Raw genomic sequence first — 55,095 nt, 5'->3', positions numbered from 1 at the left:
CAGGGCGAGCCGACAAAGTGATAGGCGACTGTTGCTCCGACCGCGCTTGCCAGCATCACCGGGTAAAAATTCTCCCGCTGGCGGAAGCTCAAGACCATGCCCATGAAATAGATCGGCAAAAGCACATCAAGGCCGATGGCCTTCGGATCGCCGATGAGGTTGCCGAGCGAGGCGCCGAGAACGGTCATGGCCAGCCACAGCACATAAACCGGCGCGGCAAAGCCCATATACCAGGAAAAACCGACCGTACCGGTGTTTTCATATTTGCGGACCGATTCGGCGAATTGCGGATCGACCAGAACGAAGAAGCCGGCCGCTTTCTGCATAAGCGACCAGCCGGAGATCATTCGGGCAATGGCCGCCGAATAAAGGATGTGACGGAAATTGACGGCGAAGACGGAAAGAACGATCAGCCAAGGGGCGACCTTCTGGCCAAACAGTTCGATGCCGACAAGCTGGCTCGCGCCGGCATAGACGGTGCCGCTCATGATCGTGGCTTCGGTGACGCTCAGGCCGTTATCGACTGCAACCGCGCCGAACAGCGCGCCGAAGGGGGCGGCGGAAAGGGCGATCGGAAAACCCGTGCTCAGTCCCTCGCGAAAATCTTTATTGAACATTCTCTGGAAACTCCTTGCCGCCGCTCTATCGCCGTCCCGGCCAGCTGGCAAACGAATTGCATGAATGGATCGATTGATTCCCTTGAAGCTTCCGTTACGGTAACGCCGACAGGCAACGCCGGATGAAAGATCGCATCGGGTTTCGTCGGCGCACTCACACCGTGACATCATGGAAGATCAATGCTCGAAAAGCAGGAAAAGGCGGTCTTGGCCGCGCGTATCAAGGACTACCTTGCCCGGGAGACCGAAACCGAGATGGGCCTTCTTGAGGCGGAAATCTTCGTGGAGTTTCTGGCCGAGGAGGTCGGATATGTTTTCTACAATCAGGGGCTAAAGGATGCACATGCTGCAATTCTGCGGCGTCTTGAGGACGCGGCCGGTGATATCGACGTGCTGGAAAAACCGAGGTTGCGTTAAAGCGGCGGTCAGTCGCGCAATATGTCGCGGCTGTTGACGATTGCTGCGCCCTTTTCCCGCATGGCGGCAATCGCGGCCTTTATGCCCTGTGGATCGATCCCGCGGCTTGCATCCTCGATGAAACGGACCTTGATGCCGGGCAACATGTCGATGGCATCGAGCACCGAAAAACTGACGCAATAATCGGTGGCGAGGCCGCATATGTCGAGCTGCGTCACGCCCTGACGGGCCAGATAATCAGCAAGGCCCGTCGTCGCCAACTGGTCGTTGTCGCGAAAGGCGGAATAGCTGTCGACGGCGGGGTTTTCACCCTTCTGCTGAATATAGTCGAATGCTTCCGTCTTCAGATCGGGGTGGAATTCCGCATCCTGCGTGCCCTGCACGCAATGGTCGGGCCACATCATCTGTGGTTTGCCGGAAAGCTCGCCCATGTCGAAAGGTTTCCTGCCCGGATGCTGGGACGCGAAACTACCATGGTTTTCCGGGTGCCAGTCCTGCGAGGCGACGATGAGATCATAACCGCCATTGTCAATCAGGGCATTGGCGGCGGGTACGATCCTGTCCCCTTCGGCAACGGCCAGATTGCCACCCGGGCAGAAGCCGTTCTGGATGTCGATGAGCAGCAGCGCCTTCATGATATGCCTCCCTTTTGCCAGTAGGATGCCAAGCTGGCTTTGGCGGATCAAGTACTCATTCAACCTTTGTGCCCACGTGGCTGGTTGATGACGGCGGCCTGTCCCGTCGCAGTCCTGCCGCATTTACAGCAAATTTCCGGCCAAGTCGGAATTTACCTGACGATGCGGCGACGGAAACTTTAACGGCCGATGACGCCTCGCGGGGCATTTTTCAGGACGAGCGATGCAGTGCACGCCGTTCCCGTACAGGTCATCGTTTCGCCTTCGCCTGACATGCGCAGACCTTAACGAAGTATTTTTGCAGGGACTCGTAAACACTTTGGTTACCATAATTCGTCATGCTTCGAACCAGTCAGTTCCGAAAGCGGCGTGGTATTCACCCGCTCTTTGGATGCCCCAAAATCCCACCGGCATTGGCCGGGTGTGCGTGAACGGTTCGAGTAACGAGTATCATGGCGTTTTCTGCTGCGGCCTATAATGGCGCCGGTCTTGCCGGGTCGTCCTGCCTCAAGAAAGGCAAATCCTTTTCGCTTGGCCGAATGTCCGCGCTGCTCGGCGGCGGTGCCTTTGCCGGTCTTTTCGCCTTTGCCGCCTTCGCATCGCTGCACAGCATGGCGGCCGCTTCGCATGGCGTCGGGCAATTTGAAAAGACGCTGGTGGCCCGGCTCGATTCCGCCGAGGCGGCGATCGGCCACGCGACTGCGCGGGATATTCACGTCCGCAAGTTTTCCCGTCTGAGCGATCACAGCCATGGCCCGCAGAAGGCCGTTCGCCTTGCCGGCATCATGCCGGAGATCGGCGCTAAGGAATTCCGTGAGCGTTTTGGCGCGGCGGCGAATGCCAAGGGGCAGGCGACGGTGAAGGAACTTGCCGCGCTCAGGCCTTCGGCAATCGTCGATTCGGCGCTTGGGCGCACCACTGATGTGGCCTATCAGAGCGCTGCCTCGCAACATCCAGCATTCGAAGTGGCGCTGGCACGCCCGCAGATCGAGGAAGAGGCGAGCAGCCTGCTTCCTGATGACGTGCCGCTTCCGAGCTTCCGGCCCGAAGTGGCGGCGGCCGAGACGGTTGAGCCGTCGCCGCGTCCCGCCCTTTCCAAGGCTGCCGTTGCTTCAGCCCCCGATTTTGATGCGCCTGTTCCGCTGCGCGCGCCGCAGCAGCCGAAGCAGAGCACCGGTGCCATGCTCGCCTTTGCAAAGCCTGATAATCCGATGCGCGAGCCGAGCAAGATGGATGCGGTTCCGTGGCCGGATCGCGGCAATGGCACGGCGATTTACGATATTTCCTCCGGAACGGTTCACATGCCGAATGGCGAGAAGCTGGAAGCGCATTCCGGCATCGGCAAGATGCGCGACAATCCTGATTTCGTTCACGTCAGAATGCGCGGCTCTACGCCGCCCTCCAGCTATCGTCTGACGATGCGCGAAGCGCGGTTTCATGGCGTCGAAGCCATTCGCCTGACACCGGAAAACGGCGTCAACCCGCATGGCCGCGATGGTCTTCTTGCCCATACCTACATGCTGGCGAAACGCGGCGAATCGAATGGCTGTGTCGTGTTCCGGGATTATTCGCGCTTCCTTGCGGCCTTCAAACGCGGCGAAGTCAAGCGCATGGTCGTGGTGCCCAAGCTCAACGGCAACCGTCCGACGCTTGCCAGCAGCGGCGGGAAAAGTGGTGGCAAGACACTGCTCAGCATGTTCTCGCGCGGCAACGATTCCTGAGCTATTGGAATTTCATCAACGGCTGCGCCGTTGCGTCAGCACCATGCCGGCGAGGATGAGAAGAATGCCAAGCGCGCTTGCCCAGATTTTCGGCGGATGATCGCTGAAAAGATCGAGCACAACGCCTGACACCATCTGGCCGCTGATGACCAGAAGTGCGGTATTGACCGCGCCGATGCGCGGGATGAGCCAGCTTCCCGAGGCGATGAAGACAACGCCGATCGGCCCACCGATAAAGGCAAGCCAGGGGGCATCAGCCGCGCCGGGCGGAATGAGGCCGCCGACGATGAGGCCGATGACGGTCAGCACGGCAAAGCCAACGATATGGTTCCAGAATGAAGCGATAAGCGGTGAGTTCGACAGGCTCAAGCGGCCGTTGATCTGGCGGCTCAGCGCCACGAAGACGCCGCCGGCAAAGGCCATGGCGATCCAGACGATCATGCCGTTCTCCCGACAAGAATGATAAGTGCGCTGCCGCAGAGGATCAGCGCCACCGCTGCCATGTCCCGCATATCCGGCCGCCGTTTCGGCAGGCCGAAGAGGCCGAAAAGATCGGCCAACAGGCTGAAGATCACCTGTCCGCCGAGACCCAGCGCGATGGTGCCGGAAAGCGCCAGCGGCGAATTGACGGCGGTGGAGGTGAGGATGACGATGGCCGCACCCACGACCCCGCCGCAATAGGCCCAGAGCGGCGCTTTCGGTTTTTCCGGTGCGCCCGCGTTTTTCTTCGGGCGCATGATGGCCAGATAGATCAGCGCTGCCACCGTACCTGTGCCATGCGCCGTCCATGATGAAAACAACGCGCTGCCGTAATGGGCAAGCTGGCCGTTGAAATGCACCATCAGGGTCAGAAGGCAACCGCTGGCGAAGGCGGCGGCAAGATGCAGTGGGTTAAGGCGAGGATGCGTCGTGTCTGTCATAACGGGCCGAAATATGATGATATAACGAAGCGTTACAGTATCGGTCTATAAATCGAAATCGATTTGTTTGGCGTTTCTAACATCATGGGCCCCCCAAACGCTTCGGCGTTCTTCCGCATGTTAGCGTTCGGCATCACGAATGGCTGACGTCCGACATCACATCGGCAAAAAAATCCGCAATCAGCGCCGATACACCCTGCGGGTCTTCCCAATGTGGATTGTGGCCATGGCCAGCAAGGGTGATGGTTCGAGCCTCGGGGAAGGCCTCGAGCAGTTGTTGACGATGTGTTTCTCCGAAGAGAGGGTCTTCCGAACCGGCAATGCAGAATACCGGTTTTTTAATTCTGGAAGCGCTGTGATGCAGATTTGTGTCGGCAAAGCCTCTCAGCACCCCATGCCAGATTGCGGCGGGCATGTTGGCCGCAGCCTGTTTCATTTTCGATAGAAAGCCAAAATCCACTGGCTGACTACAGGAGTACCAGTCGTGAAGAAAACCTGCGGTGGGCCTGATCGGGTCTCGAAGGGCGAGAATGTCTTTGGTCAACTGACTTTCCGGACCAAAATCCGGTTCAACGGTTGCTGAAATGAGGGCAAGAGCCCGGATTGCGTCACCGCGCCGGGCGGCAAGTTCGATCGCGGTCATCGCGCCCATGGAGTGGCCGAGCAAGAATATCCGTGAAACGCCCATGAGCGTCAGAAAATGATCGATCGTTTCGGCGAAATCCGCGACATTGAGGCCTCGTCCGAGGGAAGAGACTCCATGTCCGGGCAAGTCCGGAACAATGAGCCTGTATTCACGGAAATAGGGCTCCAGCATGGAAAAACTGCGGCTTGTGTCGGAAAAGCCGTGCAACATCAGAAGCACCGGGCCGGGTCCGCCACTGTCTATGAACCCTATTCGGCGACCAAGCGGCAATTCGACATATTGCTTGCGCTTCTCCCAATCGTCAAAAAAGGCTGATGTCATAAGCCGAGCCCCGTTTTGACGGCGGCAAGACCATCCTGTCCCTTGAATGTCGATACGTCCTTCAGCCAGGCATCCAGCCGTTGTGGCTCGTCCTTGATGGCCTGTGTCGCCGCGTCTTCCGGCGCCATGCTGCCATTCATGATGTAGTCCATGCCCTTGTTTTCGTAGTCTACGTCGAAGGCTAGATTTTCGAGCAGCCTGGCTACATTGGGGCATTCCTGCAGGTAGCCTTTGCGCACCTGCGTATCGACTGTGGCGGCACCGAAGTCCGGACCGTAGAACTTGTCGCCACCAGTCAGATATTTGATGTCGAACTTGCTGTTCATCGGGTGCGGAGCCCACCCCTGGAAAACTATGAAGAACTTGTTGCGAGCAAAACGGGTCACCTGCGACAGCATTCCCTGTTCGCTTGATTCGACCACTTCCCAGTCCTGAAGGCCCAGCGAAGGGTCTTTGACGGCGTCCAGCATCAACTGATTGGAGCCCGGTTCGATGCCGTAGAGTTTCCTGTCGAACTTGTCGGCAAATTTTTGCAGGTCGGAAAAATCCTTGACGCCCGCTTCCCAAACATAGGTCGGGACCGCGAAAGTGTATTTGGCGCCGACCAGATTGGTTCGGACTTTTTCTACCGATCCGTCTTCTTTGTACGGCTTGTAGTAATTCACCATCGCCGGATCCCAATATCCCATAAAGACGTCGAGATCCTTGCTTTTCAGGCTGGTGTAGATGACGTCGATGCCGAGAAGCTGGCTCTGCGGTTCGTATCCGAGCGTCCTCAAAAGCGACATGGCGATGCCGGTCGTAAAAGCCAGATCATTCCAGCCCGGCTCGGCCAGACGCACGACCTTGCACGATTCGGCTTCCGCAGCTGATGTCTCCACGCTCGCCAGAAGTGCCGCCGCCGACAGTAATCCAAGCCATTTTTGCATCGCTCACCCACTTTGTCTTTATGGTCATTATATTGACCCATTGGGCAATAATTGATCTTTGCGGAAAACTTGTCAATATTTCTCTCTGCAAGGAGACTGAAATGCGACTGACCAAAATAAGCGATATCCGCCGGGCCGAGTTGAGGCGGGCAGCGTTCGAGGTTTTGCAAAAAGAGGGGATGGCGGGGGCGACGCTTGAAAGGGTGGCGGCGCAGGCCGGTGCCTCCAAAGGCATCGTGCTGCATTATTTCGCCAGCAAGCAGGAATTGTTCGAGCATGCGATGCGTGAAGCCAACGTAAAGCTGACGGAGGTGGTTGTGGCGCGCCTCAACAATGCCACCACCCCGCGCGAGCGGCTCGATGCGATTATCGATGGGAATTTTGACGAAAGCTTCTTTCAGCCGTCAATTTGCCACGCCTGGCTGTCGCTTTGTGCGGAGGTTCCGCGCGAACCGCAGCTTGCCCGTATTCAAAAAGTGATCCATGCCCGGATGCGGTCCAACCTTCTCTCCGCTTTGGTGCATCTGTTGCCGAAAGAGGAGTGCGAAGCCGTTGCGCTTGGCATTACCACGCTGATCGACGGGCTGTGGCTGCGTTCGGGCCTGCAATCGGGAGGTTTGACGAGGCAGGAAGCCATGGACCAGATGCGGGATTACCTCTCCCACAGATTGCCGGGTGAACAACCCGCTGCGGCGATATGAAATTGGCAGGGAACCAGTAAAGGCACGCCCGCATTATTCCACCATGAAGAAAACAACGCGCAAGCCATTGAACCGGATGACGATTTTCGTCATTTCGATTTTCATTCTCGCAGCCGTGATCGCCGCGGTTTATCTCATCGGCTTTACGCCCGGCGAGGCATGATCCAGCTTGTCTAATTGCCGGCGGGAGCAGTCTTGCCCTTGCCGCCTTGCAGCGCGACACTCAGCTTGGCGATGGCGAAGCGGAGGCCGCGGAGAAGAAAACGGCTGGTTTCCAGATACGCGCGGTAGGGCAGCACGGTGAAATAACGCCAGCGCGGCAGGCGGTAAATGCGCAGATTGTTCTGGATCTGGCTCTCACCATCCGCATCCTGCGTGGCGCAGAGCGGGTAGATGAAAGCCCCCTTCAGCCCCGCGAGATATTCCAGATCGAATGCGATATCATAAGCCAGCCGCATGGGGATCAGTTTCGATATCCATTTTCCGGCGCGGCGGTTGACGAGATAAGCGCCGGAGCCCTTTTCCCGTGTCAGGGCAATGGCCAGTGAGCGGCCATTGGAAAGCGGACGAAACGGGAATTTGCGCCCGTTGCTGACCGTCGTCAGTCGCAACAGATCCCAGTCGCCGCCGTTCAGCACCGCCTCATCGATTGCATTCAGAAAATCATTGTCGAAGACCACGTCGTCCTCAAGGATGAGCGCGATATCGGCGTCGCCATCCATGAATTTATTGGCGCAGGCGACGTGGCTGAGATAACAGCCGATTTCCGGCGGCGAGGTGCGCCGGCCATGCATGAGCATGTAGGAAATCTCGCTGAATTCCGGGACCGGATAATTGAGTTCGCGGCCATTGACGCCGGCGATACGCTCCGCCTGCAGCCCGATGGCGTCGAGCCTGGCAGTCATATCCTCAAGGCGCTTCGTGGCGCTGTCCATGTTGATCAGGAAAACGGCAAGCTTGCGCTGGCTTTTCGGTAAAATATGCAAAGCGGTCCTCGCCCGGTTTTCGCTGTCGTGTAGCAATTTCTTTATTGCAACGGCATGACGCGGGCTATGGAAAAAGCTGTCTCGAACCTGTCTTAACCGTTCGAATCAAACCTTTTCCACAAATCCATCCAGCACGCGCTTTTGTCCGGCGCGGTCGAAATCGATGGTCAGCTTGTTGCCCTCGATGGCGGAGATATTGCCATTACCGAATTTGAGGTGGAAGACGCGGTCACCGACAAAAAATTTCGATGGTGTGTCGGCAACGGATTTGGCCACCAGCTCGCCATCAATCGTGCGGGTGCGCGGGCCGCTTTCGCCATAACCAATCCGCTCGACCGCATGGCCGGAGCGTGTGCCCCAATTATCGCGGGTGGCATCTGATTTGTTGGCCTGCGCACGTTTCCAGCCGGGGGTGGAGTAATTATTGGCGAAGGGTTCCGCCTTGTCGAAGCGGGACTGACCATAGCCCCCGCGTCCGCCATAACCGCCATAATTGCTGTCGGATGCCGCCACATCCACATGGGCGGGCGGCAGTTCTTCCAGAAAACGTGAGGGCAGGGTGGATTGCCATAGACCATGGATACGCCGGTTCGACACGAACCAGATATGGCATAGCTTCTTGGCGCGGGTAATGCCGACATAGGCGAGGCGGCGTTCTTCCTCGAGACCGGAGCGGCCGCCTTCGTCCAGCGCCCGCTGGTGCGGGAACAGGCCTTCTTCCCAGCCGGGCAGGAAGACGGTGTCAAATTCCAGACCCTTGGCGGAATGCAACGTCATGATGGACACGGCATCCAGTTCCGCATTCTGTTCCGCGTCCATGACGAGTGCGACGTGTTCCAGAAATCCACGCATGCTTTCGAAGGATTCCATCGAACGGATGAGCTCCTTCAGGTTCTCCAGCCGCCCGGGGGCTTCCGCCGTCTTGTCGGCCTGCCACATGGCGGTATAGCCGCTTTCGTCGAGGATCTGCTCGGCAAGCGTGGTGTGTTCGGTGTTTTCCAGCAGACCCTGCCAGCGGCGGAAATCCTGTACCACGTCGAACAGCGCCTTGCGCGCCTTCGGTTTCAGCTCGTCGGTTTCTATAATATCGGCCGCGGCCGCCAGCATCGGAATATCGCGGGCGCGGGCATAGTCATGCAGATTGCGGATCGTCGTATCGCCAAGGCCGCGCTTGGGTGTATTGACGATACGCTCGAAGGCGAGATCGTCGGCAGGCTGGCAGACCAGCCGGAAATAGGCCATGGCGTCGCGGATTTCGAGGCGCTCATAAAAGCGCGGGCCGCCGATGACGCGGTAATTGAGACCAAGCGTGACGAACCGGTCTTCGAACTCGCGCATCTGGAAGGAGGCGCGAACGAGGATGGCCATGTCGTTCAGCTTGTGGTTCTTGCGCTGGAGCTGCTCGATCTCCTCGCCGACGGCGCGGGCCTCCTCTTCGGAATCCCAGGCCGCATGGACCACGACCTTTTCATCGTCAGGGCTGCTGCGTTCGGTGAACAGCGTCTTGCCGAGACGGCCCTCATTATGGGCGATCAGATGGCCGGCCGCGCCGAGAATATGTTCGGTGGAGCGGTAGTTGCGTTCGAGCTTGATGACCTTGGCGCCGGGGAAATCCTTGTCGAAACGCAGGATATTGTCCACTTCGGCGCCGCGCCAGCCATAGATCGACTGGTCGTCGTCGCCAACGCAGCAGACGTTCTGTGGCTCGCCCTTGGCGCGCTGGGCGAGAAGCCGCAGCCACATATATTGCGCCGTATTGGTGTCCTGATATTCGTCCACCAGAATGTAACGGAACTTCTGGTGATACTCTTTCAGGATATCGCTGTGGCGGCGGAAGATGCTGATCGGGTGCATCAGAAGATCGCCGAAATCGCAGGCGTTCAGCGTTTTCAGCCGGTTCTGATAGGCGGTATAGAGTTCGCGGCCCTTGCCGTTGGCGAAGGCGCGGCTGTCGCCTTCCGGAATATCCGGCGGCGTCAGGCCCTTGTTCTTCCAGCCGTCGATCATTCCGGCGAATTGTTTGGCGGGCCAGCGCTTGTCATCAAGACCTTCGGCCTGGATGAGCTGCTTGATCAGCCGCACCACGTCGTCGGTATCGAGAATGGTGAAATCCGACTTCAGACCGACGAGTTCGGCATGGCGGCGCAGGAGTTTGACGCCGATGGAGTGGAAGGTGCCGAGCCAGGGCATGCCCTCGACAGCACCGCCGACGAGAACACCGATACGCTCCTTCATCTCGCGGGCGGCCTTGTTGGTGAAGGTCACGGCGAGAATCTGGCTCGGCCACGCGCGGCCGGTCTCCAGAATATGGGCGATGCGGGTCGTCAGAACGCGGGTCTTGCCGGTGCCGGCGCCCGCGAGAACCAGAACGGGTCCGTCAAGCGTTTCCACGGCATCGCGCTGTTCCGGGTTGAGACCGGACAGATAGTCAGGTGCTGGCCGCGCCTGATCGCGCGCCGCCATGGCGCGGGCGGCAATGCCAAGCCCGCCGCCGTTTTCCGAAGGGGCATTGTTCGTTGCCCTGCGCGGTGCGGCGGGTTCTTCATCGAAGAACGGCATATCGTCGAAACTGTTGCTCATGCGGCCCAATGTAGTGATTCGGGATATAAAGGCCAGAACCGCGTTCTGCTTTTATTCCGGTATCGTCAGTCAAAACGCCTATTCCAAGGCATTTTCTTCGTCTCAAGCCCCTCTGTCGGCATCGAAAGCAGCGTCAACGGGCACTTGCAGCGCCACCGCAAGCTGGTTGGTCTTGGCTGCAAGCGCGATAATGCGCATCAGGTCGGCATGTTGTTCGGTGGTCATGCCCTTGGCTTTTGCGGCCGCCGTGTGGGAATGAGCGCAATAGGAGCAGCCATTGGTTACGGAAACGGCGATATAGAGCATTTCCTTGACCAAGGGATCGAGCGCCGAGGGCGTCGCCATCACCGCCTTGACCTCGGCCCAGGTGTTTTCCAGTAGATCGGGATCGAAGGCGAGGTATAGCCACATATTGTTGATGAAATCCGATTTGCGGGTGGTGCGGATATCATCGAACACTGCTTTGACGCGTGGGTCGGCTTCGGGATTTTCGGCTTTCGTCACCGTGCTCATGGCTTCCTCCGGGAATGGTTTTCGGCTTTTAGAGTAACCGATCAGCGGAGATTCGCGACAGAAACGGTTGCGCCATGCGTCCCGACGAAAATTCATCACAAATTACAATTATGTAAGGAACGGTTTTGTGCGTTGCCTTCGTCAAGGCAAGCGGGAATACTTTGCACGTTCCAACGGCGTTCGGTTTGGAACTCCATTTTACTGCGCGGATCAACCGGAGAAATATATGCGGGTCTGGAAACAGGTGGGTGTCAGTGTTGCCGTGGTGGGAGCGGGGCTCTGTCTCTGGGGCTTTTATTCGCCCGAAGCCCGCAATGTTCTCGCTGCCATCGGGCTTGGCAAAATGCCGGCCGGTGCGATCGAGGTTGCCGCATCCGGTGCCGGAACCTCCAGCACGCCAGCGGGCCAGAATGCCGGCGGCGCGCGTCGCAACGGCAACGCCACTCTTGTGGTCATGGCTCCCGTCAAAAAAGGTACGGTCAATGACCGGCTGAATGCCATTGGCAATGGCGAGGCGATCCAGTCGGTCGTCGTCATGCCGCAGGCCTCCGGCACGCTTTCGGAAATCCGCACCTCCTCCGGTGCCCGCGTCGTGAAGGGGCAGGTGCTCGCGCGGCTCGACGATGAGGAGCAGGTGATCGAGCGTGACAAGGCGCAGGTCACGCTGCGCAGCGCGGTTGAAAAATCCAATTCCTACAAGAACCTGAAATCCGTTTCCCGCCTTGATGTGCTGGATGCGCAGATTGCCGAAGAGGCTGCCAAGCTTGCGCTGAGCACGGCCGAACTCAATCTCAAGCGTCGCGACATCGTCGCGCCGATCGAAGGTGTGGCGGGCATCGTTGCCGCCAATATCGGCGACAACGTCACCACGCAATCGACCATCGTCAGCATCGACGACCGATCCGAAATTCTTGTCAATTTCTGGGCTCCCGAGCGCTTCGCAACCGCGATCAAGGTCGGCATGCCGGTGGAGGCGACGTCGATTTCCCGGCCCGGCGAGACTTTCAAGGGTGAGATCGAGGCCGTCGACAACCGTGTTGACGAGGCAAGCCGCACGATCCGCATCCGGGCGAAGTTCGGCAATGAGAAAGACGAGCTGAGGGCAGGCATGTCCTTCGGCGTCACCATGCGTTTTGCCGGGGAAACCTATGCTTCGGTCGACCCGCTTGCCGTGCAGTGGGATGCGGAAGGCTCCTATGTCTGGCGCGTTACCGACAACAAGTCGAACAAGGTGCGGGTGCAGATCGTGCAGCGCAACCCCGACGCCGTTCTCGTCAAGGCGGAACTGGCGGAGGGTGAGCCCGTCGTGATCGAGGGTCTGCAACGTGTGAGAGAAGGCGGCGCGGTCCGCGTCGGCAATCAGCCGAAGCCTGAGGAGGTTGCCAGCCAATGACGACACCGCCGCCTTCGGTTAAGGATTCCAAGCTCGCCTTTACGGCATTGTTCGTCCGCAGGCCCATTCTGGCGGCGGTTCTCAACACGCTGCTGGTCGTCGCCGGCCTTGCCGCGCTGGTTGGTGTCGAAGTGCGCGAATTGCCGGATGTCGACCGGCCGATCATCAGCGTCAGGACCACCTATGACGGGGCGGCGCCGGAAACAATCGACCAGGAAGTGACGCAGACCATCGAAGGTGCGGTGGCACGTGTCAGCGGCGTCAAGTCCATCTCCTCCAATTCGCAATTCGGCACAAGCCGCGTGACGCTGGAATTCGGCGACAATGTCGATCTGGCTGTCGCCGCCAACGACGTGCGCGACGCCATCGGCCGCGTCACCAATCAGCTGCCTGACGATGCCGACGAACCGCAGATCATCAAGGCGGATTCCGACAGCCAGCCGATCATGCGTCTTGCCGTCACCTCGACCACGCTCAGCATGGAAGACCTGACCAAGCTGGTGGATGACGAAATCATCGACCGTCTGGCCGCCGTTGACGGCGTTGCCGATGTGGAGCTTTACGGCGATCAGGAAAAGGTTTTTCGCGTCGATCTCAATCAGGCGGCGCTGGCAAGCCGTGGTTTAACCGTCACCGATGTTTCCAACGCGCTGGCGAGCGCGGCCCTCGACGTGCCGGCGGGATCGCTGAAAAGCACGACGCAGGATATCGTCGTGCGCGCCACGGCCAGCCTGACGAAGCCCGAAGATTTTTCCAATCTTTTGATCAAGAACAATATTCGCCTCAGGGACGTCGCGACCGTCATGCTGGGGGCGGATGATGAATCCACCTCGCTGCGTTCCAATGGCGTGCAGGGCGTCGGTCTCGGCGTCATCCGCCAGGCGCAGTCGAACACGCTCAGTATTTCCACGGGCGTGAAGGCCGCTGTCGATGCCATGTCGGCCAACCTGCCTGATGGTACGCGTGTCGTCATCACCAGCGATGACGCCGTCTTCATCGAAGGCGCGCTGCACGAGGTTGAGCTGGCACTTGGACTCTCCGCGCTTATCGTCGTCGTGGTGCTTTACCTGTTCCTGCGCGACTGGCGCGCCACACTCATTCCGGCAATCACCATGCCGGTGGCGCTGATCGGCACCATTGTCGCGATCTATATGGTCGGCTTTTCGGTCAATATTCTGACGTTGCTCGCCATCGTTCTGGCGACCGGCCTGGTGGTTGATGACGCCATCGTGGTGCTTGAAAACATCGTGCGCCGCCGCACGGAAGGCATGGGGCCGCGGGCCGCTGCCGTTCTCGGCACGCAGGAAGTCTTCTTCGCGGTTATCGCAACGACGGCGACGCTTGCCGCCGTGTTCATTCCGCTTTCCTTCCTGCCGGGCCAGCTTGGCGGCCTGTTCCGCGAATTCGGCTTCGTGCTGGCCTTCGCGGTGGGCTTGTCCTCGATCGTGGCCTTGACGCTTTGCCCGATGCTGGCTTCGCGCATGCTGAAGGAGGGGCTGAAGGAACCGGCGGGACCGCTTGCCTGGTTCGGCAATGTCTTTGCCTCCACCTATAAGTCGACGCTTTCCGCCTGCCTCAACAATCCGCTGATCGTCATCGTCGTGGCGTTGATCTTCTCCGGCCTGTCGTGGATCGCCTTCGGCATGATCCAGAATGAGCTGACGCCGCGCGAGGACCGCGCCTCGATTATGATGCGGGTGACCGCGCCGCAGGGTGTCAGCCTTGAATATACCCGCGACCAGTTGCAGCGGATCGAGGAAAACCTGCAGCCGCTGCGCGACAGTGGCGAAATCCGCAATATCTACTCCATCACCGGCATGAACGGTTCGTCCAATACCGGCTTCATGGTGCTGACGCTCGCCCCCTGGGCAGACCGCGAGCGTACGCAGAACCAGATCGCCGCAGATGTCACTTCCGCCGCCAACAGGGTGCCCGCGCTGCGCGGCAATGCGATGCAGCCGAACAGCCTCAGAATTCGCGGCGCCGGCAACGGGTTGCAGATGGCGATGGTCGGCAGCAATTATGCGGCGCTGACGGCGGCGACGCAGAAATTGCTGCTTTCGATGGAGGAAAGCGGCCTGTTCGACACGCCGCGCTTCGACAATGAACCCAATCAGGCGCAGATCTCCGTCTCCATCGACCGCGAGCGTGCGTCGGATCTCGGGATCGACATTACCGGCCTGTCGCGCGCCATGCAGTCGTTGCTGGAAGGGCGCTCGATCGTCGACGTCTTCGTGGATGGCGATGCGATCCCCGTACGGCTGCTATCGTCTACCCGGCCGATCAACGATCCGACCGATCTTGAAAACGTCTTCCTGAAAACGGGCGACGGCAAGATCGTGCCGATGTCGGTCATTGCCACACTCAAGGAAAATGCGGTTGCCCCGCAGCTGAACCGCGAGCAGCAGCTTGCCTCCGTCGGCTTCACCGCCAACCTCAAGGATGGCGTTTCGCTTGGTGAGGCCCTTCAAAAGGTGAATGAGCTGTCACAATCGGTAATGCCGCCTGGCGCCCGCCTGCTGCCGCTCGGTGAAGCGGCGACGCTTGAGGAAAATTCGAGCGGCATGTTGCTGACCTTCGGTTTTGCCATCGCCATCATCTTCCTCGTGCTGGCTGCGCAGTTCGAAAGTGTGCTGAGTTCGGTCATCATCATGTCGACGGTGCCGCTCGGCCTTGCCTGCGCGGTCATCGCGCTGCTGGTCACCGGGTCCAGCCTCAACGTCTATAGCCAGATCGGCCTCGTGCTGCTTGTCGGTGTCATGGCCAAGAATGGCATCCTGATCGTCGAATTCGCCAATCACCTGCGGGATCAGGGCGCTACCGTGCGCGAAGCCATCGAGAAGGCCACCAGCATCCGTCTGCGCCCCGTCATGATGACGATGATCGCCACCATTCTCGGCGGTGTGCCATTGGTGCTGGCGCAAGGGGCGGGTGCGGAAGCCCGCATCGCGCTCGGTTGGGTCATCGTCGGCGGTCTCGGTTTTGCGACTCTGGTGACGCTTTACATCACCCCGGTCTCCTATCTGCTGATTGCCCGCTTCGCCAAACCGCAGGCGGATGAGGAAATCCGCCTCCACCGCGAACTGGAACTTGCCGCCCGCCGCAAGGCGCTGGAGGAGGACAAGCCGCTGCTTGCTGCGGAATAAAAAACGGTTGCCGCCAATTACCGTCCGGCGCAATTGCGATGCTGGACAAAGCGTTAACCTTACCCCATACCACCTGACGGAATTTCGTAACGGATCTGCTCCGTTACGGGCAGATGTTGCGGTGGAGATGGATGATGGCGCTGAAAGATGTGGTGGCGGGAAAGCGGAACGAAGAGGGTATCGCATCTGCGCTCGCGGTGTTGAAGCAGCAGCTTGGCGACAGGCTCCAGACCGGCAAGGCGTTTCGCGAGCAGCACGGCCACACCACCACCTATCTGACCCTGCAGGCGCCTGACGGCGTTGTCTTTGCCGAGAGCGCCGATGATGTGAAGGCCGTGGTGAAGGTCTGCGCGCAATATAAGGTGCCGGTCATTCCGTTCGGAACGGGGTCTTCGCTGGAAGGTCAGGTCAATGCGCCCAACGGTGGAATCTGCATCGATTTCAGCCGGATGAATCGCATCATTGAGGTGAATGCCGAAGATCTTGACGTGACGGTGGAGCCGGGCGTGACGCGCGAGGACCTGAATGTCTATCTGCGCGATACCGGCCTGTTTTTCCCGATCGATCCGGGTGCCAACGCCTCGATCGGCGGCATGGCCTCGACGCGTGCATCAGGCACCAATGCCGTGCGCTACGGCACGATGAAGGACAATGTTCTGGCCGTCACCGCCGTCGTCGCCAATGGCGAGGAAATCCGCACGGCACGCCGAGCGCGCAAATCGTCCGCCGGTTATGATCTGACGCGGCTTTTCGTCGGTGCGGAGGGGACGCTCGGCGTCATCACCTCGGTCACGCTGCGGCTGCAGGGCATTCCGGAAAAGATCGCCGGCGGGGTCTGCACCTTCGATAGCATCAAGGCAGCCTGCGACGCTGTCATCATGACGATCCAGATGGGCGTTCCGGTTGCCCGCATCGAATTGCTTGATGAGGTGCAGGTGCGCGCCTGCAACGCCTATTCCGGCCTGAACTACGCGGAGAAACCGACGCTGTTCGTGGAGTTCCACGGCACGGAGAAAACGGCGGCGCTGCAATCGCAGCAATTTGCTGAAATCGCGGCCGAATGCGGCAGCGTCGATTTCCGCTGGACGGGCGATGCTGCCGAGCGCAACAAGTTGTGGAAGGCAAGGCATGATGCCTATTGGGCGTCGCGGGCGCTTGCGCCGCATCTTGACGGGCTTTCCACCGATGTCTGCGTGCCGATTTCGCGCCTTGCAGATTGCGTGGTGGAAACGCAGCAGGATATTGCTGAAAACGGGTTTCTGGCGCCAATCGTCGGCCATGCGGGCGACGGGAATTTTCATGTCCTTATTCTGTTCGATGGCAAGGATGCCGAAAGCGTCGCGAAAACCGAGGCTTTTGTCGCCCGCCTCAACCGCCGGGCGATTGCCATGGACGGCACCTGCACCGGCGAACATGGCATCGGTCAAGGCAAGATGAGTTTTCTGGCCGAAGAAGCAGGAAATGCGCTGGATGTGATGCGTGCCATCAAAACGTCGCTCGATCCGGATAACATTTTCAATCCGGGCAAGTTGTTCCGGCTTGTCTGATCATTCTCACATTTGATTGGTACAAAAGGCTGCTTGCCGTTAAGGCAGAAAAGAATAGGTTTGCAGCGTTCGCGAAGGGAGATGCAGGTCAGTGCTCGGGCGTATTCTGGTTTTTCTGGGCGGACTGCTGGCCTTGGTGCTGTTTTCGGCGCTGCTCATTCCCTATTTCGTCGACTGGACGGATTTCCGTCGCGATTTTGAAGATCAGGCGAGCCGCATTCTGGGCAAGAAGGTGGTGGTGCACGGCCGGGTCGAGGCGCGTATCCTGCCTTTCCCTTCGGTAACGCTGCATGATGTGCGCGCCGGAACGGATGCGGATGGTTCGCCGCTCATCCAGGTCGCGCGTTTTTCCATGGATGCCGAGTTAGCACCTTTCCTTTCCGGCGAGGCGCGCATCTTCGACATGCGCATAGAGGAGCCCAAGGCCAAGATCAGGCTTTTGAAGGACGGCACGCTGGACTGGATGCGTGGCAGCCGGGCGGAAATTCCCGCCCGCACCGTGGTTCTGGAAAGCGTGCAGATCGAAGGCGGACAGATCGAATTCATCGATGAGCAATCCGGTCGCAACCGTGTCGTGACCGGCCTTAACGCCGACATGTCCGCCAATTCGCTGGCCGGGCCGTGGAAGGCGGAAGGGCGTGCTGCCGTTGATGGACATCCGGGCTCTTTCTCCCTCTCCAGCAGCGAACCCGATTATGCCGCTGGCCGCATGGGGCTCAGGGTGCGGGTTGTGCCGGATGAACATCCGGTCGAGGTCGATCTGGACGGCGCGATTGCTGCAACGGCCGGGAAGCCTGCCTATAGCGGTTCCTTCGCTTTCAGCTTCCGGGAAGACGAAAAGCAGAAACAGGCCGGACAGTCGCTGTTTTCCTCGCCGCGTACACGCGGCAGTTTCGAGCTGACCAATGAAAGCGTGCGCATATCGAGCTACCGCATGGAACTCGGCGGCAGCGAAAACCCTTACGTCGTGACCGGCGAGGCGACGCTGGATACCGGTGCGAAGCCGGAATTCCTGCTGACGGCGGATGGCCAGCAGATCGATGTTGCCCGCTTTGCGCCACCCGTCGTACAAACGGGCAAGACCTCGCGCCAGCCCACCGCCTCCGTGCGCCAGCGCATCGAGGCCTTTGCGGCCATGGTGGCGCGCATTCCCGTGCCACAGGTGCCGGGCAAGGCCAGCATCAGCCTTCCCGCGCTGGTTTCCGACGATACGACCATCCGTGACATCAGGCTGGATGTGCGCCCTGATGGCAGCGGCTGGCAGGTGGTGAATGCGGTTGCGACGCTGCCCGGCAGGACGCAGCTGGAAGCCAAGGGCTCGCTGACACTGCTTGGTGGCCCGGCCTTCAACGGCAATCTGCTTCTCGCCTCCAACCAGCCGTCGGGGCTTGCCAACTGGCTTTCCGGTTCCGTCGATCCGGCGATCCGGCAGCTGAATGCGGCCGGTTTTTCCGCCGATGTCTCGCTGACGACGCTCAACCAGCGTTTCAACAATCTCGAGCTTGCCATCGGCGACGCTTCGCTGAAGGGCGAACTGGAGCGGCGCTCGGATGGCAAGACTTCCAATCTCTCCATCGATCTTGCCGGCAATGAAATCGATCTCGATGCGCTGAAGGCGCTCGGTAGTCTGGCGCTGGGCGATCAGGTCGGAAGCTCGGTTCTCGATCATCGCATCGACGCCAAGTTCAAGGCCGACCGGTTCAACATGGCCGGCGTGACCGCAAATCATGTCGAGACCGCCTTCACCATGGCCGGTGGTGTTCTGACGCTTGAAAACATGACGGCCGGCGATATTGCCGGCGCTGAGGTCAAGGCCAGAGGGCAGTTGCAGGGTTCGTTGCTGAAATATGCGGGCAAGGGCACGGTAAACCTGCATGCTCCGGATATGCAGCCGTTCTTTACAATGCTGCAGCAGAAATTGCCCAACCACCCCTTCCTCAGCCGTCTGGCCGCCAGCGCGCCCTGGTACGCCAATTCCGATCTTGCCGTAGATGTTTCGGTGAACAGTGAAAATGGCGGGGCCAATGTGGCCGTATCAGGCACCGTCAACGGCAGCCGCCTGTCGGCCGTTGCCAAGATGCCGGATTTCCTGTCGATCACCGATGATACGGCGATGTCGCTGGAAGCGGTGTTGAAAAACCAGTCGACAGCCATCCTGTTCGGGCAGGCGGGGCTTGATCCGCTGCCGTTCGATGCGGATGGCGAGGGGCTTCTTTCCGTCAAGCTCAATGGCACGCTCGGTTCGCCGGCCCAGACCGATATCCGCTTCTCAACGGAGCGTACGCATTTTTCGATGAGCGGCTCCTTTGCCGTTGCTGCCGCCAATTTCGGTGAGGGCAGCGCGGATGTGGCGCTCGAGAGTGCTGATATCGAGCCATATCTCATCATGAATGCGGTAGGGTTGCCGCAACTCGGCGGCGGCATGGCTGTGAAGGCCAATGCGAAAGTGGCGGTCGATGCGCAGAAGATCGCTTTTTCCTCGGTTGGCGGGCAGGTGGGTGGCAATCCCTTCTCCGGCAATCTCGCGGTTCAGCGCGCCGCGCCTTATCCCGTCAGCGGTGATCTGTCGGTCAGGACCGCCGATCTCGCCTGGCTGGGGGATGCGATCTACGGCCCGGTGATTGACCCGGAAAATGGCGCGCTCAACGCCAAGCCTTTGGCCATGGCGGCTTTCCCACAGCTCAAGGCCTCACTGTCGCTGAAGGCGGAAAACTTCGAAGCGGGTCCCTTCGGCACGATCACGGGTCTGGCGGCCAAGGTGACGCATGATTCGGGCAGTCTTTCGCTCGATGAGGTCACGGGCGGCTTCATGGGCGGCAAATTGACGGGCCGGCTTGCCATGTCCACGGGTGAAGGGGCGGGGATTTTCCGCACCAAGATCGCGGTGGCCGATGCCAATCCGGAGCCTATCCTGTGGGCGAACGCCAATGGGCCTGTGGCGACCGGCCGAATTGCCATCGACCTGACGGCTGAATCGACGGGCAAGAGTGTCGGCGAAATTCTGAAATCGGCGGGTGGTTCAGGTGAAATCCGTGCCGGCGGCCTGGTGCTGAAGGGGCTCAATCCCGCCGCGCTGCCGCCGATCCTTCAGGCGGCGGATGGTTTGCAGCAGCCTATCGATGCGCCCAAAGTTCGGCCGCTGGTGGACCAGAACCTGTGGCAGGGTGAAATCGGGCTTGGCGATGTGGCCCTGCCGTTCTCGCTGAATGGTGGTGCGCTTCATTTCCAGAATCTGCGCGCCGGGATCGATCCGGTGACGCTTGCCGGTGATGCGACGGTGGATATTGCCGCATCGACCTTGAATGGTGATCTCGATCTTCTCTTTAATCCCGGCACCGAAGCGGTTGCCGGAGCTGAGCCGTCTCTACGCCTGAATTATAATGGCCCGCTGGCGGCACCGGCTTTGACGATCGATGTTTCGACACTCAGCAATTACCTGTCGCTCAGGGCTTTCGAAAAGGAGCGCCGTCGGGTGGAGGCCATGCAGGCCAGCGTTCTTGAAAAGCAGCGCCTGCGCCGCGAAGTGGCGCTTTACCGCTCCCAGGCGGCTGAGCGGCAGGCTGAAAAGGAACGGGCAGAAGCGGAAGCCAAAGCGAAGGCGGAAGAGGAGGCGCGGCTGAAGGCTGCGGCCGAGGAGCGTCTTCGCCAGGAGAAAGAACAGCAGGAGCGGTTGCTGCAGCAACAGCAGCAACCCGTGCCCGAGCGGCAATCGGCGCCGATTCTGGTCGTGCCACCGACGGAAAATGCGATCCGCGACCTGGCGCCGGAAAACGCGCCGGCCAATCCATAGCTTGTTTGAAAAGTGGAGGTGGATCGCCTTCAGATTTGCAGGATGTGGAGGCTGGCACCCTAAAACGGGTTCATTCCCTTTCCCGGGATCTATGGCCATCGTCGCGCCCGGTTGCGAAACTTCGGGTCAAGTCAGAGGAGGGGTGTCTGGTAACGGCTGGTGACATCGTCTCAGGACAAATGTTGGTGCGGTCTGGATACCCGTGTTTTTGGCGGTCTTTCCAGAGTTATCCGGCAGCCGATTAAATCCAGCTCTCTCGTTCGCCGAAGGGCGTGTCGGCATCGAAGTTTTTCGTGCCAATCCTGCTGCTCTCTCCCGACAGGCTGGGCTTATCCGCGCTGTCGCCTGAAGCTGCCGATTTGTCAGCGCTGTTTTCGAGAGCCTCAAGCTGAGCCTTGAGCGAGGCGATGGCGCTCTTCAGTTCCTCCTGGGCTTTCGCTTCGGTGGTCTGGGCCAGCTCCGACTGTTTTTCGGCAATCTGCGATTTCAGCTCGGAAACGCTTGAAGAGGAGGTGGATGAAGAAGAAAGGACGGAAACAGCAATGCTTGTTCCCGAAACGGCAGAAACCATGGGTCGCCTCGTGGCGGATGTGTGGATTGGAAAGTTATGAAACAAAGACTGAAAACAAGGCTACGCAATACGGGAATGCCTTGCAGCGCAGATTAGGCTGCTAATGTTTAATGAATGCTTTCGCGACGTTACGAGTTTTTCGGCCCGAATGTTTGTAGTCTGTGGGCCGGCATATCAGGGCGGCGCCCATGTCGTTGGCTGGACGGAAAGATTATCTGGTCTTCAGCCAGTTCAGCACATAAACGCGCAAAGACGAGGACAGGTTGCTGTCGACGGGCCGGTTATCATCAATTTCCGCAAGCAGGGCAGCGAAGCTGATCTTGCGCTTTTCGGCAATCGTCTTCAGTTCTTCCCAGAAGGCATCTTCAAGTGAAATGCTGGTGCGGTGGCCGTGTAATGTTGCTGAGTGCTTGCGGATCATCAGATCGGCCTCCGGCTGGAAATCTGAATCATGTTTCGCCGGCAAGCCTCTGTTTTGCGATTGATTTCCGATTTTGCGGGGAGTTGGCTGCGGCAGGTCCGATCGTCAGTCCCTGTCGGCCCCGCCATCACCCTTTTCGAGCCGCCCTTGATCGAGCGCCTTTTCAGCTTTCTCATTGAGGGCCGATGTCAGATTTTTTTCGGTCTTGCTGCGGCCGAAGGACAGGCGGTTCTGTTCCGCCTGTTTTTCCTTTTCGTTGCGGGCTTTCTGCTTCCGAAACTGACGCAGATTGACGATATCGGCGGCCATGCGGATATGTCTCCTTGGGTTTCGGGTGGCGGAAGAAAGGCCGTTATTGCTTCTTGCGGAAGGCATCCAGCGAAACGACGGAGCCTTCCTTCTTTTCCTCGCCGGCCTTGGGGGCGTCGGAGGTGGAAGCGGGCTTTGCCTCGTTGGAAACGGGATAGGCGGTGATTTCGGCCTCTTCCATCTCTTCTTCATCGGCCAGGGGCACGTCGAACTCAAGTTCGAAATTGACGGAAGGATCGTAGAAACCGCGAATGGCGTTATAAGGGATAACCAGCTTTTCAGGCGTATCGGAGAAGGACAGACCGATTTCGAAGCCGGTTTCCGTTACCTTCATATCCCAGAACTGGTGCTGGATAACGATGGTCATCTGCTCGGCATATTTCGACTTGAGGTGCTGGGAAATCCGCACGCCCGGCGCGCCGGTCAGGAATGTGATGAAGAAATGATGGTCGCCGGGCAGGCGGCCGGTTGCGGCCACTTCACCCAAAACCTTACGAATAACGCCGCGAAGGGCATCCTGTGCGAGAATGTCGTAACGGATATGATCCTGCCCCATGCGGTCCTGTCTTTCCCTTATTCGAACGTCTTTTAATGCGCTGCGCGTCTTGCGCGCCAAGGACGCTGTAACACTTTGAATCTTTGCGCAATCCTGAACCGGAGATCGAACTCGATCCAGACGGCTGCGCGTTACCCAAGTATACGCAATGTCCCGAACGGCAGCAACGGAAAAGCCGATGCCGTTCGCAAGTCAGCTATCATATAACCAATTCAGGCAAAATGGAGAAGGTGGAGGTTTCTGTTGCCAGGTACCTCCGAACCCCGCCTTACGGGGCTAACCGTAAGGACTTAGAGCGGAATTCCCGCACCGCCATTAGGCAGCGAGAGCGTATTCCTTAGCGTTGTTGTCGTTTGCAACTACACTTGTGACCCGATAACGGCGGTATCATGCCGAGCAAAAGTTCGATCTTTACGCCCTTGTCGATCCTATTTCGCCCCCATCAAAAGCCGGCCTTCCCTTAAAAGAAGTCCGCCGGTTTTTGGTGGAGGCGCCGGGTACCGCCCCCGGGTCCAATAGGTTTATTACACCGACCGTTTATCGCCATAGCCGGGTTGCCCCGGCAAAGCTCATATAGGCGTTTCGCCCGGCGGAGAAAAGGGGGGCTATGACAATTCCATGAAAAGGTTTCGTGTTTGACGTTGACAATTTAGACAATTCTTGACGACGAGAGATTGCTGTCACATTCTCCGTGCAACCGGTCACCAGAAGCAACGTGGCGCCGGGGACACACGAAGGAGTTGATATGACCGACTATCTCGCAGATGTGAAGAAATACGATGCGGCAGCCGACGAAGCCATCGTTGGCAAAATCGTCAAGCATCTCGGCATTGCGTTGCGCAACCGGGATTCATCGCTGGTGTCCGCTTCCGATCCGGAAGAGCTTGCGCGCGTCAAGGCAAGCTGGTGCGGCAAGAAGCTCGGCGTGACCGACGATAGCGCCGACAAGGCGATCGACGCCACTGCGAAAGCCATGGCTGCGGACCGCTCCAAGTCGCGCGTGACCTTCTATTATCTGGTGGCCAAGGAACTGGGCAAACTCCAGTCGCTTTGATTTGAGGCGGGGATAAGCCCGCATTAGGTGATTGGTTCTGCCGCCCTGTGCTATTATATTCTCCTGATATCAGGGAATCGGCGGCAGAACGCATGAAACAATATCTCGATCTTCTCCGGCATGTGATGGAAACCGGCTCCGACCGTGGAGACCGCACCGGCACCGGCACGCGCTCGGTCTTCGGTTACCAGATGCGTTTCGATCTTTCGCAAGGCTTTCCGGTCCTCACCACCAAGAAGCTGCATCTGCGCTCCATCATCCACGAACTGCTGTGGTTCCTGAAGGGCGACACCAATATCGCCTATCTCAAGGAGAATGGCGTTTCCATCTGGGATGAGTGGGCCGATGAAAATGGTGATCTCGGCCCCGTCTATGGTGCGCAATGGCGCTCGTGGCCGGCACCGGATGGCCGTCATATCGACCAGATCGCGCTTTTGATCGAGGCGCTGAAAACCAATCCCAATTCCCGCCGCCACATCGTTTCAGCCTGGAACCCGGCGCTGGTGGACGAAATGGCGCTGCCGCCCTGCCATTGCCTGTTCCAGTTCTATGTTTCGGATGGCAAATTGTCCTGCCAGCTTTATCAGCGCTCGGCCGATATCTTCCTCGGCGTGCCGTTCAACATTGCATCCTATGCGCTGCTGACGCTGATGGTGGCGCAGGTCGTAGGTCTGAAACCGGGCGATTTTGTCCATACACTCGGTGACGCACATATCTACGCCAATCATTTCGAACAGGCACGGCTGCAGATGACGCGCACCCCGAAGGCCCTGCCGACGATGCGTCTCAACCCTGATGTGAAGGACCTTTTCGGCTTTAAGTTCGAAGACTTTACGCTTGAGAATTACGAGGCCGATTCAAGCATCAAGGCACCGATCGCGGTATGAGCGAGGCGCGTGTCACCATCATCGTTGCAGTGTCGGAAAACGGCGTCATCGGCCGTGATCTCGACATGCCGTGGAAGCTCTCCACCGATCTCAAGCGCTTCAAGGCGATGACGATGGGCAAGCCGCTCATCATGGGCCGCAAGACGTTTTTGTCTGTCGGCGAGCGCCCCTTGCCGGGCCGCCCGCATATCATCGTCAGCCGCAATGCCGATTACAGGCCGGATGGGGTGGATGTCGTCTCGTCGCTGGAAGAGGCTTTGAAGCTTGCCAAAGACAAGGCCGCGGAACTGGGCGTGGATGAGGTTTTTGTGGCCGGCGGCGGGGAAATTTACCGTCAGGCGATGCCGTTTGCCGATCAACTTTCCGTCACCCATGTGGCGGTAAAGCTTGATGGCGACACTTTTTTTCCGGATATCGATCCTGACATCTTTGAAAAAATCGACGAGAATGCCGTTCCCGCAGGGGAAAGGGACAATTATCCGGTTCTGTTCACCACTTATTTGCGAAGAGCCGCGTCAAAGTGAACTATTTACCGCGATTGGGTATTTAGTTACCACCTCTGCGTTGAAACGGACGCTTCTCCTTCTTATAACGGGTCGATATTCCCGCCGCACGCGAGCAATCGCTTTCGAACGGAACCGGGAGAGGCTTTTATAAAGAGGTATTGATGCCCTGGAGCAATCAGAATGGCGGCGGCGGCCCTTGGGGCGGCGGCGGTGGAGGAAACAACCAGGGTGGCGGTGGCGGCCCGTGGGGACAGGGGCCTAACCGGCCTCGCGGCGGCGGTGGCGGCAACAATGGCGGCCCACCTGATCTGGAAGAGATCATCCGGCGCAGTCAGGACCGTTTCAAGAATGTCCTGCCGGGTGGCTTCAACGGTGGCGCGGTTGCGATTCTCGTTCTTGTCGTCCTCGTTTTCCTCGGCATCCAGTCCATCTATACCGTCCAGCCGGATGAGCGTGGCGTTGAGCTGCGTTTCGGACGTCCCAAGGACGAAATCTCGATGCCCGGCCTGCATTTCCATCTGTGGCCGATCGAGACGGTTGAGATCGTCAAGGTTACGGAACAGCAGCAGAATATCGGCTCGCGCGCCTCGTCGTCCTCATCGAGCGGCGTGATGCTGACCGGCGACCAGAACATCGTCAACGTGCAGTTCTCGGTGCTCTATACGGTCTCTGATCCGAAATCCTATCTCTTCAACGTCGACAGCCCGGCCGAGACGCTGCAGCAGGTTTCCGAAAGCGCCATGCGCGAAGTGGTCGGCCGTCGTCCGGCGCAGGATATTTTCCGCGATAACCGTCAGGCCATTGCGGGCGATGTACGCAGCATCATCCAGTCCACCATGGACGGTTACGGCGCCGGCATTTCCATCAATGCGGTCGCCATCGAAGATGCGGCGCCGCCGCGCGAAGTGGCCGATGCCTTTGATGAAGTGCAGCGCGCCGAGCAGGATGAAGATCGCTTCGTTCAGGAAGCCAACCAGTATGCCAACCAGAAATTGGGTGCGGCACGCGGTCAGGCGGCACAGATCGTTGAAGAGGCGAACGCTTACAAGTCGCGTGTCGTCAACGAGGCCGAGGGTGAGGCGCAGCGCTTCATCTCCATCTATGATCAGTATCGCACAGCACCTGATGTGACCCGCCAGCGCATGTTCCTTGAAACCATGGAACAGGTCCTGAAGGGCTCCAACAAGGTCATCATCGACGAAAAGCAGGGCGTGGTGCCTTATCTGCCTCTGAACGAGATCATGCGCGGCAATACAGGCGCAGCACAGCAGGGAGGCAACTGATATGGGTAACCGTCTTACTGCCATTCTCGTCGGTCTCGCCGCCGTGCTTTTCCTTGGCTATTCATCGATCTTCGTCGTCAACGAGCGCCAGCAGGCAATCGTCGTGCGCTTCGGTCAGATCCAGGATGTAAAAACCGCGCCGGGCCTCTATTTCAAGCTGCCCTTCGCGTTCATGGATGCCGACCGGGTGCAATATGTCGAGAACCGGGCGTTGCGCTTCGATCACGACAATATCCGTGTTCAGGTTTCGGGCGGCAAGTTCTATGAAGTAGACGCCTTCGTCGTCTATCGCATCACGGATGCACGCCGGTTCCGCCAGACGGTCTCGGGTGACCAGATGTCGGCCGAATCGCGTCTTCGCACCCGTCTCGACGCATCTTTGCGCCGGGTCTACGGTCTTCGCGGCTTTGAATCGGCACTTTCTGATGCACGCGCATCGATGATGCAGGAAGTGCGTGACGATCTGCGCCCTGATGCGGAATCGCTCGGCATCAGCATCGTGGATGTCCGCATCCGCCGTACCGATCTGACGCAGGAAGTGTCGCAGCAGACCTTCGAGCGCATGAAGTCGGAACGTCTGGCTGAAGCTGAACTCATCCGCGCCCGCGGTAATGAAGAAGCCCAGCGCCGCCGCGCTATCGCCGACCGTCAGGTCGTCGAGTTCGAGTCCGATGCGCGTCGTCAGTCTGAAGTACTGCGCGGTGAAGGTGATGCCAACCGTAACCGCATATTCGGCGAAGCTTTCCAGCGCGATCCGAACTTCTTCGAGTTCTATCGCTCCATGGCGGCCTATTCCAATTCGCTGAACGGCACCGGTACGACGCTGGTCCTGTCCCCGGACTCGACCTTCTTCCGTTACTTCAACGACATCAACGGTGCTCCGTCTGCGGCTCCGGCCGCACCCGCAGCGCCCGCGCCGGCGAACTGATATCGGATCAAAAGAGTTTGAAAGGGCCGGTTTTACCGGCCCTTTCTTTTTGACAGGCCCCGCACGACGTCATCCTCAGGCACGAGCCGAGGATGACGGAGGAGAGGGCCGAGCAGCCGTTGTTGCTAATTTGAGGACTGGTTTTGGCCGGCCCTTTCTTTTCACTCCCGTTTCGTGCCAATGCTGTGGGCAGGGGCAAGGCATCAACTGCCTGTTCACGAAAAGGTATTTTTACACTTCATCATTCCGCCTTATGCTTTGTCGATATATGCAAGGCGAGACTATCTGAAACGCGAGGACGCTTATGGCCGTGACCCTTCTTTCGCCTTTTCGCAACAGCATTGCCGCAGTCGCGGGCATCGCGCTTGTGGCGGGTAGCCTTTCGGCACCGGTTGCTGCGAGAGCGCAGAGCCATGGGCCGGAATCGGTGGCCGATCTTGCCGAGCCGCTTCTGGATGCGGTGGTGAATATTTCGACGTCGCAGAACGTCAAGACCGAGGGCAAGGGACCTGTTCCGCCAAAGCTCCCGGAGGGGTCGCCCTTCCAGGAATTCTTCAAGGATTATTTCGACAGCCAGAAGCCGGAGGGCGGTGAAAAGGTCAATTCACTGGGTTCCGGTTTCGTCATTGATCCCGCCGGTTATGTCGTCACCAACAACCACGTCATCGAGGGTGCTGATGCCATCGAGGTGATTTTCCCGAATGGCTCGAAGCTAAAGGCAACGCTTGTTGGCACCGATACCAAGACCGACCTTTCGGTCTTGAAGGTAGAGCCGAAAACGCCGCTGAAGGCCGTCAAGTTCGGCGATTCGCGCAGCATGCGCATCGGCGACTGGGTAATGGCCATCGGCAACCCCTTCGGCCTTGGCGGTTCGCTGACTGTCGGCGTCATTTCCGCGCGTGGCCGCAATATCAATGCCGGCCCCTATGACAATTTCATCCAGACGGATGCGGCGATCAACAAGGGCAATTCGGGTGGTCCGCTCTTCAACATGAAGGGCGAGGTGATCGGCATCAACACCGCGATCATTTCCCCGAGTGGTGGTTCGATCGGTATCGGTTTCGCCGTTCCGACGGAACTTGCGCAGAATATCGTCCAGCAGCTGATCGAATTCGGCGAGACCCGTCGCGGCTGGCTCGGCGTTCGCGTTCAGCCCGTCACGGATGATGTGGCGGCAAGCCTTGGCATGGAAAGTGCCAAGGGTGCGCTTATCTCCGGCGTCGCCAAGGGCGGCCCGGTAGAGAACGGCCCTATCCAGGCCGGCGATGTCGTGCTGAAATTCGACGGCAAGGACATTCATGAAATGCGTGATCTCTTGCGGATCGTGGCGGAAAGCCCGGTTGGCAAGGAAGTCGATGTGGTGATCCTGCGCGACGGCAAGGAGGAGACCGTCAAGGTCAAGCTCGGCCAGTTGCAGGATACGACCGAAGAAAAGGCCGCGACCGAAGACCCGCAGGCCGAAGATGGCGATGGCGGCGTGGTTGCGCCTGATGATGATGGCGGCACCGACGATCAGGCGCAGGACCAGACGCCGGAAGTGCGTGAAGCGCCGCAGAGCGTGCTTGGCATGAACCTGGTCGTCCTCAGCAATGAGCTGCGCACGGAAAAGGGCATTGCCGAAAGCGTTGAAGGTGTGCTGGTCGCAAGCGTCGATACGGGTTCGCCGGCCGAACAGAAGGGCATGAAACCGGGCGACATCATCGTCGAAGTCGGGCAGGACTTCATGGAAGTTCCCGGTGACGTGCTGGTGCGGATCAACGGCCTGAAATCCGAAGGCCGCAAGAATGCGCATATGATGGTTGCAGATGCGCAGGGCAATCTGCGCGTGGTGGCGCTGCCGCTGGAGTAAAGCGCTTTCCACCGGTTCGGCAGGAATCGGGTGGTTGTGGTCCCGGCCTCTCTCTAATCCTTGGTCTCCATCAACGGAGGTCAAGGATATGAAATTACTCGAAAACAAGGTTGCCATCATCACTGGAGCGTCATCCGGCATCGGCCGGGCGACGGCGAGGCTGTTTGCCTCGCAAGGGGCAGCCGTCGTCATCAATGCGCGGGGTGCTGCTGCGCTGGAAGAGGTTGCCGCCGGGATTCGCGAGACCGGCGGCCGTGTCCATGCCGTTGTTGGCGATGTCAATCTTGAGGAAACCCATTCCCGGCTGGCGGATGCGGCCGTGAGCATTTTCGGCGGTCTCGATATCGCCGTCAACAATGCAGGCGCGGTCGGAGCCATGAAGCCGCTGGCGGAGATTTCCGCCGAGGAATGGGATTACGTGCTCACAGCCAATCTCACTTCCGCATATCTTGGGGCGCGTCACCAGATTCCGTTGATGCTGAAGCGGGGCGGTGGCTCGATCGTCTTTATCTCCAGCTTCGTTGGCACCAGTGCCGGCATACCGGGCATGACGGCCTATGGTGCGTCGAAGGCGGCGCTGATGGGGCTGGTGAAAGGCATTACCGCAGATTATGCCGTGCAGGGCATTCGCGCCAATGGGCTGCTTCCCGGCGGGGTCGACACACCCATGGCCGGAGATGCGGCCCAGAAGGAATGGGCTGCAGGCCTGCATGCGATGAAACGCATCGCCGAGCCGGAAGAACTGGCGCAGGCCGCACTTTTCCTGGCAAGCCCGATGTCGAGTTTTGTCGCCGGGGCGGCGCTGTTTGCCGATGGCGGCAATGCCGCGGTGAAGTAAAGTTCGAGGCTGGCGGGGAGGGCGTTATTGCGACTGCCGTTCCCGCCATTCCGCCAGCGTCAGCGCATAGGTCACATGCGGACGCAGATGCGGATGGGTGTCATCAGGCACGCGTGGATGATCGAAATCGCGTGACGGGTCACGCTTCAGGCCGATGCGCTCCATCACGCGGGTCGAGCGGTGATTGTCGTGGACGGCGAAGGAGACAATTTCCGGCGTCTCCTTTTCATCAAAGGCCATGACGAGCAGCGATTGTGCGGCTTCGGTGACATAACCGTGGCCCCAGTAACGGGTGGCCAGCCGCCAGCCGATCTCCATGGTACCAATCGGGAAGGGCGGATCGAGGTTCATGACGGGCGATATGCCGCAGAAACCCATGACTTCGCCGGTTTCGCGCAGCTCCATGGCGTAGAAGCCATAACCGCTGCCACGGATCATGCCGTTGATTGTTTCCAGAACCGCATCCGCTTCCGCATGGCTGCGGCGGAAGGGGAAGAACTCCATGACCTTTTCGTCGGCATTGATTTCCCGGAACAGGTCGCGGTCGCTCTCCTTCCACTCGCGCAGAATGAGCCTTGGTGTTTCGCGGATGATCATGGAGTGACAAAATCCGTCTTGCGGTAGCCCTGAATGTAAAGCAGCGCGGTGAGATCGCCGTGGTCGATGCGCATCTGCGCTTCAGCCGCGACGGCGGGCTTGGCGTGCAGGGCAACACCTGCGCCGGCCAGATGCAGCATGCCGAGATCGTTCGCGCCATCGCCGACCGCCATTGCCTCTTCCGGCGAGATGCCGAGCTTTGCGGCAATGTCATTCAGTGCGTCCACCTTGGCCTGTTTGCCGAGGATGGGTTCGGCAACGGTGCCGTCAAGCTCGCCATTGGCTTCGCCGAGCAGATTGGCGCGGTTCTCATCGAAACCGAGCATGGCCGCGACCCGGCCGGTGAAGACCGTGAAGCCACCGGAAACGAGGGCAGTGTAGTAGCCCTTCGCCTTCATGGTGGCGATCAGTTCCTTGCCGCCTGATGTCAGCGTGATGCGCTTTTCGATGACGTCGTCGATCACCGAGACCGGCAAGCCCTTCAGCAGCGCCACGCGTTCGCGGAGTGCCGGCTCAAAAGCGATCTCGCCATTCATGGCGCGGGCGGTGATGGTGGAAACCTTGTCCTTGAGGCCGACTTCGGCGGCCAGCTCGTCGATGCATTCCTGGCCGATCATGGTCGAATCCATATCGGCGATCAGAAGTTTCTTGCGGCGCTGGTCCTGCTCCTGGATGACGATATCGATTGGCTGGCCAGCGAGCGCGCCGGCAATCGCGTTGCGGGCCTCTTCGGCATTGGTGCCGGAAGGCAAAGCGATATCGCAGGCGACACCATCCGCCAGCCAGTAAAGACCTGACGCATTGACGGCCTTAGCGGCGGTTTCGCCGAGGGCCGGTGTCAGAACAGGATTTGACGGATTGGCGATAAGCGTGGCAACGAGAGCCATGATGAAAAACCTTGATGAGAATTTTGATGCGATCCTGATAACCGGCCCGACGGCAAGCGGCAAGTCTGCGCTTGCGCTTCGTCTCGCGCGGGAGCGGAATGGCGTCGTCATCAATGCCGACAGCATGCAGGTTTATGACACGCTGCGGGTGCTGACCGCCCGGCCTTCAAAAGAAGAAATGCAGGGCGTGCCGCATCTGCTTTACGGCCATGTGCCGGCAAGCAGCCTCTATTCCACGGGTGAATGGCTGCGGGATATTTCCGTCCTGCTTTCGGATCTGCGTGGGCAGGCGCGTTTTCCCGTCATCGTCGGCGGCACGGGGCTTTATTTCAAGGCGCTGACCGGGGGATTGTCGGACATGCCTGCCATCCCGGAGGAAATCCGCGACAGGCTGCGCGGTCGGCTGATTGAAGAAGGGCCGGCGGTTCTCCACACGGAATTGTCGCGACGCGATCCCGTGATGGCTGAGGGCCTGCAGCCGGGAGACGGCCAGCGTATCGTCCGGGCGCTGGAAGTGATCGAGGCGACCGGAAAATCGATCCGGGATTACCAGAAGGCCAGCGGCCCGGTGATCGTCGATCCTGACCGGGCGCAGAAATTCGTCGTCTTGCCCGACAGGCCGGTGCTGCATGACCGCATTAACCGGCGTTTCGAGGCCATGATGGAAAGCGGCGCGGTGGAGGAGGTGGAGGCGCTTCTGGCTCTCAAGCTTGCGCCCGACGCGACGGCGATGAAGGCGATCGGCGTTTCTCAGATCGCCGATATGCTGGCCGGGCGCATGAGCGAAGCGGAGGTGATCGAAAAATCGGCCGCTGCGACCCGCCAATATGCCAAACGGCAGATGACCTGGTTCCGCAACCAGATGGGGGAGGACTGGACTCGCATCCAGCCCTGAAGGCTGGCGTCAATCCTTGCGATAAAGACTGCCGAGTGGCTTTTTCAGGAGGCTCTCGCGCAGCGACGGGCGCGTATCGGCCGGCGGGGGACCACTTTGCGTCTGCATCTGGAAACCGGCTCGGCGCAAGTCGTTGACGGCACCAGAGGCGCTGTCCATCCTCTCCGGGTTTTGTGGCGGTGGCGATGTGCGTCCGGGCAACATGTCCGGGCGGTAAGGCTCATAGCCCTCCGTTGCGGGTGTTCCCAATTCTCGCTTCCAGCGATCGATGTCGTCTGCTTCTCCGGGCACCACCGGCGATTCCGGCAGATCGGAAAATGCCGCTTCGACGCTTTGCTGGAAGCCGGTGATGACTGGCCTCGCTGTGGCCCGCATGCGGGTAACAATACTGTTGAGGTCGACGGTATCGGGTGTTTCGTGGGGCGCGTGGCTGACCGTGCCGCTCGCCTTCGGCAATTTGATTGCCGGCACACGGTCGAAGCGCATGCGCATCGGCACACCCACCGCCTCGCCGAAGGCGATGGCTTCACCATTGCCGATGGAAGAAAGAAAGCTGGTGGTGGAGGCCGAGGCGTTGGGTACGGCCGACAGAATGATCTTCTGGTCGATCTCGTTTGACAGCCGCATGGCGAAAACGGTCGAGCATTGCGACAGGATGGTCTGATCCAGCTCGCTTGGCCGCTGGCTGATGACGCCGAGCGAAATGCCGTATTTGCGGCCTTCCTTGGCGATCTGGGCGATCGACTGTCGGGTCGGGAAAAAGCCGCGCTCGGGGTCAGCCGGAACATAACGGTGGGCTTCTTCACAAACCACAAGCATATGCAGCGACCCGCGCGCCAGCACCGCCAGCTCGAACGACATGCGGCAGAGAACGGAGACCACCGAGTTCACCACCTCGGAGGGAATGCCCGAGAGCTGGAACACTGAAATCGGCTTGCCTTCGCCGGGAATACGGAAAATATGCGCCACCGTCTCCAGAATGGTGTCGCTGATCGTATTGCTGGAGAACATGAAGTTGTGGCGCGGATCGTTGATGGCTGAGAGGATGCGGCCTTTCAGGGAGCGGAGCGCCGGCTTTTCGCCGCGCCCTTCCAGCCGTCCGATACGCTCATCGATAGAAGCCAGCAGATCGGCCATGCGATAGGGCACCGGCGAATCCGGTGTGATCGCGCTCTTGTCGGAGGTGCGGCGGACGGCGGAACCATCCGTACCGCGAAATGCCTTTTTTGCCTCGGGTATGACTTCACGCAGAACGTCCATCTCTTCCGGCACAGGCTTGCGGCCACGGAAAACCACTTCCGCGAATTCCTCAAGGCGCATCAGCCAGAAGGGAAGGTCGAGCGTATCGGTATCGATGACAACCGAATGATCGGGAAAAGCGGCTGCAAATTCGTTGTGCGGATCGAGAATGAGGACGCGCAGTTTCGGGTCCGTCGCGATCGCCTTGTTCAAGAGCAGTGAAACCGCAGTCGTCTTGCCGACCCCGGTAGAACCGACGACGGCGAAATGCTTCGAAAGCATCTGCGGAATATTGATGGCCGCGCCGATCGTATCATCCTGCGTCAGTTTGCCGATGATGCAGCTGTCACGCTTGCTGCTGTCGTAGATCTTGGCAAGGTCGCCGGTGCGGATGCGATGGGCCACGGCGCCGAGATAGGGATAACGGGAAATGCCGCTGGAAAACCGTTCGCTGCCATCGTCGGTGCGATAAACCTCTCCCATCAGTTCCACGTCGATCAGCAACCTGTTCGACCTGTCCGAGGACCATTGTCTTTCATCGGTGCGCATGGCGAAGACCAGTGCCGCGACACGGCTCGTTCCCATTTCGATGGAGATCAGGCGTCCGACGGACCAGAGTTGCGCAACATCGGTGGAACCCGGCTCCGTTTCCGCGGCGATGGTGGCATGGGCGCCGTCGCAGGCGATGACGCGGCCAAGCATGCGGTCTGCCGGTTGCAGAGCGGATCGCCGTTCGGTTTCGTCCACGCCGGACGCTCTATGAAACTCGTTATTATTCACATCTTATCCCGGGACATGCGGATGATCGCGGTGGTTCGGGCAGTACCTGCGCCCTCGATAATAAAAGATTATATTTAACAACAGGTGTATCAATTGCGTTCGAAAATTTCGTCGATTGGCGCTTTTACGTAATAAAAGAAGCGGTCGCCGATTTTTTCCGCAATATGCGTTGACGGCTGGGGCTTTTGTGGCTAACACTCCGGCCCATGAAAAATCTTAACGTACTTATCGTGGTGGGACGGCGCATGGGCAGGATGGTGTAACCATCCGGCGAAAGCACCCATGCGCTGAACGAGGCTCCTTAAGGGGCCTTTTTTTATGTCTTCAAACAGGCCCTCGGGCTCCTCGATATCCAAAGCCAAAGCGGGATGGAAACAGGCAATGACGGATAAGGACAATACGGAAAACAGCAATCGCATGACAGGTGCGGAGATTGTTCTCAAGGCGCTGAAGGACAATGGCGTCGAGCACATCTTCGGTTATCCCGGCGGCGCCGTTCTTCCGATTTATGACGAGATTTTCCAGCAGGAAGACATTCAGCACATTCTCGTGCGCCATGAGCAGGGCGCCGGCCATGCGGCCGAAGGTTATGCCCGCTCCACCGGCAAGGTCGGTGTCATGCTCGTCACGTCAGGCCCCGGCGCCACCAATGCGGTGACGCCGCTGCAGGATGCGCTGATGGATTCCATTCCGCTCGTCTGCCTTTCCGGCCAGGTTCCGACATCGCTTATCGGTTCGGATGCGTTTCAGGAATGCGATACCGTCGGCATCACGCGCCCCTGCACCAAGCACAATTGGCTGGTCAAGGACGTTAACGAGCTGGCGGGCATCATCCATGAAGCCTTCCGCATCGCGCAGACGGGTCGTCCCGGTCCCGTTGTTGTCGATATTCCGAAGGATATCCAGTTCGCCACCGGCACCTACACGCCGCCTTCCGCTGCCGTTCAGCAAAAAAGCTATAAGCCGAAGGTCCAGGGTGACCTCAATGCCATTAACGCTGCCATCGAACTGATGTCCAAGGCGAAAAAGCCGGTTTTCTACACCGGCGGCGGCGTCATCAACTCCGGCCCGGAAGCGACCCGGCTGCTGCGCGAACTGGTCGAGCTGACCGGTTTCCCGATCACCTCGACCCTGATGGGTCTCGGCGCTTATCCGGCTTCCGGCAAGAACTGGCTCGGCATGCTGGGCATGCACGGTTCTTACGAAGCCAACATGACGATGCATGATTGCGACGTCATGGTCTGCGTCGGCGCGCGTTTTGACGACCGGATTACCGGACGCATCAACGCGTTTTCGCCGAATTCGAAAAAGATCCATATCGACATCGATCCGTCCTCGATCAACAAGACCGTGCGCGTCGATGTGCCTGTTATCGGTGATGTCGGCCATGTTCTGGAAGATATGGTTCGCCTGTGGCGCGCTTTGCCGAAGAAGCCGGAGAAAGCCCAGACGGCGGACTGGTGGTCGCAGATCGAGCGCTGGCGTGCGCGCAATTCCTTCGCCTATAAGAACTCGAAAGATGTCATCATGCCGCAATATGCCTTGCAGCGGCTTTATGAGGCATCGAAGGGACGCGACACCTATATCACCACCGAAGTTGGCCAGCACCAGATGTGGGCGGCGCAGTTCTTCGGCTTCGAGGAGCCCAATCACTGGATGACCTCGGGCGGTCTCGGCACCATGGGTTACGGCCTGCCGGCGGCCATCGGCGTGCAGGTCGCGCATCCGGAAGCGCTGGTCATCGATATCGCCGGTGACGCCTCGATCCAGATGTGTATCCAGGAAATGTCCTGCGCCATCCAGTACGGTCTGCCGGTGAAGATTTTCATCCTCAACAACCAGTATATGGGCATGGTGCGGCAGTGGCAGCAATTGCTGCACGGCAACCGTCTGTCGAACTCCTATACCGAAGCCATGCCTGATTTCGTCAAGTTGGCGGAAGCCTATGGCGCGGTCGGTATGTATTGCGACGACCCGAAGGAGCTGGACGACAAGATCGCCGAGATGATCGCGGTCAACAAGCCTGTCATCTTCGATTGCCGCGTCGCCAATCTTGCCAATTGCTTCCCGATGATCCCGTCTGGTAAAGCCCATAACGAGATGTTGTTGCCGGATGAGGCGACGGATGAAGCGGTTGCCAACGCCATTGATGCCAAGGGCCGTCAGCTAGTCTGAGCCGGGAGAGGAAAAGGACATGAACGCACACCTACAACCCACCGGCTCCGCCTATTTCATCCAGAAGGAAACGGCTGCCGTCGAAAATCACACGCTGTCGGTTCTCGTCAGCAACGAGCCGGGCGTCCTTGCCCGGGTCATTGGCCTGTTTTCTGGCCGGGGCTACAACATCGAAAGCCTGACGGTTTCGGAAACGGAACATGAAGCGCATCTGTCGCGCATCACCATCGTGACGCGCGGCACCCCCATCGTGCTGGAGCAGATCAAGGCGCAGCTGGAACGCATCGTGCCGGTGCACCGGGTTCTCGACCTCACCGTCCGCGCCCGCGAACTGGGGCAGGAGAGGCCGATCGAGCGCGAAGTGGCGCTTATCAAGGTCGCCGGCACGGGTGAAGTGCGCGCAGAAGCACTGCGCCTTGCCGATGCGTTTCAGGCCAAGGTGGTGGATGCGACTGTCGAGCATTTCATCTTCGAAATCACCGGCAAGTCGTCGAAGATCGACCAGTTCGTCGCCATCATCAAGCCGCTCGGCCTGATCGAGATCTGCCGCACGGGTATTGCCGCGATGAACCGTGGTTCGCAGGGGATGTAATCTCTGCATTCACAATATGTATTCTGACCATCGAAGCCCGCGGTTCGCCGCGGGTTTTTTTATGGGTTTTCGCGCAGGGAATCTATATTCAACCATATGGTTGACTTTTCGGATTGACGCGCTATATTCAACAACATGGTTGAATTATCTGTTCCACAACTCGACACTGTCTTTCATGCTCTTGGCGACGCGACGCGGCGCACGATGCTGCGGGATCTTTCTTTTGGCGAACGAACGGTAAGCCAGTTGGCCGAGCCATTCGATATTTCGCTTGCCGCAGCCTCCAAGCACATCAAGGCACTGGAGAATGCCGGGCTTATCCGCCGTGAGGTGAAAGGGCGTACCCACGTGTGCCGTCTTGCGCCGGAGCCTCTGGCGCAGGCGCATGAATGGCTGGGCTTCTACCGGCAGTTCTGGAACAGCCGTCTCGATATTCTTGAGCAGATGCTCCGGGAGGATGATCAGGGGAAAACCCCTGCAAATGGAGGAAATGACAATGGCTGATATCGCAATACCTGACACCTATGGCCGGCTCGTGGAGCCTGCGACCCTGAAGATCGAACGGCTGTTGCCGGGACCGATTGAGCGGGTGTGGGCCTATCTGACACAAAGCGATCTTCGCCGCCGCTGGCTGGCATCAGGCGAAATGCGGCTGGCGCCCGATGCACCCTTCGAACTGGTCTGGCGCAATGACGAGCTTTCCAATCCACCCGGCCACCGTCCGGAAGGCTTTTCCGAAGAGGAAAAGATGGCGTCCCGCATCATCACTGTTGTTGTGCCGCATCGCCTCGTCTTCAGTTGGGGTGAGGGTGCAGAAGTGTCGATCGAACTCCAGTCTCTCGGCAGGGAGGTGCTTCTGACGCTTATTCATAGCCGGCTTTCGGATCGGAAGAGCAAGCTCGATGTCAGCTCCGGCTGGCACGCACATCTCGATATTCTCGCTGACCGCCTTCAGGAAAAGGAGCCTGGACCCTTCTGGGATGCATGGCTGAAACTGAGAAAAGAGTATGAGCAGCGCATAGGCTCATAAACTACATCAGGCTTGAACGGCGCGGCTGGTCCGCGCCGTTCAAGGGGGAGCTGTAGCGCGGTGGCCCCGGTTCTCACGTTCTGATTCAACCGCCTCAGCGCCCGATTCCGAAAAGTCTCTTAACCCCTTGCTGCGTCAGAGCATTTCCAGTGCCGTCTTGCGCGTTGGCGGCGGGAAGGCGGCGTCGAGGGCGGTCCAGTCTTCGTCACTTATTTCAAGATCGGTCGCGCCGCGATTTTCTTCCACACGGGAGGCGCTGGCGGATTTCGGGATGGCGATGACGCCGTCTCTTTCCAGCAGGAAGGCCAGCGCCAGTTGCGCCGGGGTCGCCTGATAGGCCTTGGCGATGCGGATGAGTTCGTGGTTTTTCAGGATGCGGCCCTGCTCTATGGGGGAATAGGCCATCAGCGGTACACCGCGCTCCTGGCACCATGGCAACAGCGAAAACTCGGGGCCGCGCCGCGACAGGTTGTAAAGGACCTGATTGGCGGCGCAGTTTTTGCCATCGGGCACGGCGAAAAGCTCTTCCATGTCGTCGGTATCGAAATTGGAGACGCCCCAGTCATCTATCTTGCCGTCGCTCTTCAGTCTTTCGAAAGCCGCCACGGTTTCGCTCAGCGGGTGCTCGCCGCGCCAGTGCAGCAGATAGAGATTGATATGATCGGTGCCGAGCCTTGCAAGGCTGCGCTCGCAGGCCTCCGCCGTGCCTTTAGCGCTGGCGTTCCACGGGTATACCTTGCTGACCAGAAACACGTCGTCACGGCGGCCGGCAATTGCCGTGCCGACCACCTCTTCGGATCGGCCATCGGCATACATTTCGGCAGTATCGACCAGCGTCATGCCGAGATCGATCGCCTTGCGGATGCTCTCGACCTCCTGAGGCGCGGACGATCTGTTTTCTCCCATGTTCCAGGTGCCAAGGCCAAGGGCTGGAACCTCTTTTCCGGATGGCAGGGTAACGGAAGGAATGTCGTCATACATTGTTTCGCTCCAGCGGTTGTCGGGGGAGAATAACCCCTTGTGCCGACTTCTCAAACCCGGCACGGGAGGGATCGATCCATCAAAAAAATTGACCCCGGCCATCGGTCTGCCGGGCTGGTTTGATAGTGGTCGGGTGGCTAGGGTCTCTTTCACAGGAGAGATCATGACTGTTGAAACCTTAGCTGCACTGGTGCTGTTTGCCTTCACCACCTCCATCACGCCCGGCCCGAACAATATGATGTTGTTTACGTCAGGCGTGAATTTCGGGTTCCGCCGCACCATCCCGCATATGCTGGGTATCGGCGTGGGGTTCCTGTCGCTTTTGATCGGGGTCGGTTTCGGCCTTGGTGCGGTGCTGCATTCGGTGCCGTTGCTCTACACCGGGCTGAAATTCGCCGGCGGGCTTTATCTCGTCTGGATCGCGTGGAAGATCGGCACTTCCCGCAGCCTGAATGAAGGGGCCGCCGCATCGCAGCCGATGGGCTTCCTTGCCGCCGCAGCCTTTCAGTGGGTCAATCCGAAGGCCTGGGTGATGGCGGTGACGGCGATGGCGACCTATACCAACGAGGCGCAATATTTCGTCACCGTTCTGGTGGTTGGCGTGGCCTTCGCCGCCGTCAATCTTCCCAGCGTGTCCACCTGGGCGGGTTTCGGCTCCGCGCTGCGCGACTGGCTGTCCGTGCCGATCCGGCTCAAATGGTTCAACATCACCATGGCCGTGCTGCTCGTCATCAGCCTCTGGCCGATGCTGAAATAACAGTCTTTACGTCGGGAATTGCCGATAACATTCCTCGGCGATCGCCTGCACCTCGTCGCGTGTGAGTTCGGCCGACACGGCGTAACCCAGTTCGTTGTCGATCCAGTAGAAAGTCTCGATGCCGTCGGCGCTGGCCATGCGGAAACTGGTTGTGCGGTTTTCCTCGTTGTGGCCGATCAGTACCGTGACCCGGCGGCCGGTCTTGTCCTGATACATCAGCATCGCGCCCGGCTTGCCGCTGACGGGAATGAGGCGCCCGCCGACGAGGTCGTATCCGATCTTGGAAAGATCAGGGATCGCAAAGGGATAGCCGAGCCGCTTACCGAGCCATGTCGCGAGATGCTGCTGCTCTCCCGCGCCAACCTCGACGGGGTGGCGCACTTCGCTCGCATAGATGAGATAGGCGGATTTTGCCTGTGCCGGAATATCCGTCGTCAGCGACGCCAGCGTCACATCCTGCGGTGTGGAGACTGATGGCGGCAGAAGCCTGCCGGCCGCGGCGCCCGCCGCGAAGATCATGAGGGCTGCTGCCGTTTTGAGGAGCGCCGGTCTCAGTCGCCAGGCGCGGTCCGGTTTCGGTGGGCTGAGCATCGATGCGTCGTGCGGATGGGCGGCGGCATAGGAAGCGAAGGCATTGCGAAGAATGTCGGCCTGCTGTTTCCAATCCTGCACGCGGGCCTGCTCTTCAGGTCTTTCTGCGAGCCACGCCTCGACAGCCGCGCGGTCGTCGTCGGAAAGAAGCCCGTCGACATAGGCGTGCAGGTCGTCTTCGGTTATGGCATCGGGCCGTTTCATCGTGGTCTCCGCAGGGGAATGATATTGTCCGCCGCCAGCTGCTGGCGAAGGGTTTCGCGGGCGCGGGACAGTCTGGACATGACGGTGCCGAGCGGGATCGATAGCGTTTCGGCCGCCTCCTGATAGCTGTAGCCTTCCACCGTCACCAGCATCAAAACCGCCCGCATGTCGGGTGAAAGAAGGGCGAGCGCGCCGTGCAGCCGATCGTTCTCCAGCGTATCGGACAGCTGATCGGTGACGGCGATGGTCTCATGGCCGTCAAGGCTCTCGGACGGATGGCGTTTCTCGGCGCGGTGGCGGTTGCGATAAAGATTCGTCATTATCGTGTAAGCCCATGATTTCAAACCCGTTCCGCGCCATTGCCTTTTATTGATAAGCGCTTTTTCCACGCAGTCCTGCAAAAGGTCTTCGCCATCTGCATCCGAGCGGGAAAGGCTGCGGGAATAACGGCGCAGCATGGGTATCAGCGCCAGAACCTCCGCTTCGAAGGTGCCGGCTGCGGGGGAGACGCTCCCCCGCGTTTTGCCATTCATGCCATCAGGGTTTTGCGGCATCCCATACACCGTTCATACCGTCACCGGTGGCGTCGCCTTTTTTCATGTCCTTGGCCCAGTAATAGAGCGGCATGCCGTCCTTGGCCCATTGCATCTTGCCGTCCTTGCGCGTCACGGTCGTATAGGCCCCCTCGGCCTTGTCGCCCATGGCTGCGAAAAACGGCGGCCAGTTCACCGCGCATTTGTCATAACAATTGGATACGCCCTTCTTGTCGTTCTTGAAAGTGTAGAGCGTCATGCCTTTTTCGCCGGCAAGTACATTGCCTTTGTCGGTCTTGACCGTTTCGACCGCCGGGGCCGCATAGGCCGTTCCGGCAAAAGCCAGAATGAGGGCGGGAACGATAAAGCGGATCTTCATGGACATATCCTCCTTGGTTCGGGCGGGCTTTGCCGCCAACAGATCAAGAGACACCGCAGCCGGCGGGTTTATTCCCTGTCGCGACACGATTTTTGCGATTTTAAAACTTATCCATTGAGCTAAGTATTTTATCGTGATAGTTAGCCTTATGGAAAACTATTCAGACGCGCTCGACGATATCTTCCAGTCTCTTGCCGATCCGACCCGCAGGGCGGTGATCCTGAGGCTGGGCGGTGGGGAGGCGAGCATCGGAACGCTGGCCGAACCTTTCGACATGGCTTTGCCGTCGTTCATGAAACACATTCGCCAGCTGGAAGAGGCCGGGCTGATCGTGACCCGCAAGCAGGGCCGAGTGCGGTTCTGCGCGTTGGAGAAACAGCGGTTTTCCATGCTTGATGGCTGGCTGTCGCAACAGCGCGCCATCTGGGAAGGCCGCACGGACCGGCTCGAACAATTCGTCATGGCGCAACAGGATAGAGCGTCAAGCAAAGGGGAGAATGACCAATGACCGAAACTTTCAATCCCGATCTCGACCTGAAGATTTCACGTATCATAAGGGCGCCGCGCCGGCTTGTCTGGAATGCGTGGGTGGACAAGACCAGCCTTGAACAATGGTGGGTGCCGCATCCCGGCCAGTGCCGGGTTGAAAAAATGGAGCTTCACCCCGGCGGCGCGTTCGAGACGCGCTACAGCGAGGATGGCACGATATTCGGCGACCATATCAGCGGCTGTTTTCTGGCGGTGGATGATGGGGAGCGTCTGGTTTTCACCGATGCCCTGACGGCGGGCTTCCGCCCTTCCGCCCAACCGTTTCTCACCGCCGTCATGCAATTTCGCGATCATCCCGAGGGCATGGAGTATGTGGCCTATGCCATGCACAGAAACCCCGGGGATCGCGATAAGCACGCGGAGATGGGGTTCTTCGACGGTTGGAACACGGTTGCGGACCAGCTGGCGCAGCTTGTCGAAAAGCAGGCGGCCCATTGAACGGTATCAGCCGAATAGAGGAATATCCGGCTTGTTGAGCATCAGCCAGATGATGCCGAGGACCGCGAAGAAAGCGGGGAAACCGCAGGCGAACCAGATGCGGTAAAGGCGGAACCATTGCGCCGGCAGGGCCTGTCCCGTGGCGGCGCAGTCTCGGGCGATATTGCGCAGCTGAATCTGTATCCACACCACCGGCAGCCAGAAAATGCCGGTGAAGACATAAAGACAAAGCGAAAGGGCGATCCAGCCTTCGGTCAGCGGCCAGCCGATGATGCGCGCCAGAAAATAGCCGGTAACCGGCTGGATGATCGCCGCCGTGGCGGTGAAGATCGTATCGGCAATCACAACGGTGCCCGCCACATGGGCGATTAGTGCCGGGTTTGCCGTTCGCCGCGCCATGACCATGAAAAATGCGATGCCTGCGCCGGTGCCGAACAGCACCGTTGCGCCGATGACATGGGCGAGCCGCAGCAGTTCCTCGAGCGTCATCAGCGTTCATCCAGCGTGGCGAAGGCAACAAGCGTCAGGGCGATGGAAGGCAGGACCTTGACGAAGGGGCCGAGCGGATCGATCCACAGGCCCGGTTCCAGCAGGCTGCCACCGGCGAGGTAAGCCGCGCTGACGAGCAGCATGCCGACAAGCGCCTTTTTCGCGAGCGGCCGCAACAGGACGGTAACGCCGAGGGCGATATCGATGAGGCAGGTGGCGAGTGTGAGGGGCACGGCCAGTGACTGCGGCATGAAAGGCAGAAAATGCGCTGCTGCTCCATTGATGTTCAGCAGCGGCACGAGGCCGGACAGCAGCCAGAATAAAGACAGGCAGAGGATGACCAGCGGTTTGAGCAGATATGATCTGGCAAACCACAGGTCCTGCACGCCGGAGGGGTGGGCGGCCAGCGTCTGCGTCAGGGTCTTGAGCGACAACGTCCTCGGTCGCGCCTCACCCTCCGTCACAATGCCTTCCGACATGACCCTCATGGCGGTTGAACGCAGCGGCGAGCGCCAGCCGAGCACGCCCGCGGCATCCGCCACAAGGCTGACGGGACGCATGAAGGCCGCGGGAAGGTTTATGACAGGGGCAGGGGACAGGCCGAGCCACTGCCGGTGGGTGACGACCACGTCCCGCAATGTCAGTGCTTCCCCGGCAGCAAGTTCGAGATCGCTGCCCGCCGGAATTTCACCATCGATCGCCGCGTTGACGGCTGCCGCCACATCCTCGACCGCGACCGTGCGAACCGGCATCGTGCCGCTCACGAGTGGCAGCATGAGCGGAAAGCTGGCAAGCGCGCGCACCAGTGCCGTGCCGCCATGGGCATTGCGCCCGACAACCAGGGCAGGGCGAAGAATGACGTAAGACAGGCCGCTTGCGGCCAGTGCCGCGTCCGCGTGGCGTTTGGTCGCGAGAAAGGGCAGGTCGGCTGCGGCTCCCGCCGTGCGGGCCGATATCTGGATGAGCAGCCTGCCGCCCGCCTGCGCCGCCGCCTCGTAAAGCGCCAGCATGGCTTTTTCCTGTGTCGCGGCAAGGTCGTCCGAAAGACCGTCCTGAAGCGCGCCAGCGCAATTGACGATGGCGTCATGATCCCTGACCAGCGCATCCCAATTTCCTGGGTGCGTCATGCGGGCGAGATCGGCGGAAATCCAGTTCGCGAAAGGCCACTTGTCTTTGGCGCGTCCGACGGAGCGTGCCAGCCCGGTGACTGCGTGACCTCTGCCGTGGAGGCTACGCATTACCTCCGAACCGATGAAACCTGTCGCGCCGAGAATCAATATCTTCATACGCGGCATGATAGCCGTCGTGGTTTAAAAACCAGCCGTGTTTTATTGCCGCATTCTGGCGGCGCGATTCATCTTTCGTTCTTTTTCTGTTGCGCATGAGGCTCGAATCCTGCGATGAGGGCGCATGTTATTTTCACCGCAACAGGACGAAGCGCTCAAGGCTGTTTCCCGCTGGCTGAAGGAAGGCCGGACGCCGGTTTTCCGGCTGTTCGGTTATGCCGGAACGGGCAAGACGACGCTTGCCAAACATTTCGCGGAAAATGTCGATGGCGAAGTGCTGTTTGCGGCCTTCACCGGCAAGGCGGCGCAGGTGCTGCGCTCACGCGGGGCAACCAATGCCCGTACCATCCATTCGCTGATCTATCGTCCGCGCGGTGAAGAAACGGTGGAAGACGAGGAGACCGGCAAGACCTCGGTGGCGCCGATGTTTTCCATCAACCGCCAGAGCCCGCTTGCCAAGGCGGCACTGATCATCATCGATGAATGTTCGATGGTGGATGAACAGCTTGGCAAGGATCTGATGAGTTTCGGCACGCCGATCCTCGTGCTTGGCGATCCAGGGCAGTTGCCGCCGGTATCGGGCGGCGGTTTCTTCACCGAGCAGGAGCCGGATTATCTTCTCTCGGAAATCCACCGTCAGGCCAAGGACAATCCCATCATCCATCTTGCCATGGATGTGCGCGAGGGCCGCGAGATCATGCGCGGCGATTATGGTTCCGCGCAGGTGATCTCGAAGTCAGAAGTGACGCAATCGCTGGTGCTGGAAGCCGATCAGGTGTTGGTCGGCACCAATCGCACGCGCCGCCGTTACAATCAGCGACTTCGCGAACTGAAGGGTTTTTCGGCGGATTATCCGCAATCGGGTGACAAGCTGGTATGCCTCAGGAACGATCCGGCCAAGGGCTTGCTGAACGGCTCGCTCTGGCAGGTCATGAGTTCGTCGCGCGAGACGGTGAAGCCCGGCATCAACCTGATGATCCGGCCTGAAGATGACGATATGGATCGCGGTGCGGCCAAGATCAAATTGCTGAAGGCGGCGTTCGAGGATGTCGAGACCGAAATTCCGTGGTCGACCCGCAAGCGTTATGACGAATTCGATTTCGGCTATGCACTGACCGTGCACAAGGCGCAGGGTTCGCAGTGGAACAATGTAGTTCTTTTCGACGAGAGCTATGCATTCCGGGATTCACGTGAGCGTTGGCTTTACACAGCCATTACCCGCGCGGCCGAGACGCTTACGATCGTTCGTTGAGATTGGGCATTGGCTCGATCTCCTTGTCTGCGCATTGTCCGCGCGGAAAATCGCTATGCACTTTTCCTCGACAGGCTTTTATGCGCGGATAACACCCAGCAGGACTGCCTTGGCGACCGCCTGAAAGCGGTTGCTGGCACTGAACTTGCCGATGATCTTCGCCTCAAGCGCATTGAGATCGCTGCCCGAAAGGCCAAGAGCCCGGGCGAGACGCACCGGCGCATAACCTTCCGCCATCAGTTCCAGACATTTCCGTTCGGTATCGGTGAGGGCTATGTCCTTGGCCGGACCGCGTTCAGCACCGTCGAAGCCGTCCGCATCGCTATCGATGACGAGCAATTCCTCGATCTGCTGTGCCTGACGCTGAAAGGTTTGAAAGCTCGGCCGTCAACTCTCTCTTCCGCTGTCTCAGCGCGACGTGGAATATGTCGTCTGCCTCTTCCTGCGACAGGGAGCGGACGAGTTTTTCCATGATCTCGGTAATGGCGGCAACCGAAATGCCGACTTCGCGGCAGACATTGATGACGGCCATGCGCTGGACGTTGCGGTGGGTGTAGACCCGCATCTGGCCGATGCGCTTCGAGGTGAGCAGCGCCTTTTCTTCGTAAAAATGAAGCGTTCGGTGGGTCACTCCGAAGATATTGGCCATATCGGCAATGGGTACCGGTTCGGCGGGCAGGGAAGAGGGCAGGCTTATGTCAGGTAAAAAGCTGCTGAGCCTTAGATTGGGTTTGTCCTCGTCGCCGTGTTCAAACGGCATACGGCCATCCTGCATTGTTTCCCCCTTTGCGCTCTTTGGCGGCGTGCCTGGTTTTAAAAGACCTCCGTTGCTTGTTCCCCCGCAACGGTCTGTCTTCTGATCAAGACATCATGCCAAATGCTACATAAGAACCGTAACGTGTATTGTGTGTTTTCGTTCCCGTGTTCCAAAAAATTTTATCGGCCTCCTTGCGGTCGGCGTCAACCTGCGTGAAACAGGATGCAGATTCCGAACCGGAGCCCGACGCCATGCCCGCAAAACTTTCCGTCAATCTCAATGCAATCGCCATGCTGCGGAACCGCCGCGATCTTCCGTGGCCGGATGTCGCGCATTTCGGGCAACTGGCACTCGCTGCGGGTGCAAGCGGCCTGACTGTACACCCTCGTCCCGATCAGCGCCATATCCGCTTTTCAGACCTGCCGGTGCTACGCGCTCTGATCGATGACAGCTTCCCCAAGGCTGAATTTAACATCGAAGGCTATCCGACCGAAGATTTTCTCGTTCTTTGCGAAAAGACGCAGCCGGAGCAGGTAACGCTTGTGCCTGACGATCCCTCGCAGGCGACATCAGACCATGGCTGGGATTTCCGGAAGCACGGCGTTTTCCTGAAGGAAGTGGTTGAACGCCTGAAGGCCGGTGGCATGCGGGTTTCGCTGTTCGCCGATGGTGACGGGGAACGCGAGCCGGTGGAACTGGCGGCTGCGACAGGTGCGGCGCGTATCGAACTTTACACCGGCCCCTATGGCGGCTGCTTTGACGATCCGCAAAAGGGCGAGGCGCTTCTCGAAAAGCTCGGACAGACGGCGGATCATGCGAGAGCGCTCGGACTTGCTGTCAATGCAGGCCACGATCTGACTGTCGCAAATCTGCCCATGCTGATGAAACGCATTCCTTATCTGGCCGAGGTTTCCATCGGCCACGGGCTGACGGCGGATGCGCTGGAATATGGCATGGCTGAAACAGTCCGGCGTTTTTGTCAGGCCTGCGGTCAGCCTATTTCATAACCAAAGTCAATTTTTTCGCCTATGCTTTGCCTGCGCATGCTCCGTGCGCGAGCTTTTGAAGGCAGAGACATATGCAAGAACATCATGTTGTCGTCGTGGGTGGAGGCTTCGGCGGTTTGCAACTGGTACATGGGCTGGAGGGGGCCCCTGTCCGCATTACACTGATCGATCGCCGCAACCATCACCTGTTCCAGCCATTGCTTTATCAGGTTGCAACGACAGCTCTCGCGACATCTGAAATCGCCTGGCCGATCCGCCATCTCTACCGCGACCGCAAGGAGGTGACGACCCTGCTTGCGGAGGTGACCGGCATAGACCGGGCGGCGCGGACCGTGCATCTAAGTTCGGGTCAGGTGATCGGTTTCGATACGCTGGTGCTGGCCACCGGCGCGCGCCACGCCTATTTCGGCCGCGACGAGTGGGAGCGTTCCGCCCCCGGCCTCAAGACGCTGGAAGATGCGACGACAATCCGCCGCCGCCTGCTTCTGGCTTTTGAACGGGCCGAGCTTGCCACCAGCGAAGAGGAACGGCAGGCGCTGCTGACCTTCGTCATCATCGGCGCAGGCCCGACGGGCGTGGAAATGGCTGGTATGATCGCCGAGCTTGCTCACAAGGCGCTGCCGCCGGAATTCCGCAATGTCGACACCCGGCAGACCCGCGTGCTGCTTGTCGAGGCCGGACCCCGCGTCCTGCCGGTTTTCACTGAGGATCTTTCTGCCTATGCCAAGGAGGCGCTTGAAAAGCTCGGCGTTGAGGTTCTGCTCGGCACGCCGGTGACGGCCTGCACCGATGAGGGCGTGACGGTGGGCGAGACCTATTATGCCTGCCGCACCGTTGTCTGGGCCGCCGGCGTGCAGGCGTCTCCCGCCGCGAAGTGGCTGGATGCCACTGCCGACCGGGCGGGACGCGCGATTGTCGGGCCGCATCTCAACCTGGAAGACGATGCTGATATCTTCGTCATCGGCGATACGGCTGCCGTCAATCAGGAAAACGGCAAGCCGGTGCCGGGCATTGCGCCCGCGGCAAAACAGCAGGGCGCTTATGTTGCAAAGGTGATCAGGGCGCGGCTCGACGGCAAACCCTTGCCGGCACCGTTCCGCTACAGCCATCAGGGCAATCTCGCCACCATCGGTAAACGTGCGGCGGTGATCGATTTCGGCAGGTTCAAGCTGAAGGGCGTGCTGGCGTGGTGGATTTGGGGCCTTGCCCATATCTACTTCCTGATCGGAACACGTTCGCGGCTTGCCGTGGCATGGAGCTGGCTGTGGATTTATCTGAGCGGGCAGCATAGCGCGCGGCTGATTACCCAGAAAGAGACGCTGAAGGACGAGGCCTGAAGCGAAGGCGGAAAGGGCGGCAAATCAACGCCGCTCCCTGTCCTGAGGGTGACAATCTCTCCGTCGTCATGCTCGGGCCTGTCCCGAGCATCTGCAAGGTATCGAATTGACGAGGCGTTGGCAGATCCTCGGCACAAGGCCGAGGATGACGTCGCGTGGAAGGAAAGGTTTGCCCCAATCAAAAGGCGGGAAGCAACTGCTCCCCGCCTTTTTCTGATCACGACGTCGATTTGACGCCCATCACGCGTCGAGCGACGCCATATCGATGACGAAGCGGTAACGCACGTCGCTCTTCAGCACGCGCTCATAGGCTTCGTTGACGTCCTGGATGTTGATCGTCTCGATCTCCGAGACGATGTTGTGCTCGCCGCAGAAATCCAGCATTTCCTGGGTTTCCTTGATCGAACCGATCATCGAGCCGGAGAGGTTCTTCGCACCGAAGATGAGCGCGAAGGCGTGGACCGGGATCGGATGTTCCGGTGCGCCAACGACGACCATGCTGCCCTTGGGCTTCAGGAGGCCGAGATAGGCATTCCAGTCGATGGCGACGCCGGCCGTGCAGATGATCAGGTCGAAAGTGCCGGCCAGCTTCTCGAAGGTCGAGGCGTCGCTGGTGGCGTAATATTCCTTCGCGCCGAGCTTCAGGCCGTCTTCCTTCTTCGACAGCGTCTGGGAGAGAACGGTGATATCCGCACCCATGGCTGCACCGAGCTTGACGCCCATATGGCCGAGGCCGCCCATGCCGACAATCGCGACCTTCTGGCCGGGACCGGCATTCCAGCGGCGCAGCGGCGAATAGAGCGTGATGCCGGCGCACAGAAGCGGCGCGGAAGCGTCGAGCGGCAGGTTGTCCGGGATAGACAGGACATAACCTTCCTTGACGACGATGGAGTCGGAATAACCGCCATGGGTTGCGGTCTTCGTGAACGGATCGACGTCATTATAGGTCTGGACGAGGCCGGGCATATAATGCTCGTTGTCGAGATCGCGGGTGGCGCAACCGACGCAGGAATCGACGAAGCAGCCGACGCCGACATGGTCGCCGACCTTGAACTTCGTGACCTTGGAGCCGACGGCTTTCACGACGCCGGCGATTTCATGGCCGGGAACGATGGGGTAGACGGCGTTCTTCCATTCGTTGCGGACGGTGTGGATGTCCGAGTGGCAGATGCCGGCATATTTGATATCGATGACAACGTCGTCATCGTTCGGCTCGCGGCGTTCGAAGGTGAACGGGGTAAGCGGCTTCGACGCATCGGTCGCAGCGTAACCTCTAGCAATAGCCATCTGAATATCCTTTCGGGGGTTGGGGACGACGGAATATGCGATGGAAGCGCGACAGGGCGTTAGAGCGATCCTCCAGCCTTTTTGCACGATCCTGCAAAAATATGCGGGCGCGCTCTTTGCGCAGACGCAGAGGCTTTCTAGATAAAAGGCATCAGACGCATCTCTTCCTTCAGTTAAGGGATTTCCCCTATGTCCTTGCCGTTCAATGTCTATCAGGAGATCGCCTCCATTGCCGCGCGGCACGCCACCAGCGAGGGCGAGGTGCAGACGGCGATCGGATCTCTCGGCATCAGCCGGCGCACGACGCCGAGTGCGCCATGCCACGGCAGCTATCGCCCGTGTCTTGCCATGGTGATCCAGGGGTCGAAAAGCGTTCAGCTGGGAACGGACACTATCAATTATGGCGCGGGTGACTATCTCCTGACCTCGCTTGACCTGCCGGTTGCATGGCGGGTGGTGGAGGCGAGCAGGGAGGTTCCGCATTTCTGCATCGCGCTTGCCATCGACAGTGAAAAGCTGCTCGATCTCATGCGCCGCGTCCCCATCGATCCGCCCGCTGAGCCGGCGAATGCGCAGCGCGGCATCGTCGTCAATACCGCCACACCGGAACTTCTCGATGCGGCTATCCGCCTGTTGCGCCTGCTCGACCGCCCGGCAGACATCGCGGCCATGGCGCCGCTGATCGAACAGGAAATCCTCTACCGCATCCTGACCGGACCGGCGGGCGGGCAGTTGATGAACATCATCGCGGCTGGCAGCCATGGCAACCGCATCGCCCGCGCCATTGCCTGGCTGCGCGAGAATTTCGCACGCCAGCTGCGTATCGAGGATCTGGCCGATCATATCGGCATGAGCGTCTCGTCCTTCCACCATCACTTCAAGACGATCACGGCCATGACGCCGGTTCAGTACCAGAAACAGCTGCGGCTGCATGAGGCGCGGCGGCTGATGCTGCTGGAGCGGCTGGATGCGGGCACCGCCGGCCATCGCGTCGGATATCAGAGCCCATCGCAGTTCAGCCGTGAATATAGCCGTTTCTACGGGTTATCGCCGTCGCGGGATATCGATGCATCGCGGGAGATCAGCGCGGCTGGGTAGAGTCGTTCTTTGGGACAGTGGTTCATTAACAGCGGACTGAGGTGCGTGGGGCTTACCCCCCTCTGCCCTGCCGGGCATCTCCCCATCAAGGGGGGAGATCGGCAGGAGGCCCTACCGTCGCTCCATTCGCAAACGTTGAGATGGGCGAGACCAAACCACGAGTCGATCTCCCCCCTTGAGGGGGAGATGCCCGGCAGGGCAGAGGGGGGTAAGCCCCACGCACCTCGGTCCGCTACCCACGCAAAATTCCCTGGAGGTTCACCTCAAGCTTGCAGTCATACTCCGGGGCAGCACGTCAATTCTCATCCTCCCCTGAAGAATCCGCTTGACCCTAACGCTGCCTCCGCTTAAATGGCGCTCGAACCGTACCGTACGGTACATTAATCGAGCCTCTGGAGTGGAAAAGACTTGGCTTCCGACCCGATCACAGCGCAGGAATTTTCGCCGCGCCAGAACGCCGTTCTGGACCAGGCATTGCGTCTTCTGGTCGAGGGCGGAGAGAAAGCGCTGACGACATCCGGTCTGGCGCGCGCGGCCAACTGTTCCAAGGAAAGCCTCTATAAATGGTTTGGCGACCGGGACGGTCTGCTGGCGGCGATGATCACCTTTCAGCAGAGCAAGGTGCGCACCTTCGAGAAGGCGGGCGACCGCGTCTCCGCGCCGCAGCTGGCCGATCATCTCGAAGTTTTCGCGCATGATCTGCTGGACGTTCTGGCGGGCGATGTGTCGCTGGCGCTCAACCGTCTGGCGATAGGGCAGGCGAGCCGCGACGGTTCCAAGCTCGGCGATCTGCTTCTCGAACGCGGCCGTCGCCAGATCGACCGTCGCGCCCGCGGGCTGATCGAGGCGGGCCGCCGTTCCGGCTACCTGCGTTTCGATGATGCCGAAGAGGCATATCGCAGTTTTTACGGCCTCATCGTTTCGGATCTGCATGTGCGCATGCTGCTGGGCGAGGCGCCGGACAAGGATTTTTCCGGCCGGGCGAAGAAGGCGGTCGTCGCCTTTCTGACCCTCTACGGCACGGAAAAGGTACATTCGGAACTCAGCGGCAAACCCGCCTGACATTCCGGTTCAGACAACTGAGAGACAAGCATTAGGGAAGGACCATAAAATGCGCGTTTATTATGATCGTGATGCCGATCTCAATCTCATCAAGTCCAAGAATGTCGTCATCGTCGGTTACGGCTCCCAGGGCCGCGCCCATGCGCTGAACCTCAAGGATTCCGGCGCCAAGAACGTCGTCATCGCTCTGAAGGCCGGTTCGCCGACCGTCAAGAAGGCCGAAGCCGACGGCTTCAAGGTCATGACCGTTGCCGAAGCTGCCAAGTGGGGCGACCTCCTGATGATGGCGACGCCGGACGAACTCCAGGCCGACATCTACAAGGCCGACATCGCCGGCAACATCCGCGACGGCGCAGCGATTGCTTTCGCACACGGCCTCAACGTTCACTTCGGCCTCATCGAGCCGAAGGCGTCGCTCGACGTCGTCATGATCGCACCGAAGGGCCCTGGCCACACGGTTCGCGGCGAATACCAGAAGGGCGGCGGCGTTCCTTGCCTCGTTGCCGTTCACCAGAACGCTTCCGGCAATGCGCTTGAACTCGCTCTCTCCTACGCCTGTGGCGTTGGTGGCGGTCGTTCGGGCATCATCGAAACCAACTTCAAGGAAGAGTGCGAAACTGACCTCTTCGGCGAACAGGTCGTTCTGTGCGGCGGTCTCGTCGAGCTCATCCGCGCCGGTTTCGAAACGCTGGTCGAAGCCGGTTACGCACCGGAAATGGCCTATTTCGAATGCCTGCACGAAGTGAAGCTGATCGTCGACCTGATCTATGAAGGCGGCATCGCCAACATGAACTACTCGATCTCCAACACGGCCGAGTGGGGCGAATACGTCACCGGCCCGCGCATCATCACTGCCGACACCAAGGCTGAAATGAAGCGCGTCCTGCACGACATCCAGACCGGCAAGTTCACCTCCGAGTGGATGCAGGAATGGAAGGCCGGCGGCGCCCGCTTCAAGGGCATTCGTCGCAACAACGACGCCCACCAGATCGAAGAAGTCGGCGCCAAGCTGCGCGGCATGATGCCCTGGATCGGCAAGAACAAGCTGGTCGACAAGGCTGTCAACTAAGCTTCATTGTTTGGTGGAAGATATGGAGGCCGGAGCGAAAGCTCCGGCCTTTTTCGTTCTGGGGCAAACTACGTAACCTTGACTTTCGTCGTCGAATGCGTACATAAATCTGTACATATTTCCAAAAGGCGGCTTCTATGGCAAATGTGCGATTTACGGAATTCCGTCAGAACTTCGCGACCCATTTCGACCGGGTTCTTGAGACGCGGGCGCCCCTGCTGGTTACCCGGCAGGGTAAGGAAGCCGTGGTGGTTCTCGCTGAAGGTGAATATGAGAGCATGCAGGAAACGTTGCATCTGCTTTCCAACCCTGCAAACGCCTCACGGCTTCGCAATTCCATGCAGGAGCTTGAACGTGGAAATACAGTCGAGCGGGATCCGACCGAAGAATGAAGCTCGTCTGGAGCTTGAGTTCGTGGGACGATTATGAGTTCTGGCAGAGAACCGATGCCCGCATGGTCGAGAAAATCAACGACCTTATTCGAAATGCCAAACGCACACCCTTTTCAGGGCTTGGAAAGCCGGAGCCCTTGAAGGGCGACATGGCCGGTTACTGGTCGCGGAGAATTACCGGCGAGCATCGCTTTGTCTATCGGGTGTCCGGGTCTGGAAGCGAGCAAAAGCTGGAGATTATTCAGTGCCGCTTCCATTACCAGTAGCCGCTTACTTCGGCTGGATAACGCCCTTCGTCAGCAGAAAGCAGCCGTAAAACCGCGTCTCGCCAGTGGTGATGACGCAATAGGCCTGCTTGGCTTTTTCGTAAAAAGCGAAACGCTCGATACCGTACATCGGCGCGGATTTTCCTTCCGCCGCGTCGATTTCCTTCTGCACCTCGGCCTGCACCGGCTCCAGCTGATCGGGCGCGCCCATCACTTCCATGCGCCCGACCGAGGGCTGCAACGGCGTGTCGAGCGGCAGCACTGACAGGATTGCCTTCATGGCGCGGGCGGCCGAGACATTGTCGATATGCAGCACCTTGCCGACCGTCGTGTGGCGGGCAACCGAATCGGACGGGAAATTGGTGTCCGATATCACCAGCGTATCGCCGTGACCCATGGCGCGCAGCGCGTGCAGAACATCGGCATTCAGCGCCGGGTCGATATTTTTCAACATGTGTTCGAACTCCCATCATGGTCACGCCATTTGCGGCACTGCCGCGCAATCCAGCCGGAAATGCGTGTGGCGTCAATCTCAAACGGAAGATTGTTAAGCTTTACCGGAGGGTGTATCTGGCTTTGTCCGGAAAAACGGCCGCGAATGCGAGGCTGTGGCGGACACCGTGCAGGGAGGCAGAAATAATTCGAAAAACTGATAAGTCAGTATTGCTGACATATCGACATTTCTGTAAAGATGCACGCATAAAAACGACACAAGAGGAAACGTACCCATGCTTGATTGGGAACAAATTTTCGCCACGCGCTCTTCGCGCATGAAAGCGTCTGAAATCCGTGAGCTGCTGAAGCTGCTCGAGCAGCCCGATATCATTTCCTTTGCCGGTGGCATTCCGGACCCGGCTCTTTTCCCCGCAGAGGAATTCCAGCAGGCTTATGCGGAAATTTTTTCCGGTGCGCAGGTCAATGCAGCGCTGCAATATTCGGTGAGCGAGGGTTACAAGCCGCTGCGCGAATGGCTGGCGGGCGAGATGGCCGACATCGGCATAGACTGCACCGCCGACAACGTTTTCATCGTTTCCGGCTCGCAGCAGGGTCTCGATTATCTCGGCAAGCTGTTCCTGTCGCCGAAGGATACGGCACTGGTCAC

The 55,095-nt window shown here is 59.3% G+C and carries 55 protein-coding genes, 1 other RNA gene and 1 pseudogene (2 of these 57 running past the window's edge); 31 read left to right on the top strand and 26 right to left on the bottom strand.

The window, feature by feature from the left end; genetic code table 11:
- A protein-coding gene (locus AKG12_RS04650) for an AzlC family ABC transporter permease (protein ID WP_052817995.1) crosses the window boundary here: on the bottom strand, positions 1–617 show its 5' portion. It extends 103 nt beyond the left edge of the window; the window shows 617 of its 720 coding nt (coding positions 1–617); its start codon is at positions 615–617; its stop codon lies beyond the left edge, outside the window.
- A gap of 180 nt (positions 618–797) precedes the next feature.
- Here AKG12_RS04650 and AKG12_RS04645 point away from each other — a divergent pair, with 180 nt between their 5' ends.
- Positions 798–1,034 carry a DUF2164 domain-containing protein gene (locus AKG12_RS04645; protein ID WP_046798086.1) on the top strand — a complete coding sequence of 79 codons (237 nt, stop codon included), beginning with the start codon at positions 798–800 and terminating at the stop codon, positions 1,032–1,034.
- 8 nt (positions 1,035–1,042) lie between these two features.
- Here AKG12_RS04645 and pncA read toward each other — a convergent pair whose 3' ends face one another.
- Positions 1,043–1,669: a bifunctional nicotinamidase/pyrazinamidase gene (gene pncA / locus AKG12_RS04640; protein ID WP_046798431.1), complete on the bottom strand. Its 627-nt coding sequence runs from the start codon at positions 1,667–1,669 to the stop codon at positions 1,043–1,045.
- Positions 1,670–2,121: 452 nt separating this feature from the next.
- On the opposite strand from pncA, the gene AKG12_RS04635 reads away from it, so the two are divergent.
- Positions 2,122–3,390 carry a DUF2778 domain-containing protein gene (locus AKG12_RS04635; protein ID WP_052817994.1) on the top strand — a complete coding sequence of 423 codons (1,269 nt, stop codon included), beginning with the start codon at positions 2,122–2,124 and terminating at the stop codon, positions 3,388–3,390.
- A gap of 15 nt (positions 3,391–3,405) precedes the next feature.
- Here the strand turns inward: AKG12_RS04635 and AKG12_RS04630 are convergent, their stop codons facing one another.
- The 4 genes from AKG12_RS04630 to choX form a co-directional block, all read right to left on the bottom strand.
- Positions 3,406–3,831 carry a DMT family transporter gene (locus tag AKG12_RS04630; protein WP_046798088.1) on the bottom strand — a complete coding sequence of 142 codons (426 nt, stop codon included), beginning with the start codon at positions 3,829–3,831 and terminating at the stop codon, positions 3,406–3,408.
- Complete coding sequence (locus AKG12_RS04625) at positions 3,828–4,310, bottom strand: DMT family transporter (protein ID WP_052817993.1); 483 nt, start codon at positions 4,308–4,310, stop codon at positions 3,828–3,830. The genes AKG12_RS04630 and AKG12_RS04625 overlap by 4 nt, the downstream gene beginning before the upstream one ends.
- A gap of 133 nt (positions 4,311–4,443) precedes the next feature.
- On the bottom strand, positions 4,444–5,277 hold the full coding sequence (locus tag AKG12_RS04620; protein ID WP_052817992.1) for an alpha/beta fold hydrolase: 834 nt from the start codon (positions 5,275–5,277) through the stop codon (positions 4,444–4,446).
- Entirely contained in the window at positions 5,274–6,206 is a 933-nt protein-coding gene (choX, locus tag AKG12_RS04615) for a choline ABC transporter substrate-binding protein (protein ID WP_052817991.1), read from the bottom strand. The genes AKG12_RS04620 and choX overlap by 4 nt, the downstream gene beginning before the upstream one ends.
- A 101-nt stretch (positions 6,207–6,307) precedes the next feature.
- Here choX and betI point away from each other — a divergent pair, with 101 nt between their 5' ends.
- Positions 6,308–6,907, top strand: coding sequence for a choline-binding transcriptional repressor BetI (gene betI, locus AKG12_RS04610; RefSeq protein WP_052817990.1), 600 nt, complete (start codon positions 6,308–6,310; stop codon positions 6,905–6,907).
- A gap of 173 nt (positions 6,908–7,080) precedes the next feature.
- On the opposite strand, the gene AKG12_RS04605 is transcribed toward betI, so the two are convergent.
- The 3 genes from AKG12_RS04605 to AKG12_RS04595 form a co-directional block, all read right to left on the bottom strand.
- Positions 7,081–7,893: a glycosyltransferase family 25 protein gene (locus tag AKG12_RS04605; protein ID WP_052817989.1), complete on the bottom strand. Its 813-nt coding sequence runs from the start codon at positions 7,891–7,893 to the stop codon at positions 7,081–7,083.
- Positions 7,894–7,998: 105 nt separating this feature from the next.
- On the bottom strand, positions 7,999–10,473 hold the full coding sequence (locus AKG12_RS04600; protein ID WP_052818347.1) for an ATP-dependent helicase: 2,475 nt from the start codon (positions 10,471–10,473) through the stop codon (positions 7,999–8,001).
- 102 nt (positions 10,474–10,575) lie between these two features.
- On the bottom strand, positions 10,576–10,986 hold the full coding sequence (locus tag AKG12_RS04595; protein WP_046798092.1) for a carboxymuconolactone decarboxylase family protein: 411 nt from the start codon (positions 10,984–10,986) through the stop codon (positions 10,576–10,578).
- Positions 10,987–11,212: 226 nt separating this feature from the next.
- Here AKG12_RS04595 and AKG12_RS04590 point away from each other — a divergent pair, with 226 nt between their 5' ends.
- The 4 genes from AKG12_RS04590 to AKG12_RS04575 all read left to right on the top strand — a co-directional run bounded on the left by AKG12_RS04590 (position 11,213) and on the right by AKG12_RS04575 (position 20,862).
- On the top strand, positions 11,213–12,379 hold the full coding sequence (locus AKG12_RS04590; protein ID WP_052817988.1) for an efflux RND transporter periplasmic adaptor subunit: 1,167 nt from the start codon (positions 11,213–11,215) through the stop codon (positions 12,377–12,379).
- Entirely contained in the window at positions 12,376–15,525 is a 3,150-nt protein-coding gene (locus AKG12_RS04585; protein WP_052817987.1) for an efflux RND transporter permease subunit, read from the top strand. The genes AKG12_RS04590 and AKG12_RS04585 overlap by 4 nt, the downstream gene beginning before the upstream one ends.
- A gap of 134 nt (positions 15,526–15,659) precedes the next feature.
- Complete coding sequence (locus tag AKG12_RS04580; protein ID WP_052817986.1) at positions 15,660–17,072, top strand: FAD-binding oxidoreductase; 1,413 nt, start codon at positions 15,660–15,662, stop codon at positions 17,070–17,072.
- A gap of 91 nt (positions 17,073–17,163) precedes the next feature.
- Positions 17,164–20,862: an AsmA family protein gene (locus AKG12_RS04575; RefSeq protein ID WP_052817985.1), complete on the top strand. Its 3,699-nt coding sequence runs from the start codon at positions 17,164–17,166 to the stop codon at positions 20,860–20,862.
- Between the two features lie 241 nt (positions 20,863–21,103).
- Here the strand turns inward: AKG12_RS04575 and AKG12_RS04570 are convergent, their stop codons facing one another.
- The 5 genes from AKG12_RS04570 to ssrA all read right to left on the bottom strand — a co-directional run bounded on the left by AKG12_RS04570 (position 21,104) and on the right by ssrA (position 23,322).
- On the bottom strand, positions 21,104–21,433 hold the full coding sequence (locus AKG12_RS04570; protein WP_046798097.1) for a hypothetical protein: 330 nt from the start codon (positions 21,431–21,433) through the stop codon (positions 21,104–21,106).
- A gap of 211 nt (positions 21,434–21,644) precedes the next feature.
- The gene (locus AKG12_RS04565) at positions 21,645–21,854 is read right to left on the bottom strand and encodes a ribbon-helix-helix domain-containing protein (RefSeq protein ID WP_046798433.1); all 210 of its coding nucleotides are present in this window, start codon (positions 21,852–21,854) and stop codon (positions 21,645–21,647) included.
- 105 nt (positions 21,855–21,959) lie between these two features.
- Positions 21,960–22,163: a DUF4169 family protein gene (locus tag AKG12_RS04560; protein WP_046798098.1), complete on the bottom strand. Its 204-nt coding sequence runs from the start codon at positions 22,161–22,163 to the stop codon at positions 21,960–21,962.
- A 43-nt stretch (positions 22,164–22,206) separates the two neighbouring features.
- Positions 22,207–22,719: an SspB family protein gene (locus AKG12_RS04555; protein WP_052817984.1), complete on the bottom strand. Its 513-nt coding sequence runs from the start codon at positions 22,717–22,719 to the stop codon at positions 22,207–22,209.
- A 229-nt stretch (positions 22,720–22,948) separates the two neighbouring features.
- Positions 22,949–23,322: a transfer-messenger RNA gene (gene ssrA, locus AKG12_RS29175) on the bottom strand.
- Between the two features lie 142 nt (positions 23,323–23,464).
- Here ssrA and AKG12_RS04550 point away from each other — a divergent pair.
- The 7 genes from AKG12_RS04550 (at position 23,465) to AKG12_RS04520 (ending at position 30,064) form a co-directional block, all read left to right on the top strand.
- Positions 23,465–23,773, top strand: a complete 309-nt coding sequence (locus tag AKG12_RS04550; RefSeq protein ID WP_035242256.1) for a DUF2853 family protein — start codon at positions 23,465–23,467, stop codon at positions 23,771–23,773.
- A gap of 92 nt (positions 23,774–23,865) precedes the next feature.
- Complete coding sequence (locus AKG12_RS04545; RefSeq protein WP_052817983.1) at positions 23,866–24,660, top strand: thymidylate synthase; 795 nt, start codon at positions 23,866–23,868, stop codon at positions 24,658–24,660.
- Entirely contained in the window at positions 24,657–25,184 is a 528-nt protein-coding gene (locus AKG12_RS04540) for a dihydrofolate reductase (RefSeq protein WP_052817982.1), read from the top strand. The genes AKG12_RS04545 and AKG12_RS04540 overlap by 4 nt, the downstream gene beginning before the upstream one ends.
- A gap of 143 nt (positions 25,185–25,327) precedes the next feature.
- The gene (hflK, locus tag AKG12_RS04535) at positions 25,328–26,449 is read left to right on the top strand and encodes an FtsH protease activity modulator HflK (protein WP_046798102.1); all 1,122 of its coding nucleotides are present in this window, start codon (positions 25,328–25,330) and stop codon (positions 26,447–26,449) included.
- 1 nt (position 26,450) lies between these two features.
- On the top strand, positions 26,451–27,377 hold the full coding sequence (gene hflC / locus AKG12_RS04530) for a protease modulator HflC (protein WP_046798103.1): 927 nt from the start codon (positions 26,451–26,453) through the stop codon (positions 27,375–27,377).
- A 304-nt stretch (positions 27,378–27,681) separates the two neighbouring features.
- A complete protein-coding gene (locus AKG12_RS04525) occupies positions 27,682–29,226 on the top strand; it encodes a Do family serine endopeptidase (RefSeq protein ID WP_052817981.1) in 1,545 nt (514 codons plus the stop codon).
- Positions 29,227–29,314: 88 nt separating this feature from the next.
- Entirely contained in the window at positions 29,315–30,064 is a 750-nt protein-coding gene (locus AKG12_RS04520; RefSeq protein ID WP_052817980.1) for an SDR family oxidoreductase, read from the top strand.
- Between the two features lie 24 nt (positions 30,065–30,088).
- Here the strand turns inward: AKG12_RS04520 and AKG12_RS04515 are convergent, their stop codons facing one another.
- Complete coding sequence (locus tag AKG12_RS04515; RefSeq protein WP_046798106.1) at positions 30,089–30,661, bottom strand: GNAT family N-acetyltransferase; 573 nt, start codon at positions 30,659–30,661, stop codon at positions 30,089–30,091.
- Positions 30,658–31,548: a phosphoserine phosphatase SerB gene (gene serB, locus AKG12_RS04510; RefSeq protein ID WP_052817979.1), complete on the bottom strand. Its 891-nt coding sequence runs from the start codon at positions 31,546–31,548 to the stop codon at positions 30,658–30,660. The genes AKG12_RS04515 and serB overlap by 4 nt, the downstream gene beginning before the upstream one ends.
- Between serB and miaA the strand changes: the two genes are divergently transcribed.
- A complete protein-coding gene (gene miaA, locus AKG12_RS04505; RefSeq protein ID WP_052817978.1) occupies positions 31,547–32,443 on the top strand; it encodes a tRNA (adenosine(37)-N6)-dimethylallyltransferase MiaA in 897 nt (298 codons plus the stop codon). The genes serB and miaA overlap by 2 nt on opposite strands.
- Positions 32,444–32,452: 9 nt before the next feature.
- Here miaA and AKG12_RS04500 read toward each other — a convergent pair whose 3' ends face one another.
- Positions 32,453–34,462, bottom strand: a complete 2,010-nt coding sequence (locus AKG12_RS04500; protein WP_082178708.1) for an ATP-binding protein — start codon at positions 34,460–34,462, stop codon at positions 32,453–32,455.
- Positions 34,463–34,843: 381 nt separating this feature from the next.
- On the opposite strand from AKG12_RS04500, the gene AKG12_RS04495 reads away from it, so the two are divergent.
- From AKG12_RS04495 to AKG12_RS04480, 4 genes are all read left to right on the top strand, one after another.
- Positions 34,844–36,637: an acetolactate synthase 3 large subunit gene (locus AKG12_RS04495; RefSeq protein WP_046798110.1), complete on the top strand. Its 1,794-nt coding sequence runs from the start codon at positions 34,844–34,846 to the stop codon at positions 36,635–36,637.
- Between the two features lie 19 nt (positions 36,638–36,656).
- Complete coding sequence (gene ilvN, locus AKG12_RS04490) at positions 36,657–37,229, top strand: acetolactate synthase small subunit (protein ID WP_003507555.1); 573 nt, start codon at positions 36,657–36,659, stop codon at positions 37,227–37,229.
- 135 nt (positions 37,230–37,364) lie between these two features.
- Positions 37,365–37,733, top strand: a complete 369-nt coding sequence (locus tag AKG12_RS04485; RefSeq protein WP_046798434.1) for an ArsR/SmtB family transcription factor — start codon at positions 37,365–37,367, stop codon at positions 37,731–37,733.
- Positions 37,726–38,259 carry an SRPBCC family protein gene (locus tag AKG12_RS04480; protein WP_052817976.1) on the top strand — a complete coding sequence of 178 codons (534 nt, stop codon included), beginning with the start codon at positions 37,726–37,728 and terminating at the stop codon, positions 38,257–38,259. Before AKG12_RS04485 ends, AKG12_RS04480 begins: the two co-directional genes overlap by 8 nt.
- A 135-nt stretch (positions 38,260–38,394) precedes the next feature.
- Here the strand turns inward: AKG12_RS04480 and AKG12_RS04475 are convergent, their stop codons facing one another.
- Positions 38,395–39,240 (bottom strand): aldo/keto reductase, encoded by an 846-nt coding sequence (locus AKG12_RS04475; protein ID WP_046798112.1) that lies wholly within the window; start codon positions 39,238–39,240, stop codon positions 38,395–38,397.
- A 163-nt stretch (positions 39,241–39,403) separates the two neighbouring features.
- Between AKG12_RS04475 and AKG12_RS04470 the strand changes: the two genes are divergently transcribed.
- The gene (locus AKG12_RS04470; RefSeq protein ID WP_052817975.1) at positions 39,404–39,997 is read left to right on the top strand and encodes a LysE family translocator; all 594 of its coding nucleotides are present in this window, start codon (positions 39,404–39,406) and stop codon (positions 39,995–39,997) included.
- Positions 39,998–40,003: 6 nt separating this feature from the next.
- On the opposite strand, the gene AKG12_RS04465 is transcribed toward AKG12_RS04470, so the two are convergent.
- The 3 genes from AKG12_RS04465 to AKG12_RS04455 are packed head-to-tail and all read right to left on the bottom strand — an operon-like array spanning position 40,004 to position 41,710.
- Positions 40,004–40,792 (bottom strand): anti-sigma factor family protein, encoded by a 789-nt coding sequence (locus AKG12_RS04465; RefSeq protein ID WP_046798114.1) that lies wholly within the window; start codon positions 40,790–40,792, stop codon positions 40,004–40,006.
- Positions 40,789–41,346, bottom strand: coding sequence for an RNA polymerase sigma factor (locus AKG12_RS04460; RefSeq protein ID WP_046798115.1), 558 nt, complete (start codon positions 41,344–41,346; stop codon positions 40,789–40,791). The genes AKG12_RS04465 and AKG12_RS04460 overlap by 4 nt, the downstream gene beginning before the upstream one ends.
- Complete coding sequence (locus AKG12_RS04455) at positions 41,330–41,710, bottom strand: COG4315 family predicted lipoprotein (RefSeq protein ID WP_080841959.1); 381 nt, start codon at positions 41,708–41,710, stop codon at positions 41,330–41,332. Before AKG12_RS04455 ends, AKG12_RS04460 begins: the two co-directional genes overlap by 17 nt.
- Before the next feature lie 142 nt (positions 41,711–41,852).
- Between AKG12_RS04455 and AKG12_RS04450 the strand changes: the two genes are divergently transcribed.
- The gene (locus tag AKG12_RS04450) at positions 41,853–42,212 is read left to right on the top strand and encodes an ArsR/SmtB family transcription factor (RefSeq protein WP_046798117.1); all 360 of its coding nucleotides are present in this window, start codon (positions 41,853–41,855) and stop codon (positions 42,210–42,212) included.
- Positions 42,209–42,691: an SRPBCC family protein gene (locus AKG12_RS04445; protein ID WP_052817974.1), complete on the top strand. Its 483-nt coding sequence runs from the start codon at positions 42,209–42,211 to the stop codon at positions 42,689–42,691. The genes AKG12_RS04450 and AKG12_RS04445 overlap by 4 nt, the downstream gene beginning before the upstream one ends.
- A gap of 6 nt (positions 42,692–42,697) precedes the next feature.
- Here the strand turns inward: AKG12_RS04445 and AKG12_RS04440 are convergent, their stop codons facing one another.
- Entirely contained in the window at positions 42,698–43,180 is a 483-nt protein-coding gene (locus AKG12_RS04440) for a DUF2269 family protein (RefSeq protein ID WP_052817973.1), read from the bottom strand.
- Positions 43,180–44,466 carry an SDR family oxidoreductase gene (locus tag AKG12_RS04435; RefSeq protein WP_052818346.1) on the bottom strand — a complete coding sequence of 429 codons (1,287 nt, stop codon included), beginning with the start codon at positions 44,464–44,466 and terminating at the stop codon, positions 43,180–43,182. Before AKG12_RS04435 ends, AKG12_RS04440 begins: the two co-directional genes overlap by 1 nt.
- Positions 44,467–44,590: 124 nt before the next feature.
- Between AKG12_RS04435 and AKG12_RS04430 the strand changes: the two genes are divergently transcribed.
- Positions 44,591–45,718 (top strand): ATP-dependent DNA helicase, encoded by a 1,128-nt coding sequence (locus AKG12_RS04430; RefSeq protein WP_046798120.1) that lies wholly within the window; start codon positions 44,591–44,593, stop codon positions 45,716–45,718.
- A gap of 78 nt (positions 45,719–45,796) precedes the next feature.
- Here AKG12_RS04430 and AKG12_RS04425 read toward each other — a convergent pair.
- A pseudogene (locus AKG12_RS04425) lies at positions 45,797–46,493 on the bottom strand (MerR family transcriptional regulator).
- 233 nt (positions 46,494–46,726) lie between these two features.
- Between AKG12_RS04425 and AKG12_RS04420 the strand changes: the two are divergent.
- Together AKG12_RS04420 and AKG12_RS04415 are read left to right on the top strand one after the other, a co-directional pair.
- The gene (locus AKG12_RS04420) at positions 46,727–47,482 is read left to right on the top strand and encodes a pyridoxine 5'-phosphate synthase (protein WP_052817972.1); all 756 of its coding nucleotides are present in this window, start codon (positions 46,727–46,729) and stop codon (positions 47,480–47,482) included.
- Positions 47,483–47,553: 71 nt separating this feature from the next.
- Positions 47,554–48,819, top strand: a complete 1,266-nt coding sequence (locus AKG12_RS04415) for an NAD(P)/FAD-dependent oxidoreductase (protein WP_052817971.1) — start codon at positions 47,554–47,556, stop codon at positions 48,817–48,819.
- 240 nt (positions 48,820–49,059) lie between these two features.
- Here the strand turns inward: AKG12_RS04415 and AKG12_RS04410 are convergent, their stop codons facing one another.
- Positions 49,060–50,106 (bottom strand): NAD(P)-dependent alcohol dehydrogenase, encoded by a 1,047-nt coding sequence (locus AKG12_RS04410; RefSeq protein ID WP_052817970.1) that lies wholly within the window; start codon positions 50,104–50,106, stop codon positions 49,060–49,062.
- Positions 50,107–50,295: 189 nt separating this feature from the next.
- Here AKG12_RS04410 and AKG12_RS04405 point away from each other — a divergent pair, with 189 nt between their 5' ends.
- The 5 genes from AKG12_RS04405 to AKG12_RS04385 all read left to right on the top strand — a co-directional run bounded on the left by AKG12_RS04405 (position 50,296) and on the right by AKG12_RS04385 (position 53,993).
- Positions 50,296–51,204, top strand: a complete 909-nt coding sequence (locus AKG12_RS04405; protein WP_052817969.1) for an AraC family transcriptional regulator — start codon at positions 50,296–50,298, stop codon at positions 51,202–51,204.
- A gap of 408 nt (positions 51,205–51,612) precedes the next feature.
- Entirely contained in the window at positions 51,613–52,266 is a 654-nt protein-coding gene (locus AKG12_RS04400) for a TetR/AcrR family transcriptional regulator (RefSeq protein WP_046798126.1), read from the top strand.
- A gap of 49 nt (positions 52,267–52,315) precedes the next feature.
- Positions 52,316–53,335 (top strand): ketol-acid reductoisomerase, encoded by a 1,020-nt coding sequence (ilvC, locus tag AKG12_RS04395; RefSeq protein ID WP_046798127.1) that lies wholly within the window; start codon positions 52,316–52,318, stop codon positions 53,333–53,335.
- 137 nt (positions 53,336–53,472) lie between these two features.
- Positions 53,473–53,727, top strand: coding sequence for a type II toxin-antitoxin system Phd/YefM family antitoxin (locus tag AKG12_RS04390; RefSeq protein ID WP_046798128.1), 255 nt, complete (start codon positions 53,473–53,475; stop codon positions 53,725–53,727).
- Entirely contained in the window at positions 53,724–53,993 is a 270-nt protein-coding gene (locus AKG12_RS04385) for a Txe/YoeB family addiction module toxin (protein ID WP_046798129.1), read from the top strand. The genes AKG12_RS04390 and AKG12_RS04385 overlap by 4 nt, the downstream gene beginning before the upstream one ends.
- Before the next feature lie 4 nt (positions 53,994–53,997).
- Here the strand turns inward: AKG12_RS04385 and AKG12_RS04380 are convergent, their stop codons facing one another.
- Positions 53,998–54,447 (bottom strand): RbsD/FucU family protein, encoded by a 450-nt coding sequence (locus tag AKG12_RS04380; protein ID WP_052817968.1) that lies wholly within the window; start codon positions 54,445–54,447, stop codon positions 53,998–54,000.
- A gap of 274 nt (positions 54,448–54,721) precedes the next feature.
- Between AKG12_RS04380 and AKG12_RS04375 the strand changes: the two genes are divergently transcribed.
- On the top strand, positions 54,722–55,095 hold the 5' end (the start) of the coding sequence (locus AKG12_RS04375; RefSeq protein WP_052817967.1) for an aminotransferase-like domain-containing protein. Its footprint extends 871 nt past the window's final position; the window shows 374 of its 1,245 coding nt (coding positions 1–374); the start codon lies at positions 54,722–54,724; its stop codon lies off the right edge, out of view.

The organism is Agrobacterium sp. SUL3 (assembly GCF_001263295.1).
Classification (GTDB): domain Bacteria; phylum Pseudomonadota; class Alphaproteobacteria; order Rhizobiales; family Rhizobiaceae; genus Agrobacterium; species Agrobacterium tomkonis.
This window is presented reverse-complemented; position numbering and strand designations above follow the sequence as displayed.

Bases quoted from the DNA above. Each gene is read 5' to 3' on its own strand.
- AKG12_RS04440 (WP_052817973.1), bottom strand. From the start codon at position 43,180: ATGACGCTCGAGGAACTGCTGCGGCTCGCCCATGTCATCGGCGCAACG.
- AKG12_RS04465 (WP_046798114.1), bottom strand. From the start codon at position 40,792: ATGAAACGGCCCGATGCCATAACCGAAGACGACCTGCACGCCTATGTC.
- AKG12_RS04445 (WP_052817974.1), top strand. From the start codon at position 42,209: ATGACCGAAACTTTCAATCCCGATCTCGACCTGAAGATTTCACGTATC.
- AKG12_RS04420 (WP_052817972.1), top strand. From the start codon at position 46,727: ATGCCCGCAAAACTTTCCGTCAATCTCAATGCAATCGCCATGCTGCGG.
- AKG12_RS04635 (WP_052817994.1), top strand. From the start codon at position 2,122: ATGGCGTTTTCTGCTGCGGCCTATAATGGCGCCGGTCTTGCCGGGTCG.
- AKG12_RS04385 (WP_046798129.1), top strand. From the start codon at position 53,724: ATGAAGCTCGTCTGGAGCTTGAGTTCGTGGGACGATTATGAGTTCTGG.
- AKG12_RS04570 (WP_046798097.1), bottom strand. From the start codon at position 21,433: ATGGTTTCTGCCGTTTCGGGAACAAGCATTGCTGTTTCCGTCCTTTCT.
- hflC (WP_046798103.1), top strand. From the start codon at position 26,451: ATGGGTAACCGTCTTACTGCCATTCTCGTCGGTCTCGCCGCCGTGCTT.
- AKG12_RS04480 (WP_052817976.1), top strand. From the start codon at position 37,726: ATGGCTGATATCGCAATACCTGACACCTATGGCCGGCTCGTGGAGCCT.
- AKG12_RS04410 (WP_052817970.1), bottom strand. From the start codon at position 50,106: ATGGCTATTGCTAGAGGTTACGCTGCGACCGATGCGTCGAAGCCGCTT.
- betI (WP_052817990.1), top strand. From the start codon at position 6,308: ATGCGACTGACCAAAATAAGCGATATCCGCCGGGCCGAGTTGAGGCGG.
- serB (WP_052817979.1), bottom strand. From the start codon at position 31,548: ATGGCTCTCGTTGCCACGCTTATCGCCAATCCGTCAAATCCTGTTCTG.
- AKG12_RS04455 (WP_080841959.1), bottom strand. From the start codon at position 41,710: ATGTCCATGAAGATCCGCTTTATCGTTCCCGCCCTCATTCTGGCTTTT.
- AKG12_RS04470 (WP_052817975.1), top strand. From the start codon at position 39,404: ATGACTGTTGAAACCTTAGCTGCACTGGTGCTGTTTGCCTTCACCACC.
- AKG12_RS04485 (WP_046798434.1), top strand. From the start codon at position 37,365: ATGGTTGAATTATCTGTTCCACAACTCGACACTGTCTTTCATGCTCTT.
- AKG12_RS04600 (WP_052818347.1), bottom strand. From the start codon at position 10,473: ATGAGCAACAGTTTCGACGATATGCCGTTCTTCGATGAAGAACCCGCC.
- AKG12_RS04525 (WP_052817981.1), top strand. From the start codon at position 27,682: ATGGCCGTGACCCTTCTTTCGCCTTTTCGCAACAGCATTGCCGCAGTC.
- AKG12_RS04590 (WP_052817988.1), top strand. From the start codon at position 11,213: ATGCGGGTCTGGAAACAGGTGGGTGTCAGTGTTGCCGTGGTGGGAGCG.
- AKG12_RS04630 (WP_046798088.1), bottom strand. From the start codon at position 3,831: ATGATCGTCTGGATCGCCATGGCCTTTGCCGGCGGCGTCTTCGTGGCG.
- AKG12_RS04515 (WP_046798106.1), bottom strand. From the start codon at position 30,661: ATGATCATCCGCGAAACACCAAGGCTCATTCTGCGCGAGTGGAAGGAG.
- miaA (WP_052817978.1), top strand. From the start codon at position 31,547: ATGATGAAAAACCTTGATGAGAATTTTGATGCGATCCTGATAACCGGC.
- AKG12_RS04415 (WP_052817971.1), top strand. From the start codon at position 47,554: ATGCAAGAACATCATGTTGTCGTCGTGGGTGGAGGCTTCGGCGGTTTG.
- AKG12_RS04380 (WP_052817968.1), bottom strand. From the start codon at position 54,447: ATGTTGAAAAATATCGACCCGGCGCTGAATGCCGATGTTCTGCACGCG.
- AKG12_RS04450 (WP_046798117.1), top strand. From the start codon at position 41,853: ATGGAAAACTATTCAGACGCGCTCGACGATATCTTCCAGTCTCTTGCC.
- AKG12_RS04540 (WP_052817982.1), top strand. From the start codon at position 24,657: ATGAGCGAGGCGCGTGTCACCATCATCGTTGCAGTGTCGGAAAACGGC.
- AKG12_RS04390 (WP_046798128.1), top strand. From the start codon at position 53,473: ATGGCAAATGTGCGATTTACGGAATTCCGTCAGAACTTCGCGACCCAT.
- AKG12_RS04430 (WP_046798120.1), top strand. From the start codon at position 44,591: ATGTTATTTTCACCGCAACAGGACGAAGCGCTCAAGGCTGTTTCCCGC.
- AKG12_RS04595 (WP_046798092.1), bottom strand. From the start codon at position 10,986: ATGAGCACGGTGACGAAAGCCGAAAATCCCGAAGCCGACCCACGCGTC.
- hflK (WP_046798102.1), top strand. From the start codon at position 25,328: ATGCCCTGGAGCAATCAGAATGGCGGCGGCGGCCCTTGGGGCGGCGGC.
- AKG12_RS04560 (WP_046798098.1), bottom strand. From the start codon at position 22,163: ATGGCCGCCGATATCGTCAATCTGCGTCAGTTTCGGAAGCAGAAAGCC.
- AKG12_RS04495 (WP_046798110.1), top strand. From the start codon at position 34,844: ATGACGGATAAGGACAATACGGAAAACAGCAATCGCATGACAGGTGCG.
- AKG12_RS04565 (WP_046798433.1), bottom strand. From the start codon at position 21,854: ATGATCCGCAAGCACTCAGCAACATTACACGGCCACCGCACCAGCATT.
- AKG12_RS04475 (WP_046798112.1), bottom strand. From the start codon at position 39,240: ATGTATGACGACATTCCTTCCGTTACCCTGCCATCCGGAAAAGAGGTT.
- AKG12_RS04545 (WP_052817983.1), top strand. From the start codon at position 23,866: ATGAAACAATATCTCGATCTTCTCCGGCATGTGATGGAAACCGGCTCC.
- ilvC (WP_046798127.1), top strand. From the start codon at position 52,316: ATGCGCGTTTATTATGATCGTGATGCCGATCTCAATCTCATCAAGTCC.
- AKG12_RS04620 (WP_052817992.1), bottom strand. From the start codon at position 5,277: ATGACATCAGCCTTTTTTGACGATTGGGAGAAGCGCAAGCAATATGTC.
- pncA (WP_046798431.1), bottom strand. From the start codon at position 1,669: ATGAAGGCGCTGCTGCTCATCGACATCCAGAACGGCTTCTGCCCGGGT.
- AKG12_RS04645 (WP_046798086.1), top strand. From the start codon at position 798: ATGCTCGAAAAGCAGGAAAAGGCGGTCTTGGCCGCGCGTATCAAGGAC.
- AKG12_RS04580 (WP_052817986.1), top strand. From the start codon at position 15,660: ATGGCGCTGAAAGATGTGGTGGCGGGAAAGCGGAACGAAGAGGGTATC.
- ilvN (WP_003507555.1), top strand. From the start codon at position 36,657: ATGAACGCACACCTACAACCCACCGGCTCCGCCTATTTCATCCAGAAG.
- AKG12_RS04460 (WP_046798115.1), bottom strand. From the start codon at position 41,346: ATGCCGCAAAACCCTGATGGCATGAATGGCAAAACGCGGGGGAGCGTC.
- AKG12_RS04555 (WP_052817984.1), bottom strand. From the start codon at position 22,719: ATGGGGCAGGATCATATCCGTTACGACATTCTCGCACAGGATGCCCTT.
- AKG12_RS04625 (WP_052817993.1), bottom strand. From the start codon at position 4,310: ATGACAGACACGACGCATCCTCGCCTTAACCCACTGCATCTTGCCGCC.
- AKG12_RS04520 (WP_052817980.1), top strand. From the start codon at position 29,315: ATGAAATTACTCGAAAACAAGGTTGCCATCATCACTGGAGCGTCATCC.
- AKG12_RS04550 (WP_035242256.1), top strand. From the start codon at position 23,465: ATGACCGACTATCTCGCAGATGTGAAGAAATACGATGCGGCAGCCGAC.
- AKG12_RS04585 (WP_052817987.1), top strand. From the start codon at position 12,376: ATGACGACACCGCCGCCTTCGGTTAAGGATTCCAAGCTCGCCTTTACG.
- AKG12_RS04405 (WP_052817969.1), top strand. From the start codon at position 50,296: ATGTCCTTGCCGTTCAATGTCTATCAGGAGATCGCCTCCATTGCCGCG.
- choX (WP_052817991.1), bottom strand. From the start codon at position 6,206: ATGCAAAAATGGCTTGGATTACTGTCGGCGGCGGCACTTCTGGCGAGC.
- AKG12_RS04435 (WP_052818346.1), bottom strand. From the start codon at position 44,466: ATGAAGATATTGATTCTCGGCGCGACAGGTTTCATCGGTTCGGAGGTA.